This is a genomic window from Burkholderia contaminans (genome assembly GCF_029633825.1).
Lineage (GTDB): Bacteria > Pseudomonadota > Gammaproteobacteria > Burkholderiales > Burkholderiaceae > Burkholderia > Burkholderia contaminans.
Genome location: NZ_CP090640.1, coordinates 2177859 through 2232626, shown reverse-complemented (window position 1 = coordinate 2232626; position 54768 = coordinate 2177859). Strand labels below are relative to the sequence as shown.

The following is a 54768-nucleotide window of genomic DNA, read 5'->3' as shown; positions in this document are numbered from 1 at the left end:
CGCGCCGTCGACGCAGATCTGCGTCGCAGCCGACCTGACCCTCGCGACGGAGACGATCGCGAGCCGGACCGTCACGGACTGGAAAAAGGCGCCTGCGCCGAATCTGCACAAGCGCCCTGCCATCTTCCTGCTGCTGGCGAACTGAACGCGGCAGGCGATCCGCCAGGCGAACGGCGGGCCATTCCGGCCCGCCCGCCTCCGGTCAGCGCAGGCTGACCGACGCGCCGCCGGTCGTCAGCGCCTTCATCGCGGCGCCGCCGACGGCCGCGCCGAACTTGCGCGCAACGCGGTTCGTCAGGCTTTCCTTCACCGTGTAGTCGACGAGATCCGGCGCCTTCAGCACGTCGCGCGCGACCGTGTCGGTCGTACCGTAACCGTCCGCAAGCCCGAGCTCGACGCTCTTCTCGCCGGTCCAGAACAGGCCCGAGAACATGTCGGGCGTCTCGTGCAGCCGCTTGCCGCGGCCATCCTTCACAGCCTTGATGAACTGCGCGTGCACCTGGTCGAGCAATGCCTGCGCGTGCGCGTCCATCTTCGGCGTTTCCGGCGAGAACGGGTCGTAGAAGCCCTTGTTTTCGCCCGACGTATGCAGGCGCCGATCGACACCGAGCTTGCCCATCAGCCCGGTAAAGCCGAACCCGTCCATCAGCACGCCGATCGAGCCGACGATGCTCGCCTTGTCGACGAAGATCTTGTCGGCCGCAGACGCGATGTAATAGCCGCCCGATGCGCACATGTCGGTCACGACGACATACAGCGGCTTGTCCGGATGCTTCGCGCGCAGCCGGCGGATCTCGTCGTAGACCATCCCGGCCTGCACCGGGCTGCCGCCCGGACTGTTGATCCGCAGCACGACACCGGCCGTGCCGTCGTCTTCGAACGCGGCGTCGAGCGCGGTGTTGATGTCGTCGGCATTTGCGTTCACGCCGGCCGCGATCTCGCCGTCGATCGTCACGAGCGCCGTATGCCGCCCGCTCGACGAAAACTTCGAATCGCTCGAAAAATCGATCAGCGCGAACGCGAACAGCACGAACACGGCGAGGAACGCGAAGCGGAAGAAGATCTTCCAGCGTCGCGCCGCGCGCTGCTCCTTGACGGCCGCGAGCGCGATCCGCTCGAGCGCCGCACGCTCCCAGTTCGGTTCACGGCTGTCGGGACGGGAGGAGGAATCCGGGGAATTCGGTTGGTCGGCCATGCAGGGTTGTCGTCAGTCGGTCGTGGCGGAAACAGCGGGACGCAGGTCGGCGTCGGGCACCCAGAATACCGCACGCCCGTCGGAGGTGTCGCGCTCGTCGACCTCGACCGGCCGCAGGCGGCCACCGCGGCACGGGCCGCCGACGCACTTGCCGGTGTTCGGCTCGTAGATCGCGCCATGTGTCGCGCACATCAGATAGAGGCCCGAGGATTCGAAGAACTGCCCTTCGGCCCAGTCGAGCTCCATCGGCACATGCGCGCAGCGATTCAGGTAACCGTATGCCTGGCCCTCGTAGCGCACGAAGAACACGACGGCCTGCTCGCCGCGCAGCGTCGCGTCGACGCGCACGCCGGCGCCGCCGTCGGCCAGTGCATCCGATGCGCACACGCGCACGGCGTCCGGCACCGCGCTCATGCGTGCTCCCGCAGCCACGCGGCCAGCGCCGCCGACGTCCGGCGCGACGAAGCGCGGCGCGAGCGCAGCCAGTGCGTCGGCCGTGTGCGCGCCGTACGCGACGCCGACGCCAGCGGCCCCGGCACTCGCGGCCATCTGCAGGTCGTGCGTCGTGTCGCCGATCATCACGGTGCGCGACAGATCCTGCCCCAATTCGCGGGACAGTTCGTGCAGCATCGCCGGATGCGGTTTCGAGAAGGTTTCGTCGGCGCAGCGCGTCGCATCGAACAGGCTCGTCAGCTTCGACTGGTCGAGCACGCGGTTCAACCCGACCCGGCCCTTGCCGGTAGCAACGGCGAGCAGATAGCCCGTGTCGCGCAGCTCGGCGAGCAGTTCGCGCACACCGGCGAACAACTCGATGCGCTGGTCGTCGAGCAGATAGTGATGGCGGTAGCGCTCGGCGAGCCGAGAATAGTCGGACGGATCGAGGGTCGGAGCCGTAATCTGCAGCGCATCGCGCAGGCCGAGGCCGATCACGTAGCGTGACGCCTCGTCGGACGGCGTGGGCAAGCCGAGATCGCGGCATGCGGCCTGGATGCTGTGCGCGATGTGCGCAGTCGAATCCATCAGCGTGCCGTCCCAGTCGAAGACGATCAGGTCAAATTGCTGTCGAGCCATGCGGTTCAGGCGGTATCGCGCAGTGCGCTGAGTTGATCGAGGAAGCGCCGGCATTCGTCCGGCAGCGGCGCATCGAACTGCAGCGCCTCGCCGGTCAGCGGATGGGCGAGCCGCAGCCGGTACGCATGCAGGAACATCCGTTTCAGCGACGGCTGCGCATTCGCGCGTGCCAGCGCCTTGTTCAGTGCGAAATCGCCATACTTGGCGTCACCGGCAATCGGCAGGCCCAGATGCGCGAGGTGCACACGGATCTGATGGGTCCGACCCGTTTTGAGTTCCGCCTCGAGAAGCGCGTACTCGGGCCAAAGGTCGACGAGGTTGAACACCGTATGCGACGGCAGTCCGTCGTCCTGCACGCGCACGCGGCGCTCCCCTTCCGGGGTCGAATACTTGAACAGCGGCGCCTTCACCGCGCGGCGACGCCCCCAGTCGGACTGCCATTCACCGTGGACGCACGCGAAGTAGCGCTTGTCCATCTTGTTCTCGCGAATCTGTTCGTGCAGGCCCACGAGCGCCGTGCGCTTCTTCGCGAGCATCAGGATCCCGGACGTCTCGCGGTCGAGCCGGTGCACGAGTTCGAGGAATTTCGCGCGCGGGCGCGCCTGGCGCATCTGCTCGATCACGCCGAACGCGACGCCGCTGCCGCCGTGGACCGCCACCCCGGCCGGCTTGTTGATGACGAGCATCGCGTCGTCCTCGAACAGCACGTCGAAGTGCGCGGGCGGCACGATGGTCGCTTCGGCCCGCGCGAGGTCGGCGGCGGCCACGCGCACGGGCGGCACGCGGACGATGTCGCCGAACGCGAGCCGGTACTGCGCATCGACCCGGCCCTTATTCACACGCACTTCGCCGCTGCGCAGGATCCGGTAAATATGGCTTTTCGGCACGCCTTTACAGACGCGCAACAGGAAGTTGTCGATACGCTGACCGGCCGAGTTTTCGTCGATCTCGATCATCGATACCTGGCCGCTTGCGACCGAATTCTGGGATATTTTGCCTAACTCGTTCATACTGAATATAATTTTGCCCAGCCTGACGTTGCGGGCGGCCTCACCGGCCGACCCGGATCAACCGGGCAAGGCGCAAGCGCAAACCGTTATTTTACTTGCGCCGGGGGTCTGCTGCTCGCCCCTAATCAAAGAGAAGCAGCAAGTTGCACGCACGGCGCCGCCCGTCGGCAAGGATCGCGCCCACAGGCGGATTCGGTCGGCAAGGCGCCGCGGTAACGGAAAGTTGGTTGAAAAGAATTTGATCGGCAGCCTGACGGCGCGAAGTGCGTCCGCGCAGGCTGCCGGTTGCGAAAATTACGGCGTTGCGCCCGATTTGGCTCCGCGAAGCGTGCGGGGCCTGGCGACGTCAAACCAGGGAAGTACACCCCAGGCGGGAAAGTCGGGCTGGATTCGATACTCCCCGCTGCGGCCCGAGCCGCAGCATCTGCCGCCCGTTGGCACGCGCGTCGCATGACGACGCGCCCCGCGGCAGTGCCCGGCCTCAGGCTTAGCGCGCTTTGACAGCGTGCGGTGTGTGGACGCCGTGCTTTGAAGCCGTGTTCGCAGGTGCCCTATGGCCGCCGGCCCCGTGTTTCGGGCCCAAGCGCCTCTTCAGGCAATTCTCCCCGCCATCGTTCCCGCTCCAGCGTGCTCGTGACAACACAACAAGGCGCGGCCTGCCGTCGTTCCCGCCCTCGCGACTGACAACCGCGAGGCGCCGCCAGCAGAGCCGCCTGGAGTCGTTCATGAAACGCATGCTGTTCAATGCGACGCAGCAGGAGGAGCTGCGCGTCGCCATCGTTGATGGGCAAAAGCTCATCGACATCGACATCGAGACAGCCGGGCGCGAACAGCGCAAAGGCAATATCTACAAAGGTGTCATCACCCGTATCGAGCCGTCGCTCGAAGCGTGCTTCGTCAACTACGGCGAAGACCGCCACGGCTTCCTGCCGTTCAAGGAAGTCGCCCGCCAGTACTTCAAGGAAGGCATCGACATGCGCTCCGCGCGCATCCAGGATGCCCTGCGCGAAGGCCAGGAACTGATCGTCCAGGTCGAGAAGGAAGAGCGCGGCAACAAGGGCGCCGCCCTCACCACGTTCATCTCGCTCGCCGGCCGCTATCTGGTTCTGATGCCGAACAATCCGCGCGGCGGCGGCGTGTCGCGCCGGATCGAAGGCGACGAGCGTCAGGAACTGCGCGAAACGATGGCGCAACTGCAGATCCCGGACGGCATGAGCATGATCGCCCGTACCGCGGGCATCGGCCGCAGCGCCGAGGAACTGCAGTGGGACCTGAACTACCTGCTGCAACTGTGGCGCGCGATCGAAGCGGCGTCGCAAAGCGGCAACGCCGGCCAGCCGATGCTGATCTACCTGGAATCGAGCCTCGTGATCCGCGCGATCCGGGACTATTTCCAGCCCGACATCGGCGAAATCCTGATCGATACGAACGAAATCCACGATCAGGCCCGCGCATTCATGGACATCGTGATGCCGGACAACGTCGCGAAGGTGAAGCGCTACCACGACGACGTGCCGCTGTTCTCCCGCTTCCAGATCGAGCACCAGATCGAGACCGCGTACTCGCGCACGGTGCCGCTGCCGTCGGGCGGCGCGATCGTGATCGACCACACCGAAGCGCTCGTCGCGATCGACGTGAACTCGGCGCGCGCGACCAAGGGCGCGGACATCGAGGAAACCGCCACCCGCACGAACCTCGAAGCAGCCGACGAAGTCGCCCGCCAGCTCCGCCTGCGCGACCTCGGCGGCCTGATCGTGATCGATTTCATCGACATGGAATCGGCGAAGAGCCAGCGCGAAGTCGAGCAGCGCCTGAAAGACGCGCTCAAGCATGACCGCGCGCGCGTCCAGATGGGCAAGATCTCCCGTTTCGGCCTGATGGAACTGTCGCGCCAGCGCCTGCGTCCGGCCCTGTCGGAAGGCAGCCATGTGACCTGCCCGCGCTGTAACGGCACCGGTCACATCCGCGATACCGAATCGTCCGCGCTGCAGGTCCTGCGGATCATTCAGGAAGAAGCGATGAAGGAAAACACCGCGGCGATCCACTGCCAGGTGCCGGTCGAGGTGACCGCCTTCCTGCTCAACGAAAAGCGTCAGGAAATCAACAAGATCGAGTCGCGCTTCAAGGTCGGCATCGTGCTGATCCCGAACAAGCACCTCGATACGCCGCACTACAAGCTCGAGCGCCTGCGCCACGACGACGCACGTCTCGACGACCCGCGCGCGTCCTGGAAGATGGCCGAGGAAGCAGCCCGCGAACTCGAGTCGGAAACCGGCTACAGCAAGCGCGCGGCGGAAGTGAAGCCGAAGCAGGAAGCCGCGGTCAAGGGCATCACGCCCGAGCGTCCGGCCCCGAGCCCGGCACCGCAGCGCCCGGTCGAACCCGTTGCAGCGCCCGCGCCTGTCGCGCCGGCAACCGGCGGCTTCATCGGCTGGCTGAAGGGTCTGTTCGGCGTATCGCCGGCGCCCGCACCCGCACCGGTTGCTCCGGCCCCGGCGAAGGAGCAGGCAGCCCGTCCGGCTCGCGGCGAACGCGCCGAGAAGTCCGAGCAACGCGGCGAACGCGGCGGCGATCGCAACCGCAACCGTCGCGGCGGCGCCCAGCAGGCGCAAGGCGGCCGCGACCAGGTCGCGGCAGGCCGTGGCCAGTCGCAACGCCAGGAGCGTGAAGGCAAGGAAGTGCGCGAACCGCGTGAGGCTCGTGAGCCGCGTGAAGGCCGCGAACCGCGCGAGGGTCGTGAACCCCGTGAAGGCCGCGAGAACCGCGAAGGTCGCGAGGGCCGTAGCCCGCGCGAAGGCCGCGAGCCGCGTGAAAGCCGTGAGCCGCGCGAACCGCGTGAGAATCGCGAACCGCGTGAACCGCGCGAGCGTGTCGAGCAGCCGGAAGGCGTCGAAGCAGCCGGTCGTGGCGAGCGCCAGGAACGTCGCGAGCGCCGCAAGCCGACTCAGCATGCGGCAACGCTGGAAACCGTCACCCGTGGCGAAACCCATCCGGAACCGGAAGCCGACAAGGCCGTCGCAGAAGCCCTGCCCGGCGCCGAACTGGCAGCCGACGCGGAAGCCGGCGCGCGTGATGGCGAGGAACGTCGCCGTCGCCGTCGCGGCCGCCGCGGCGGTCGTCGCGAGCGCGAGGAAGACGGCGCAGCCGTCGACCACGCCGAGCAAGGCGCAGAGGGCGAAGTGACGGTGCAAGCCGTGACGCCGGAAGCACCGGCTGCTGCCGAACCGGCCCACACGGCCGCACCGGCAGTCGTCGTGGCAGCCGCCGCGGCAAGCGCCGTCGTCGCCGAAGCCGTGGTCGAGCACCATGCCGAACCGGCAGCACCGGCCGCTGTCGAGCCGCAGCCGGCACCGGTACACGTCGAAGCAGCGCCGGTCGAAGCAGCAGTGGTCGCCCAGGCAGCAGAACCGGCACCGGTCGCACCGGCCGTCGATACGGAAGCCGGTCCGGCTCCGGTCGCGGTTTCGCCGACCGACGCGTTCGAAGTGCCGGCCGCGCCTGTCGCCGTCGAGGCGCCTCAGCCGGCCCCCGTCGAGCAAGCTGCACCGGCCGTGACGACCGAAGCCGCTCCGGTGGTTGCGGAGCCGGCCCACGTCGAAGCGGCGCCGGTCGAGGCCGTTGCCGCACCGGCACCCGCACCGGCTCCGGCCCCCGCCCAACCGGCAGCCGCGCCCGCTTCGGCGAGCCTGGATACCGTGCTGGAGCAGGCCGGTCTCGTCTGGGTGAACACGGACGCCGACAAGTTTGCCGCTGCGCAGGAAGCCGCGTCGCGCCTCCCGCGTCCGGCTCGCGTGCCGCGCGAACGCAAGGCACTGCCGCCGGTCGATACGGCACCGATGCAGCAGGTCGAAACGACGCATCACTGATCGACGCATCGTCCAACCAGGAAAAGCCCGCCTCCGGCGGGCTTTTTCATGTCCGCGCTGCGGGTTTCCGCCCACCGGACCGACCTGCCGCTTGCGGCTAAAATAGAGGTCTGGTCCGCACTTCTTTCAACATGTCCCGACGCATCATTCCTCTCGCCGACGTCAGCGGGATGCCGGACGTCTCCGGCGTCGCGCACGCCCCGGACGGCACGCTGGCCGACACGTTCGCCAGGCCGCTGCGCGACCTGCGCATTTCGGTGACGGATCGCTGCAACTTCCGCTGCGTGTACTGCATGCCGCGCGCCGTCTTCGACAAGGACTACCCGTTCCTGCCGCACAGCGCGCTGCTCACGCACGAGGAAATCGAACGCGTGGCGCGACTCTTTGTCGCACACGGCGTCGAGAAGATCCGTATCACCGGTGGCGAGCCGCTGCTGCGCAAGAATCTCGAATTCCTGATCGAGCGCCTTGCCCGCCTGACCACGCATGACGGCCGCCCGCTGGACCTGACACTCACGACCAACGGTTCGCTGCTCGCACGCAAGGCGCGCGCGCTGAAGGACGCCGGGCTCACGCGCGTGACGGTCAGCCTCGACGCGCTCGACGATACGTTGTTCAAGCGGATGAACGATGCCGAGTTCGCGAGCGCCGACGTGCTCGACGGCATCTTCGCGGCCCAGGCCGCGTGCCTCGCGCCGGTCAAGGTCAACATGGTCGTGAAGCGCGGCACCAACGACAGCGAGATCCTGCCGATGGCCGAGCGTTTCCGCGGTACCGGCGTGATCCTGCGTTTCATCGAATACATGGACGTCGGCACGTCGAACGGCTGGAACATGACCGAGGTGCTGCCATCGGCCGACGTCATCGCACGGATCGCCGAACACTTCCCGCTCGTGCCGCTCGATCCGCATACGGCGGCCGAAACCGCGCAGCGCTGGGGCTATGCGGACGGCGGCGGCGAGATCGGCGTGATTTCGAGCGTCACACAGGCCTTCTGCGGCGACTGCACGCGCGCAAGGCTGTCGACCGAAGGCAAGCTGTACCTGTGCCTGTTCGCGTCGGCGGGCCACGACCTGCGCGCGCTCGTGCGCGGCGGCGCGAGCGACGCCGAGATCGCGACCGCGATCGCCCGCATCTGGCAGGCCCGCACCGACCGTTATTCGCAGCTGCGCGGCAGCGCGTCGGCCGACGCCGTGCCCGACGGCGCCGGCAAGCGGGTCGAGATGTCGTATATCGGCGGCTGACGCACGCCGCCCTTCCCGCCCTCTTGCCATGCCCGCTTCCGCCTATCCCTCGATCGCCGGCCTGCTGCTCGCAGGCGGGCGCGCCACACGCATGGACGGCGTCGACAAGGGCCTGCAGTTGCTCGACGGCACGCCGCTCGCGCTGCACGCGCTGCGCCGGCTCTCGCCGCAGGTCGACGAGACGCTGATCAGTGCGAATCGCCATGCCGATCGCTATGCCGAACTCGGTGCGCCATTCGATGCGCGCATCGTCGCGGACGAAACACCCGACTTCCCCGGCCCGCTCGCGGGACTGCTCGCCGGCATGCGGGCGGCACGCGCGCCGCTCGTAGCGTGCTCGCCATGCGATACCCCCTATCTGCCGGCCGACCTCGTCGCACGGTTGCAGGCGGCGTTGGACGCGCAGCAGGCCGACATCGCCATGGCGGTGACCGTCGACGAACAACTAGTGCGCTCGCCGCAGCCGACGTTCGCGCTGCTGCGCACGTCGCTGGCCGACGATCTCGCCGCCCGGCTCGCCGCCGGCGACCGCAAGGTGCGTGCGTGGTACGCACGCCACAAGACGGTCGAAGTCGAGTTTCACGACGAGCGTGCGTTTTACAATGCCAACTCCTGGCAGGAACTCGCCGCGCTGGCCCGCCGCTGACGGCACCCGTGCGGTTCCCCGCCCGCCGCACGCGAAACCCGCGCCCAGGCACCCTCCTCGCGCCACCGGCCACGAACCCGATACGCCTTGCGGCGCAGTCCGACTGATGATCACGCAATCCTCGCCCGCCCCCCGAACCGCACCCGATTCCGATGCCCCGCTGTCGCTCGCCGACGCGCAGGCGCTCGCGTGCCGCTTCGCGGTGCCGGTCGACGCGTGTGATACGGTGACGCTGCGCGATGCGCTCGACCGCGTGCTCGCGGCCGACGTGAACGCGCCGTTCGACATTCCCGCGTACGACAACTCGGCGATGGATGGCTATGCGTTCGACGGCAGCACAGGCTCGCACGCATCGCCGCAAGCCGACGTCACACTGACGGTCGTCGGCACTGCGCTCGCCGGCCATCCGTTCGACGGCGCCGTGGCGGCCGGATCATGCGTGCGCATCATGACGGGCGCGCCGATGCCGGCCGGCTGCGACACGGTGATTCCGCAGGAACGCGTGCGCATCGACGGCGACACGGTCCACTTCGCCGCACACGACATCGCACGCGGCGCGAACTGCCGCAAGGCCGGTGAGGATCTTGCGCGCGGCGCCTGCGCGCTTGCCGCCGGCCGCACCCTGCGGCCGTCCGATCTCGGCCTGCTGGCGTCGTTCGGTGTCACCGAGGTTTCGGTGCGCCGGCGCGTGCGCGTCGCTGTGTTCTCCACCGGCGACGAACTGCGCGAGCCCGGCGAGACGCTCGGCCCCGGCACCCTGTACGACAGCAATCGCGGGATGCTGATCGCGATGCTCGAAAGGCTGCATGTCGACGCGGTCGATCTCGGGATCGTCCGCGACGACCCGGCCGCCCTCGAAGCCGCGTTGCGCGGCGCGGTCGCCGCGCAGGCCGACGCGGTGATCACGTCGGGCGGCGTATCGGTCGGCGAAGCCGACTTCACGCGCGACGTCATGGCACGGCTCGGCGACGTGACGTTCGCGAGCCTCGCGCTGCGCCCCGGCCGGCCGCTCGCGTGCGGCACGCTCTCGCATGCGGCCGGCGGCACCGGTCAGACGCTGTTCTTCGGGCTGCCCGGCAACCCGGTCGCATCTGCCGTGACGTTCCATGCGATCGTGCGCCCCGCGCTGATGACGCTGGCCGGCGCGCAGGCCCAGCCGCCGGCGATGTATACGGCACTCAGCACGCAACCGCTGAAGACGCGCCCGGGCCGTACCGACTACCTGCGCGGCATCGCGACGCGCGCCGCCGACGGCCGCTGGCACGTCGCACCGGCCGGCTCGCAGAGTTCCGCATCGCTGAGCGGCCTCTCGGCCGCCAACTGTTTCATCGTCCTGGGCCACGATACCGCGGCAGTCGACGCGGGCACCCCGGTCGACATCCTGCCGCTCGACGGCCTGATCTGAATTCCACTATCGGTATATCTCTACGGGGGCAATCCGCACATGAAGAAACAAATTTCGTCGATCGCCGCGGGGCAGACCGCAAAGGCGCTGATCCTCGTCTACCTGACGTTCAGCGTGCCGATCGTGCTGCTCGGCATTCTCGTCGCGTACGTCCGCTACGGGATGGTCGAACTGAGCACGATCCTGAGCGCGCTGCTGCTGAACGCCATCCTCGGCTTCGTGCTGCTGTGGATCGCGTGCCACGCGTACAACTGGGTCGCATCGCGCTTCGGCGGCATCGAGATCGTGCTGTCCGACCCGCCGGAAGAAGCGTGAACGGCACGCCGCTGATCCGCGCGGCCCAGGCACGCGACGTCGGCGCGATCCTCGCGCTGATGCGCGAGCTGGCCGAGTTCGAGAAACTTGCGCACCTGTTCGTCGCGACCGAGGCCGATCTCGCCGACGCGCTGTTCGGCGAGCAGCCTGCCGCCGAGGCACGGGTGGCCGAGCACGACGGCGCGATCGTCGCGTATGCGCTGTTCTTCCACAATTATTCGACGTTCCTCGGCCGTCGCGGCCTCTATCTCGAGGACCTGTACGTGCAGCCGTCGCAGCGCGGCACGGGACTCGGCACCGCGATGCTGCGTCACCTCGCGGCCTTGGCCGTCGAGCGCCGTTGCGGACGCTTCGAATGGTCGGTCCTCGACTGGAACCAGCCGGCGATCGATTTCTACGAAAAGATGGGCGCAACCGTGCTGCCCGACTGGCGCATCGTTCGCGTCACGGACGACGCACTGGATACGCTCGCCGGGCATTGACCACGAGCTGGCTACGCCGGCAATCGCTTCAAAGGAAAACGGGCGCCGCGGCGCCCGTTTTTGCTTTCCGGCCGATGTCGGCCATGTGCGTCATGCGTCACGCGTCGTCCGCATCGGCACCGTCGCCCCCTTCCGCACCAAGCAGCCCTGCCGCCGTATCGCCCGGCAGCGCCTCGACCTGCTTCAGCTTGCGGCCCATCACGCGCGTGCGCTGCTCGGCGGCCTCGATCGAGCGCGTGACCGTTTCGAGCTGCGACTTCGTGCGCGCGAGCACATCGCCGAACTTGCCGAACTCCGTCTTCACCGCCCCGAGCACCTGCCACACCTCGCTCGAGCGTTGCTCGATCGCGAGCGTTCGGAAACCCATCTGCAGGCTGTTCAACAGTGCGGTGAGCGTCGTCGGGCCGGCGACCGTCACGCGATAGTCGCGCTGCAGCAGGTCGGTCAGCCCCGGGCGACGCAGGATCTCCGCATAGAGCCCTTCGGTCGGCAGGAACAGCAGCGCGAAATCGGTCGTGTGCGGCGGGGCGACGTACTTCTCGGCGATCGTGCGCGCCTCCAGCCGCACGCGCGCTTCGAGCGCGCGGGCCGCTTCCTCGACCGCCACCGCATCGGCACGCTCCTGCGCGTCGATCAGCCGCTCGTAGTCTTCGCGCGGGAATTTCGCGTCGATCGGCAGCCACACGGGCGGCGCGTCACGCGTGCCGGCCTCGCGCCCCGGCAGCCGGATCGCGAACTCGACGCGCTCGCTGCTCTTCGGCACCGTCGCGACGTTCTTCGCGTACTGCTCGGGCGTCAGCATCTGTTCGAGCAGCGCCTCGAGCTGCACTTCGCCCCAGGTGCCGCGCGTCTTCACGTTGGTCAGCACCTTCTTCAGGTCGCCAACGCCCGCCGCGAGCGTCTGCATCTCGCCGAGCCCGCGATGCACCTGCTCGAGCCGGTCCGACACGAGCTTGAACGATTCGCCGAGCCGCTGCTCGAGCGTTGCGTGCAGTTTCTCGTCGACGGTGCGGCGCATCTCCTCGAGCTTCGCCGCGTTGTTCGTCTCGATTTCCTTCAGCCGCTGTTCGAGCGTCGCGCGCACCTCGCCGATCCGGCGGTCGTTCGCTTCGGTCAGTTGCGTGAGCTGCCGGTTCAACGTGTCGCCGAACAGCCTGAGCGCGCCCGTCTGCTCCTCGCGCGCCTGCTGCGCCTGGCGCTGCACGCTTTCGCGCATCGCGTCGAACTGCTGCGCATTGCCGGCGACGAGCTTGCCGAGCTGCTGTGCAAAACCCTCGATCTGGTTGTTCTGTACCGTCGCGACGCTCGTCAGTTGTGCGGCGAGCGTCTGCTGAAGCTGCGCGAAGCTGCCGGCCAGCTCGGTGCGCGAACCGCGCGCGTTCTCGACGATCTCGCCGCGCAATTCTCGTTCGAGCCGCTCGACCGCGCGCGCCTGAGCATGCGCGGCGTCCTCGATCTGGTCGCCGAGTATCGTCGCATCGTCGTGGCGGCCACCGCCGCGCACGAGCGCGACGATCGCCACCGCAAGCGCGACGGCCAGCACGACGACCGCCCCAAGCAACAACGTCATCGTCATGCGCGCGACTTCCCGATCACGTCAGGGTTGATCGGATTCGGCGGCTGCCCTGCGCGCGGCCCTTCGCCCAGCGCGGCGATCAGGTTGTCGGCGGCAAGGTTCGCCATCGCTCGGCGCGTTTTTTCGGTCGCGCTCGCGATATGCGGCGTCAGCACGACGTTCGGCACCTCGAGCAGCGCCGGATGGACCGTCGGCTCGCCTTCGTACACATCGAGGCCGGCCGCGGCGATCGTCCCGTCGCGCAGCGCGACGGCCAGCGCCGCGTCGTCGACGATCCCGCCGCGCGCGATATTGGTCAGCGTCGCGGTGCGCTTCATCTTCGCGAGCTCGGCCGCGCCGATCGTGTGATGGTTTTCCTTCGTGTACGGCAGCACGAGCACGACGTGATCGGCGCGGGCGAGCAGCGCGTCCTTCGACACGTATTCGGCATTCAGCTCGGCCTCGATCTCGGGCGCGACCCGCGACCGGTTGTGATAGATCACCTGCATCCCGAAGCCGCGCGCGCGGCGCGCGAGTGCCTGGCCGATGCGCCCCATGCCGATGACGCCGAGCGTCGAGCCGTAGATGTCGCTGCCGAGGAAACCGTCGTACACCCACTTCTGCCAGTGGCCGGCGCGCAGCCAGTGCTCGGATTCGGCGATCCGGCGGGCCGCGGCCATCATCAGCGCCCAGCCGAAATCGGCGGTCGACTCGTTCAGCACGTCGGGCGTGTTGGTGCCGAGCACGTTCGCCGCGTTGAACGCGGCCATGTCGAAATTGTTGTAGCCGACCGCCATGTTCGCCACGACGCGCAGGCGCGGCGCCGCCGCGAGCTCGGCCGCGCCGACCGGATCGCCGGCCGTCAGCGCGCCATCCTTGTCGGCCAGACGCGCGGCGAGCGCGTCGGGCGCGAGTGCGTCGCCGTTGTTCCAGTCGACGTCGAAATACTGCTTGAGCCGCTCGATCACGTCCGGAAAGATCGGACGCGCGACCAGGATCTTCTGCATCGCCATCTCCACATGCCGCGAGCGGATCGCTGCGCGCCGTGCGCCGCAGGGACCACCGCTCCAGGGTTGAAAATCGTCAGCTTACGCCGTGAAGAAGATCCACGACGTGAGCAGGAATACCGGTATCAGCACGACCAGCGCCCAGCCGAGATACGCGAAGAAGCTCGGCATCTTCACGCCGCGCGATTCGGCGATCGCCTTCACCATGAAATTCGGCGCGTTGCCGATATAGCTGTTCGCGCCCATGAACACCGCGCCCGCGGAAATCGCGGCGAGCGTCGAAGCGCCGGCCGTCATCAGCGACTGCGCATCGCCGCCCGCGAGGTTGAAGAACACGAGATAGGTCGGTGCGTTGTCGAGGAACGACGACAGGATGCCCGTCGCCCAGAAGTACATCGCGTCGATCGGCTTGCCGTCCGGCCCCGTGACGAGATGGACGATCTGCGCGAATGCGCCGTCGGCACCGGCGCGCAGGATCACGATCACCGGCGCGATCGTCACGAAGATCCCCGCGAACAGCTTCGCGACTTCCTCGATCGGCGCCCAGTTGAACGCGTTGCCCTCGCGCGCAGAGCGTGGCGTCAGCGCGAGCGACGCGAGCGTCACGCCCACGAGCGCGACGTCGCGCACGAGATTCTGCAATGCGACGTGCGTACCCCACACATCGAACGTGATGCCCGGCTTCCACACGCCGCTCATCAGTACCAGGCCGATCACGGCCGCGAGCAGCACGAAATTGATCTTGCCGTCGATCGACAGCCGGTCGCTGTCGGGCGTCGGGTCGAGCACGGCCGGCCGCTCCTCTCCACCCTTCCGGTAGAAGTACGTATCGAGCGCGAAGAACAGCGTCAGCAGCACCACGCAGATGAACAGCATCGGCAATGCGAGGTGCGTGGTCGTCCAGAAGAAGCTCACGCCATTCAGGAAACCGAGAAACAGCGGCGGATCGCCGAGCGGCGACAGCGAACCGCCCGCGTTCGCGACGAGGAAGATGAAGAAGATCACGACGTGCACGACATGCTTGCGGTTGTCGTTGGCGCGCAGCAGCGGCCGGATCAGCAGCATCGCGGCACCGGTCGTGCCCATCACGCTCGCGAGCAGCGTGCCGAGCGCGAGGATCGCGGTGTTCAGCTTCGGCGTGCCGTGCAGGTTGCCGTTCACGCAGATGCCGCCCGCGACCGTATAGAGCGCGGTGAGCAGCACGATGAAGGGGATATATTCCTCGAGCAGCGCATGCACGAGCGTGCCGAACGCGGTGCCCGCGCCGAATGCGAACGCGAACGGGACCAGGAACACGACCGCCCACCCGGCCGCAATCTTGCCGAAGTGGTGATGCCAGAACACGGGGGCGACGAGCGGGAACAGTGCGATGGACAGCAGGATCCCGGCAAACGGGATGCCCCAGAGAGCGGACAGCGTGGCACCGTCGAGCGTTGCGGCCGAGGCAAGCGCGGGGGCGGCGCCAAGCGCGATCCCCGACGCCATGCCCGCCCAGGCGGCATGTCGTTTCATGCAGAACTTCCTTGTTCGAGTGGTAGTGGATGCAGCGGGCGCGTCATGCGCCCCGTACGACGATCACGTGAACGCGGTACGGGCCGTGCGCGCCCAGCACGATGGTCTGCTCGATATCGCCCGTGCGCGACGGGCCCGATACGAAGTTGACCGCGCGCGGCAATTCGCCACGCTCCGAGCGGATCAGCGCAAAGGCGTCTTCATGACCGGCGACGATCCGCGACGCGGGAACGATTGCGATATGTGTTTCCGGCAGCAGGCCGGCCGACGCATAGGTGTCGGGGCCGGACAGCAGCACCAGCGAGCCCGTTTCGGCGGTCGCGCAAAAGCAGCCGGTGAGGCCGACCAGATCGCCATCGCGCGGCTTGCGGCATTCGACCGACAGGCCTGCGCCCGCCCAGTCGAAATCGGCCAGCGTGCGCCACGCGACGGCCTGCGTCGGCAGGCCATGAGCGCAAAGGTAGCGGGCCGCGGCGGCCGGTACGTCGGCAAGCGTCGCGACTTCGTCGACCGAGGTCGACAGGCGTGCCGCTTCGTCGACGAATGCAGCGACGAGATCGGCCGGCACCGGCGGGCGCGGGCCTTCCGGATGACGGGCGAGATAGTCGGCAACGCCGTCGCGCTCGGCCGCATCGGGTTCGGCCGCGCGCCCCTGCGCCGCGCGAATGCGCGCGAGGATCTGGCGACGGGCAGCGGAAGTGTCCATGAACGGTCCTCGTGACGTTGGCGGGCGATACCGTCGGATTATACCGACCGCCCCCGCCGCCACGCAGTTTTGGCCGTTCGGCCGACGCTTACTTCGACGCGTCTTCCTCGACCGGCTGCGCGATGCCGAACACCTGGCGCAGGTAGGCGAGATACGCCTTGTCGTCGCACATGCTCTTGCCCGGCGAATCCGACAGCTTCGCGACCGGCTGGCCGTTGCAGCGGACCATCTTGATCACGATCTGCAGCGGCACGTAGCCGAGATCGTTGGTGAGGTTCGTGCCGACGCCGAACGCGAGCTTGCAGCGGCCACGGAAACGTTCGTACAACTGCATGACCTTCGGGATATCGAGCGCGTCCGAGAACACGAGCACCTTGGTACGCGGGTCGCAACGGTTCGTCTCGTAATGGCGCAGCATCCGCTCGCCCCATTCGAACGGATCGCCCGAATCGTGGCGTGCGCCGTCGAACAGCTTGCAGAAGTACATGTCGAAGTCGTTCAGGAATGCATCCATCCCGTAGACGTCCGACAGCGCGATCCCGAGGTCGCCGCGGTATTCCTTCGCCCACATCTCGAAGCCGTAGATCTGCGAATCGCGCAACCGCGGGCCGAGCGCCTGGCAGGCCTGCAAGTACTCGTGCGCCATCGTGCCGAGCGGCGTGATGCCGTGCTTCATCGCATACAGCACGTTGCTCGTGCCCGCGAACTGCGGGCCGAGGCCGTCGCGCAGCGTGAGCGCGACCTCCTCGTGCCAGACCTTCGAGAAGCGCCGGCGCGTGCCGTAGTCGGCGATCTTGCAATCGGCGAATTCGGGCTTCGCACCGAGCAGCTTGATCTTCTCGCGCAGCCGCTCGCGGCCTTCGCGATAGTCGGGCTCGCGCTGGGTATTGCGGAAATACACTTCGTTGACGATCGCGAGCACCGGGATCTCGAACAGGATCGTGTGCAGCCACGGCCCCGTGATCTCGATGTCGATTTCACCATTGCCCTTCGGCGACGGCGTGATCGAGATGTACTTCTCGTTCAGGTGGAACAGCGCGAGGAAGTCGACGAAATCGCTCTTGATGAAACGCATCCGCCGCAGGTAGTCGAGTTCGACGTCGGAAAAACGCAGCGCGCACAGGCCGCGCACCTCGTCGCGGATCTCGTCGATGTACGGCACGAGATCGACGCCGGGCGTGCGGCACCGGAAACGGTATTCGACGCTTGCAGCGGGGAAGTGATGCAGGACGACCTGCATCATCGTGAACTTGTAGAGATCCGTGTCGAGCAGCGAAGTGATGATCATGATTGCGGCACCGCCAATATCGTGACAGGGCCTCGGCGCACCGCGCGCCGCCCGGTCTGCCGGCCATGTTACCCGAATGCGGGCCCGACCATCGTGAAACCGCCTGCCGCCCTGCTGCGGTCGCGTGCCCGTTCCTGCGTACGGAACACGCACTGCCGCTGGTGCGCCCCTTCGGCGCGCGCCGGAGGCGCCCCATAAACTAATCACGAAACGATATAAGCCGGATAGCCGACCACGCCATGCGGGTTTTGCGCTTCAGTTACAATGCCGGTTTTGGCGCAAACGCCACCCCATATATACCGCCAAGCAGGAGCGTTTTAATGACTCACGTTGTGACCGAAGGCTGCATCAAGTGCAAATACACGGATTGCGTGGATGTGTGCCCGGTGGATTGCTTCCGTGAAGGTCCCAACTTTCTCGCCATCGATCCGGACGAGTGCATCGACTGCGCCGTGTGCGTCGCCGAGTGCCCGACCAATGCGATCTATGCCGAAGAAGACGTTCCGGGCGACCAGCAGCAGTTCACCGCGCTGAACGCCGAGCTGGCGAAGGACTGGCCGTCGATCACGAAGACCAAGCCGGCACCCGCCGACGCGGACGAGTGGAAGGACGTGCAGGACAAGCTGCACCTGCTCGAGCGCTGATCGCGCAGCGGCCGCAAAAAATTTTGTGCGCCGCGGCTCAAAAGTATTGACGACCTGATCAACGCTCCATATAATCTCGTTTCTCTGCTGTTGTTGTTTGTTCCCCGATAGCTCAGTCGGTAGAGCGCCGGACTGTTAATCCGTAGGTCCCTGGTTCGAGCCCAGGTCGGGGAGCCAAAAACGCAAAGGCCCGTTGAAAGTGGACGGGCTTTTTGCTGGTAGACAAACAAGCATGCAGATGTACCGATTTATTCCCCGATAGCTCAGTCGGTAGAGCGCCGGACTGTTAATCCGTAGGTCCCTGGTTCGAGCCCAGGTCGGGGAGCCAAATAGCGAAAGGCCCGTCATTCGACGGGCCTTTTGTTTTTCCGGACCGCCATTCGGCTTTCATCGCCAGGCCCGTGCACATGCTAGAGTCTCTGTCCCGCATTCGCATCCGGTTCCATCGATGAAGCACCGCCTCCTGAGCTCAGCCCCCTTCGCCCTCCTGCTTTCCGCGTTCGCCGCGGCACCGCTCGCGCACGCGGAGGAAGTCGGCAGCGTCAACACCCACTTCCGCGTCACGGGCTCCGATCGCGTGGTCGTCGAGGCGTACGACGATCCGGTCGTGAACGGCGTGACCTGCTACGTGTCGCGCGCCCGCACCGGCGGGATCAAGGGCACGCTCGGCGTCGCCGAGGATCCGAGCGAAGCGTCGATCGCATGCCGGCAAGTCGGCCCGATCAGCTTCAAGGAGCCGCTCAAGCAGCAGACCGACGTGTTCAGCGAGCGCATGTCGTTCATCTTCAAGACCCTGCACGTCGTGCGCGTGGTCGACACCAAGCGCAACACGATCGTCTACCTGACCTACAGCGACCGCATCGTCAGCGGCAGCCCGAAGAACGCCGTCACCGCGGTACCGATGCCGGCCGGCACGACGATTCCGGTCAAGTAAAGCCCGCGCCTGCCGGGCGCGCGAGCGATACACTGCCAATTCGACCGCTTCCGCGCCCGATCATGTCCGCCACCCGCCTTCCCGACTCCGCACGCTACTGGCGCACGCCGCTGCTGCCGGACGCGGACCTCCTCACGGCCACCTATCGCGATCACGCTTTCGCCCCCCACTGGCACGACGCGTACACGATCCCCGTGATTCTCGAAGGTGCGGAGCGCTTCACCTATCGCGGCAGCGGCTATGTCGCCGAAACCGGCTCCGTGCCCGTCATCAATCCCGGCGAGGTGCATACGGGGTCGCGCGCGGCCGATGAAGGCTGGTGCTATCGCGTCAGCTACATACCGGTCGAATTCATTCACGAACTCACCCGTGCGATCGCCGGCCGCCCACAGGATGCACCGTGGTTTGCACCCGGCGTGATTCGCGACGCCGATCTTGCGGCCCGGCTCACGCTGGCGCACCGGATGATGGAGGCCGGCAGCGCGCGCGCACTGCCCCTGCAGACGCACGGGCAGCCGGCTCATGATCCGGCGAGCGGCGAGCGCATCTACGATCCGCTCGCCGCCGAAACGGCGACGCTCGACGCGTTGTCGACGCTGATCGTGCGCCATGCCGACGCACTGCCGCGACCGGCTCCGCTCGCAGCGGACGAACCGCGCGTCGACGTGATGCGCGAGCGTCTCGCCGCCGATCTCGTGTGCCCGGTGACGCTCGACGAGGTCGCGCGGGCAGCCGGCCTGTCGCCGTTCCACGCGGCGCGCCTGTTCACCCGCACGACCGGCATGCCGCCGCATGCGTGGCGCAACCAGTTGCGCTTGCAGCGCGCGCTGGCGCCGCTGCGCGCGGGCGTGCCCGTCGCCGACGTCGCGGCGGCCAGCGGCTTCGTCGACCAAAGCCACTTCACACGACATTTCAAACGCATGTTCGGCGTGCCGCCCGGGCACTGGCAGGCGAGCTGACGCACAGCGTCCGGCCCGCCACCGCGATACCGCTCCATCCCGGAAGCGCAAGAACATACAAGCGGGCACATCCCGTGCTCGCTATCCTCCAGTTCATGGAGGAGCCCCTTTTGAAACCGATACCCGCAGCGCCTGCCCGCCGCGCATTGAACGAATGGCTCGACGGTGCACGCGACACGATCCCGATGATGATCGGCGCCGCCCCGTTCGGCGTGATTTTCGGCACGCTCGTTGGCGGCGGCCCGCTGGCCGCATGGCATGGCGCGCTGATGTCGCTCGCCGTGTTCGCGGGCTCCGCGCAGTTCATCGCGCTCGGCCTGATCGCGGGCAGCGCGAGCTTCGTCGTCGTGCTCGCGACCACGCTGATCGTGAACCTGCGCCACCTGCTGTACAGCGCAACGCTCGCGCCCTATGTCGCACACCTGCCGCTGCGCTGGCGTGCGACGCTCGGCGCGCTGATGACCGACGAGGTGTTCGCGGTCGCCTATGCGCACTACCGGCATTTCCCGCCGGGCACGATCGGCCCCCACTACTTCTTCGGCTCGGGGCTCGCGATGTACCTGAACTGGCAGGTCTGGACACTCGCCGGCATCGGCTTCGGCGCGGCATTTCCCGGTCTGCAGTCGCTCGGTCTCGATTTCGCGATGGCGGCGACCTTCATCGCGATCGTCGTCCCGCAACTCGGCACGCTGCGCTATTTCGCGGCAGCCGTGACAGCCGGCACGCTCGCGTACTTCTGGCAGGGCTGGCCGTACAAGCTCGGGCTGCTTGGCGCGGTCGCCGCCGGCGTCGCGGTCGGCGTCGCGCTCACGCTGCGGCACGAACGCACGCGCACCGGCTCGCGCACGGAGGCTGCATCGTGAGCTACGCGCTGCTGATTCTCGGGATGGCCGTCATCACCTACGCGATCCGCTCGACGCTGTTCCTTTTCGGCGAACGGCTGGCCTTCCCGCCGCTCGTGCGAACCGCACTCGGCTTCGTGCCCGTCACCGTGCTGACCGCGATCATCGTGCCGATGGTCGTTTCGCCGCACGGCGGCACGGCCGAGCTGACCTGGCGCAATCCACAGCTCGTCGGCGCGCTCGCTGCCGTGCTCGTGTCGGCCGCCACCCGCCGCCCGCTCGTGACGATCGCAGTTGGGCTTGCGGTGTTCTTTTTCTGGCAAGGGATCGTGCTGCCCCACTGGCTGCCGGCCTGAGCACACGCTCGGTCGCGTGCGCTCAAGTTTCCGCCCGGCGCGCCGATATAGGGAATGAAGACCCGCCACCGGCCTCGGCGCGCACCGGTCAGTCGACGCTGCGCCCGTCCCGGTGCGCCGTGCCGGCCGCCGGCTTGCACGGGCCGCCATCGAGACGATTCATGGGCCAGATCACCCTTTCCCTCAAGGACGACACGCTCGAGTCCCTACGCAAGGACTACGACGCTTTCGTCCGCGTGTCGCTGAAACTCGACCCGCAGTTCGCGACGCCGTCGTTCGAGGATTTCCTGCGCGCCAAGCTGCTCGACAACATGGTGCCGCTGACCGAGCACGCGGTGCAGCGAATGCTGCAGGGCGGCCAGTACGCGTGGGCGAAACGCACGCTCGACAAGGAATTTCCGGACGTCGTCGCGATCCTGATGCGACAGGCCGGCGAATTCGGCTTCGGCTTCGCATCGCGCTCCGAATGGACCCCCGACGAACTCGCGAAGGCATGCCGCGACTGGGCGAAAGCGATCGTCGCCGAAGCGCAGGCCGAGCCGTCACTGATCGATCCGCTCGCCTCGCAGATCAAGGGGGCGGCGCAAGACATCCAGACGCTCGAGGAATTGATGCAGACGCCTGCGTGGCGGCTCGCGGAATCGCTGCGACAACGGGTCTACGAGGCCAAGCTCGCATGCGAGATGAGCGTCGGCAGCACCGCGCGCGACAAGCTCGGCGAACTGCGCGGGCTGCTGCGGCTCGGGCTCGCGCACGGCTCGTTCCAGAAGCAGGAAGCGCAGCAGATCATGGAGTACCTGCGGCTGCTGAAGCCGGAAATCTTCGTCGAGGAGCCGTACGACGTCTTCGCCCGCCTCGCCGCGTGGCTGCGCAGCGTATTCACCCCGGCTGCCGCGCGGCCGGCGCAGGGTCAGGGACAAGGGCAAAGCCAACGGCGGCCGTAACGGCGCGCCTGTTCGCATCGCTGGATGAAAGCGGCCCGGTTCGCGCAACGCGAACCGGGCCGTCGGATGGCCGCCGTCGCGACGCCCCGTCGACGACGAGCGTCGCGCGGCGCCGGCCATCGCTTACTGCGTGGCGCCCTGGGCAGATGCACCACCCTCCGCGCCGACCGACGCGCCGCCTTCGGTTGCTTCGCCGGCCTTCTCCTTGGCCGAGCCGACATGGCTCTTGGCCGACTTCGCGGCATGCTTCGTGTGCTTCTTGGCCGAGTGGACGGCCGACGACGTCGACTCCTTCGCACCATCGGCCGCCGCGCCGACCGCATCGGTTGCGCCGCCGACCGCATTGCCCGACGCGTTCGCGCCCGCACCGCCCTGCACGCCGGCACCGGCACCGGCACCCGCCGCCGGCGTCTGCGCCTGTACGCCGGCACCGGCGGCGCCCTGCACCGCCGTACCCGTCTGGGCAAATGCGGCCGAAGTGGCGAACGCCGTCAACGCGGCACCGATCAGCATCGTACGAATCTTGGACATGGCAATTCTCCTCAGGAAGTTGTGAGCCCGAACCGCAGCGATGCGGTCCGTCGCGTCCCCGCCGCAACACGCAGCAGGTACGACAGAAGACCCGCGGCCCGCGCGGCCGGTTCTCCAATCTCTCAGACTGTTACCCACCGTTTCATTTGCTGACGAATGGCTCACACTCCCTCACAACTGCAGGCGGCGGCCGGCCGCGCTCGCGCGCCGGCCCGCGGTGCCGTATGATGCGAGGCGATTCCTCCCGCGCTTTGCGCACCTTCTTCGTCATGCCCAATCTGGATTTCACGCTGACCGGCGAATACGTCGAGCTGCACAACCTTCTCAAGATCACCGGCCTCGCGGACAGCGGCGGCACCGCGAAGCTGATCGTCGCGTCCGGCGCGGTGAAAGTCGACGGCGCGGTCGAGCTGCGCAAGACCTGCAAGATCCGTGCGGGCCAGGTCGTCCTGCTCGGCGACACGCGCATTGCCGTGCGCGAAGCCTAGGCCCGACGGTTCCCCCTGCCTGCGACATGGCCATCGGCGCGCGCGTTCGACACCGTTCGAATAAAGCCGTAAGCTAACCGTCTCTCAAAATAAATACATATAGCGCGGGCCCGCACCCGCGCGAGCGCCCAATCCATGTCGCATTCCGGTCTTACGCGGACGGCCGCCGCGCCGCCGTCCCTGTCCAGTCATGCCGCCGATACCGCGCGCCTTGCCGCGCCGCTCGCGATCGCGCAGCTCTCGCAGATGGCGATGAGCGTCACCGACACAGTGCTGCTCGGCTCGCTCGGCCCCGATTCGCTCGCGGCGGGCGGCCTCGGCGCGAACTTCTTCTTCGTCATCGTGACTGTGCTGCAAGGCGTGCTGTCGTCGGTCAGCGTCAGCGTCGCGCACGCGCGCGGCGCCAAGGCCGACGAGCGCGTCCCGCACATCTACTGGACCGGCTTCGCGCTGTCCGTGCTGCTCGCGATTCCGGCCATCGTCGCGCTGTCGCTGTCCGAACCGATCCTGCTGATGTTCCACGAGCCGCCGCTGCTCGCCCATCACGTCGGCGAATACACCGGCATCCTGCGCTTCGCCGCGCTCGGCAGCCTGATCGGCGTCGGGCTGATGCGCGCGTTCCTGCCGGCAATCGGTGCGGCGCGCCGGCTGCTGTGGGTGTCGATCGGCGGCGTCGGCGTGAACGGCGTGCTGAACTACGGGCTGATCCACGGCGCGTTCGGGCTGCCGCGCCTCGGCTTTCTCGGTTCGGCCGTCGCGACGACGATCACGATCTGGCTGACCGCATTCGCCCTGATCTGGCTGCTGCACGGCCGCCAGCGCTTCCGCCATTTCGTCACGGCCGCACGCCCGAAGCTGCCGATGATGGGCGAACTGATCGGCATCGGCTGGCCCGTGGCGATCACGTACGGGGTCGAGTCGACGCTGTTCCTCGCCACCGGCCTGACGATCGGCGTGCTCGGCGCGACGTCGCTGGCCGCACACCAGATCGCGCTGAACGTCGCGTCGGTGGCATTCATGGTGCCGCTCGCGATCGGCCAGGCCGCCAACGTGCGGGTCGGTTACTGGGTCGGCGCGGGGGCGCCCGTCGCCGCGCGGCATGCCGGCTTCGTCGCGCTCGGCCTCGGTGTCGCGTTCATGACGCTGTCGGGCATCGTGCTGATCGTCGCGCCGCATGCGATCGTCGGCCTGTACCTGAACCTCGACGATCCGGCCAACGCGGCCACCGTGTCGCTCGCCGCGTCGCTGCTCGGCATCGCCGCAGTGTTCCAGATCGTCGACGGCGCGCAGACCGTCGGATCCGGCGCGCTGCGCGGCCTGAAGGACACGCGCATCCCGATGCTCGCGGCGACCCTCGGCTACTGGGGTATCGGCTTTCCGACCGGCTACTGGTTCGCATTCCACGTGGGCCTCGGTGCCCGCGGCCTCTGGTGGGGCCTCGCGGCCGGCCTCGCGAGCGTGGCCGTGCTGATGGCGTGGCGCTTCCATCTGAAGAGCGCGTCGCTCGTGACGTCGCCGCACTGAACGCGACAAGACGCAAAATCCGGGCCGGCGCTATGCTAGTCGGCTGAAGATCTCAAGACGCCGCGCAAGCGGCGCGACTGCCTCACGATACGTCTGATTACGTCTGATGCCGCGCGGCCGCGCGCGGCCTTTCCCCTTTCCTGGAGGAGTGGATCATGAACGAAGCAGTTCGGATGGAACGCGATACGTTCGGCGAAATCGCCGTGCCGGCCGACCGGCTCTGGGGCGCGCAGACCGAGCGCTCGCTGCAGAATTTCCGGATCTCGACCGAGAAGCAGTCGCCCGAGCTGATCCACGCGCTCGCGATCGTCAAGCGCGCCGCGGCGGCCGTGAACCAGTCGCTCGGCGTGCTGGCCGACGACAAGGCGCGCGCGATCATCGACGCGGCCGACGAGATCATCGCCGGCAAGCATCCGCGCGAATTCCCGCTCGCCGTGTGGCAGACGGGTTCCGGCACGCAGACCAACATGAACCTCAACGAGGTGATCGCGAATCGCGCGAGCGAACTGATGGGCGGCGAGCGCGGCGAAGCGCGCAAGGTTCATCCGAACGACGACGTGAACCGCGGCCAGTCGTCGAACGACGTCTTCCCGACTGCCATGCACGTCGCGGCCGCTTACGCGATCGTCAACCACCTGCTGCCGGCGCTGCGCACGCTGCGCACGACGCTCGATGCGAAGTCGAAGGCGTTCGCCGACATCGTGAAGATCGGCCGCACGCACCTGCAGGACGCGACGCCGCTCACGCTCGGCCAGGAGTTTTCCGGTTACGTCGCGCAACTCGACCAGGGCATCCGTCACGTCGAATCGGCGCTGCCGCACCTGTATGAACTCGCGCTCGGCGGCACGGCGGTCGGCACCGGGCTGAACGCGCATCCGGAGTTCGCGGTGCGCGTCGCCGATGAAATCGGCCGGCTCGCGAAGCTGCCGTTCGTGACGGCGCCGAGCAAGTTCGAGGTAATGGCCGCGGCCGACGCGCTGGTATTCGCGCACGGCGCACTGAAGACGGTTGCAGCCGGCCTGATGAAGATCGCGAACGACGTCCGCTGGCTCGCAAGCGGGCCGCGCTGCGGGCTCGGCGAACTGTCGATTCCGGAGAACGAGCCGGGCAGCTCGATCATGCCGGGCAAGGTGAACCCGACGCAGTCCGAAGCCGTGACGATGCTGTGCTGCCAGGTGTTCGGCAACGACGTCGCGGTCAACGTCGGCGGCGCGAGCGGCAATTTCGAGCTGAACGTGTTCCGGCCGATGATCGCGCACAACGTGCTGCAGTCGGTACGGCTGCTCGCTGACGGCGCGCAGAGCTTCAACGACCACTGCGCGGTGGGCATCGAGCCGAACCGCTCGCGGATCGACCTGCTGCTGAACGAATCGCTGATGCTGGTGACGGCGCTCAATCCGCACATCGGCTACGACAAGTCGGCGCAAATCGCGAAGAAGGCGCACAAGGATGGCACGACGCTGAAGGCGGCCGCGCTCGCGCTCGGCTACCTGACCGAGGCGGAATTCGATGCGTGGGTACGTCCCGAGCAGATGATCGGATCGCAGTAACGGCAGAAACGGCAGGAAGAGGCAGGATGACGGGCGCGGCGCGATGCGCGGCGCCCGCAGCGGTCAGACCGCGCCCTTCGCGACCTCTTCCGGTTTCATCTCGACGATCTTGTCGAGCGCGGCCCGCACGTCGGCCGCATATTTCGCGAGCACCTTCTGCTCGTCGGTCTCGGGCACGAACGGCGGCACCGGCACCGGGTTCCCGTTCTCGTCGACTGCGACGAACACGACGAGGCAATCGGTCGTCTGGCGCAGCATGCCGCCCTTCGGATCGCCGGCATGCACGGACACGTGGATGTGCATGCTGGTGCGGCCCGTCGCGACGACGCGCGCCTTCAGCTCGACCAGATTGCCGACCATGATCGGACGCTGGAAACGGATGTTGCCGACGCTGACCGTCACGCAATAGCGGCTCGACCAGACGGCCGCGCACGCATAGGCCACCTCGTCGATCCACTTCATCAGCGCGCCGCCATGCACCTTGCCGCCGAAGTTCACGGACGACGGCTCGGCGAGGAAGCGGAATACGGTTTCGGTGCGGTCGAGCGCGGCCGGTACGGGGGACGGTTGGGACATCTTGTTGGCTCCAGGCGGCAGGGGCGCTGTAATCGGGCCATTATACGTTGCACTGCGGCAACGCGTCGCGGAGCGCCCCGTGTGGCGCGGCTGGCGGGGATTGGCCCGGCGCGCGCACGGCCGCACCGGTCAGCGGCGCACCGTAATGCCCTGGTCGATCGTTCCGTACATCTCGATGCTGCCGCCGCGCTCGCCGGCCGCGCCCGCACCGCCCTGCGCACAGGCCGCGCAGACGAGCGCGGCCGCCAGCAAACAGAAAATCTTCTTCATCGTTGCGTCGTATCACGTGCGGCCGCCCGCTGCGGCCGCTTTCGGCCATTCTACGCGCGCGCCGCAAGCGGCCGCGGCCCGGTTCCGCCGCCTCGACGATGCCCGCGCCACTGCATCCGACATTTCAATCACAAGCGAAACATCGAATGCGCGCGCCCACTACACTGAAGATCATCCCGCCTGACGAGACACGACGATGACCGACCAAGACGACCACCACTTTCCGGGCCTGAGCCGCATCGGCTCGCTGATCGCCGACCCCGGGCGCGCCGCGATGCTGTGGGTGCTGATGGACGGCAGCGCGCGACCGGCGGGCGAGCTGACGATGATCGCGGGGCTGTCGCCGTCCGCCGCAAGCGCCCATCTCGCGCGCTTGACCGAGGGTGGCCTGCTCGCGCTCGACGTGCGCGGCCGGCACCGCTACTACCGGATCGCATCGGCCGACATCGCGGCATCGCTCGAGGCGCTCGCGAACGTCGCCCGCGCAGCCGCGCCGCATCGCCCGGTTCCGGCGCCGTCCCGCACGGTCCCGGCCGAATTGCGCTATGCGCGCACCTGCTACGACCACATGGCCGGCGAACTTGCGGTGCGCATCTTCGACGGGCTCACCGCGCGCGGCTGGCTGCTTGCCGACGGCAATGCGATCGAGACCACCGAGCTCGGCACCCAGGCGCTCGCGCAATGGGGCATCGACGTCGCGCAGCAGCGCACGCGCCGGCGCCGCTTCGCATGCGGCTGCCTCGACTGGAGCGAACGGCGCTCGCATCTCGGCGGCGCGCTCGGAGCGGCGCTGCTCGAGAGCTTCTGCGCGCACGGCTGGATCGAGCGCGCCGCGCGGCCGCGCGTGCTGCGCGTCACCGTGCCCGGACAGCAGGTTTTCGACGGGTGGCTTACGTCCGCTTGACGCCTGGATTGCGTCTGCACGACAACGGCGCGCGATCGACAGGTTTTGTTACATCGCGTGCCATTCGACTTACAAAACACCGAGCATTGAAACAGGCCGAACGGATATTGTGAACTCAGCGGCACGAATCGACGCGCCGCGATAATGACGAAGACGCTCACCATGGCCACCCTGTTCACGCTCAAGCGAACCGCCCGCTGCACGCTGGTCGCGTTCGTCGCGCTTGCGGCACTGCCCCCCGCATTCGCACAATCGGCCGGCGCGCCGCCCTATGCGGCCCCGGCACGGCAACCGGGCGGCGATCCACCCAGCCGTGTCGCGCGGCTCAATTACCTGTCGGGTGCCGTGACGACCGAACCGGCCGGCACCGATACGTGGTCGTATGCCGCCGTGAACCGGCCGCTGACGACCGGCGACCAGCTCTGGAACGATGCCGGTGCACGCTCGGAACTGCACATCGGCTCGACCGCGGTGCGGCTCGGTGAATCGACGAGCCTGTCGGTGCTGAACCTCGACGACACGACGACCCAGCTGAAAGTGGGGCTCGGCACCGTATCGACGCACGTGCGCGATCTGCCGGCCGGCGGATCGTACGAAATCGACACGCCTAATCTCGCGCTCGGCATCACGGGCCCCGGCGACTATCGCGTCGACGTCGCGCCGAACGGTACGAGCACGACGGTCACGGTGCGCAGCGGCAGTGCGACCGTCTACGGCAGCAACGGCCAGTACCCGCTGTCGCCCGGGCAGCAGGTCGTGTTCACCGGCACCGACCTGCAGGTCGCGCAGCAATCCGCCGCCCCGGGCCCCGATCCGCTCGACCAGTGGGCCGCCAGCCGCGACGCGGCCGAGGAGCGCTCGGTATCGGCCCGCTATGTGTCCCGCGACATCCCCGGCTACCAGGATCTCGACGCGAACGGCACATGGCGCGAAACCCCGAACTACGGTCAGGTATGGGTGCCGAACGACACGCCGGCCGACTGGGCGCCGTATCACGACGGCCACTGGATCTGGCAGGCACCGTGGGGCTGGACGTGGGTCGACGATGCACCATGGGGTTTCGCGCCGTATCACTATGGCCGCTGGGCGTACGTGGACGATAGCTGGGCCTGGGTACCGGGCCCGCTGGTCGTCAGCCAGCCGCCGGTCTATGCGCCGGCACTGGTCGCGTTCGTGGGCGGTGGCGGCGGCCCCGACTGGAGCATCGCGCTCACGGTGGGCGGTGTCGCCGCGGCCGGCTGCGCGTGGTTCGCGCTCGGCCCGGGCGAACCGTGGCATCCGGGCTGGGGCGGCTGGAGCCCGCACTACTACGACCGTGTGAACCGCAACATCGTGGTGAACAACGTCAACGTGAACAAGACCGTGAACGTGACGAACATCACCAATATCACCAACATCAACAAGACGTACGTGAACTTCCGCGCGCCGCACGCGATCACGGCCGTGCCTGCCTCCGCGTTCGTGCACGGCCAGCCGGTCGCGCACTTCTCGCAGCACGTCGATCCGCAACAATGGCGCAACGCGCACGTCACGCCGGGGACCCCGGGCATTGCACCGGTGCGCCAAAGCTTCACGGGCGGGCTGCGCAATGCGAGCTACCGTCCGCCTGCAGCGATCGCCCAGCACCCGTTCGTCGCGACACGCAATCCCGCCGTGCCGGCCGCATATCGCGACCACGCGGCGGCCCACCTCGCGCAGCAGGGCGGGCGCGTACCGGGTGCCGGCGCACCTGTCGTGAAGACGAACGTGCCTGCCGACTATACGGCTCGCCCGGTCCGCGTTGCGGGCAAGCCGGACGGCGGCGCATGGGCGATGCGCAACGTGCAGCTCGTGAATCCGCACGGCCCCGTCGTGCAACCGGCTCGCGCGCCTCGCGAAGGCCAGCCGGCCGCCGTACAGGCCGGGCAGCCGGGCACACCGATGCCGGGCATGCCGAATGTCGCGCGACCGGCGAACGGCGAAAACCCCAACGCACCGCGTTTCGCCAACGGTGCCGTGCCGCAGGCACCCGGCAACCCGGTGCCGCATCAGGCATTCGGGCCCGGCAACGGCGTCCCGCATCCGCCGGTAGCGAACAACAGTCAGGCCGGGATCGGCAATGCGCGCGCAGCCGAAGCGCCGTCGCCCGCGTGGATGCAGCCGCACACGCCGATGGAACGTCAGCGCCCTGCTCCTCCGACCGCGCTGCATGCCGCAGGACAGAATGCGCTGCCGCCGGTGCGCAGCGCAGCGGTCCCGCATCCGGACGGCATGCCGACTCCACAGAGCGCGCAGCCCGGCAGCCGTAACGAAGCGCCGCGTGCACTGCCGCAACCGCGGCTCGACAACACGGCGCAGGTTCCGCAGCCGCGTCCGCGCCCCGATTTCCAGTCGCCGGCCCAGCATGGGCAATCCCAACCGGAACGGGCGGCCCCTGCGCCGCAACCGCGCCCCGAATTCGCGCAACCGGCGCCGCATCGCGAAGTCGCGCCGCCCCGTGTGAACGAGTACCGTCCGCCGGCCCCCGCCGTGCACGACATGCCGCGTCCGCAACCGCAGGCGCCGCGCATGGAGCCGCGGCCGCAGCCCGCACCACGTGTGGAACCGCGGCCGCAGCCGGCGCCTCGCATGGAACCGCGCCCGTCGATGCCCGCACCGCACGTGGAGCCGCGGCCGCAACCGGCGCCGCACGTCGAGGCGCCCCACCCGAGCAACCCGCCGCAAGGCGGTCACGAAGAGCGGCATCGTCAGTAAGCGCCGCAAACGTGAAACAAAAAGGCCCGACCGGGATCAGCCGGTCGGGCCTTTTTCCTACCGGGTGCGGATTGATGCTCCCGCGCGGCCCGGGTTGCTCGATCAGACCGCCATCGGCGCGGTCAGCGGCTCATGGTGGCGGTAGCCGACGAGCGAGAAATCGGACGGTTCGATCTGCTCCAGCCACTCGGGCGCATAGACGCCCGTCTTCGCGTATTCCGGCACGCGCTCGGCAATCTCGAGCCGCGGGCTGTCATACGGCTCTCGCGTGAGCTGGCGCTGCAGCATGTCGAGCTGGTTCTCGTAGATGTGCGCGTCACCGATGAAGTACGTGAACCAGCGCGGCGTGTAGCCCGTCAGCCGGCCGACGAGTTCCAGCAGTGCGGCCCCTTCCGTCAGGTTGAACGGCGTACCCAGGCCGACGTCGTTGCTGCGGATGTACAGGCACAGCGAGATTTCGCGCTTCGTCGCATTCGGCAGGAACTGGTACAGCAAGTGGCACGCGGGCAGCGCGATCTGGTCGAGCACGGCCGGATTCCACGCGTGAAACAGGATGCGGCGGTCGGACGGATTCTCCATGATCGTGTCCAGGCATTGGCGCAACTGGTCGATTGCCTTGTACAGCAGCACCTTCGGCGCGCCGTCTTCGTCGAAACGCGTAACGATCCGGAAGCCGCGGCGCGTCGCATCGGCGATCTGCGCGTCGGCGCCCGCGTCGAGCACCTTGTAGCCCGGCCACTGGCGCCATTGCACGCCGTACACGTCACCGAGATCGTCGACGCCCTGGCGATACGGGTTCGCGAGCCATTGCGCGTTCTCGTTCGCGTTCGCGTCCCACACCTTGCAGCCGAGCGCGCGGAAATCGGCCGCGCTGCGCGTCGCGCGCAGGAAGCCGACCAGTTCGCCGATCGCGGACTTGAATGCTAGCTTCTTGGTCGTCACGGCCGGGAAGCCTTGCTGCAGGTCGAAGCGCAGCATCGCGCCCGGCATGCTGATGGTGCGGATCCCCGTGCGGTTCTCCTGCCAGGTGCCGGTATCGAGAATGGTACGGACGAGATCGAGATACTGTTTCATGCGGGTTCCTTCGGCCGCGAGGGCGGCCGTACCCGCTAATTTTAGCAAGCGTGGTGAGGAAGCTCCGGCAACGGCGCCGAAAACCCTGCCAGCGTGTCGCCGCGATCACGCATGCCGTGTGCGCACATCAGCCGGTAGAGCGTGACGCGCGACACGCCGAGCTCGCGCGCGGCATCCGCGAAACGGCCGCGATGACGCAACAGCGCCTGCTCGATCGCCTGCCGTTCGGCCGCCTCGCGTGCCTCCAGCAGCGACACGGGCGCGAGCGTCGCGAAGTCGTTCAGCTCGAGATCGGCCGCGGTGATCAGCCGGCCCTCCGACATGACGATCGCCCGGCGCACGCGATTGATCAGCTCGCGCACGTTGCCCGGCCACGAATAGCCGTACAGCGACGCGACCGCGTCAGGGGAGAAGCCGCGCAGCCGACGATGCGCGTCGCCCTTGAAACGTTCGAGCATGTGGCGCGCGAGCACCTCGATGTCCTTGCCGCGCGCGCGCAGCGGCGGCTCCTCGATCTTCAACACGCACAGGCGATGGAACAGGTCCTCGCGGAACCGCCCCTCGCGCAGCGCCGCTTCCATGTCCACGTGCGTCGCGCAGATCACGCGCACGTCGACGGGCACCGACACATGAGCACCCAACCGCTCGATCTTGCCTTCCTGCAGGAAGCGCAGCAGGCTCGCCTGGCTTTCGAGCGGCAAGTCGCCGATCTCGTCGAGAAACAGCGTGCCGCCGTTGGCCGCCTCGACGCGGCCGATCTTGCGCTGGTTCGCGCCGGTGAACGCGCCGCGCTCATAGCCGAACAGTTCGGCCTGCAGCAGCGTCGACGGAATCGCACCGCAATTGATCGCGATGAAAGGCGCCTGTGCGCGCGATGACCGTTCGTGAATTGCGACCGCCGTCAGCTCCTTGCCCGTACCCGATTCGCCGGAGATGAACACCGGCGCGTCGGTCGCCGCGACGCGGCGTATCGTCCTGAAGAGCCCGAGCATCGCATCGCAGGTCCCGACCATTTCGCCTTCGCTGCGTCCGGCGCCGACGGGCGGCGCAACGGTTTCGGTCAGCGCGATCATCCCGTGCGCATGGCCGACTGTCTCGACGATCCGCGCCGTTTCGTACGGCATCGTCACGTAGTCGAAGCAGTAGTCGCGAATGAGATGGCGCAGCGTAACGTCCTGCAACTGGCCGCGGCGCGTCGCCGCGATCCAGCCGATGTGCTGAATGCTCAGACAGGATTCGAGTTCGCGCAGGTCGGAAGGCTTGAAACCCGGCGAAAAATCGAGCAGCCCTGCCGTTGCGACACCATGCTGCACGACGCGCCGTACGTCTCGCACGGTCTCCGCGAGATCGACACGCCAACCGCATTCGTCGAAATGGCCGCGCAACGCGTCGTTCGGTTCGCGCGAATAGTAGATCACGTGCCGCTGATCGGCGCCCATATGCTCACCCCGTTCATCAACCGTCTAACGATTGCCGTGCACGTCAGGTCACGTGCGAAAAGGATCGAATCGGGTCAGCCGAAGGCGGCTCGATTCGCCATGCCGATGCGCGGCGACAACAAAGCCTCGCATGATGGCGCTTATCTCGCGTCCAGTTATTTTGATCAAGACAGCTTAGTTATAGGCACTGAATACGACAATCCGATTTCAGCGCGGTGGGCGATGCGGCCTTATCGCTCAGGAGGTCGACGCATGTCAATCGTCTGCACATAGCCCCGGCGCGGCGATACGCTCTGTCATTGGCACTTGCAACGATTTTCATCCTTGAAGCGTACCGATTGAATCCGCAGTATTCCCGAGCCCCCTCGTTTCAGGCCTGAAACATTTTCAGCCGTTTTCCGACGCAATTCGCAACGCCTGAGCACGAATCGCAGTCTCGACAACGGTCCCGGCGCGATGGCATGCATTTCGCTGAACAGGGAACCCGTCGGAGACAGTGACCATGCGAAAACATCTTTTGCTTTCTTTCGTGCCGATGACCATTGCGGTCGCGGCCGCCGGCCCCCCCGTACGCGCAGACGAAAGCATGAATCCGGATCGCGCCATGCTGCTTGCGGCAAACGCGCCGAGCATGCAGCACGGCAACGGGTTCGGCATCGTGACCGTGTCGTCACCGCAACCGCTGCCGGCCGGCAAGACGTCCGTGACGCTGTGGGACGAGATCCCGCCACCGCCTCAATTGCCTAAGCCACTTCCGGCGCAGCAGCCGGGCGACGTGCAGCACGCGATGGAAGGCACCACGCACGGCAGTACCCGTCAGTGACGCACGATTCCATCCATTTAATCAGGATGACATATTGATTTGAACGAGCCCGACAGCATCGGCCAGAAGCCGGCATCGTTGCGTTCGCAACACGAAACGGTTTTTGTGCTCCGTCCCCCGGCGGGCACTCTTTTTATTCATTCCGTCGCCGCGACGCATTGCCTCGAGCGTCGCGGCGCGCAGTTCAGCAAGGCGGATGCGCGCGGAACCGGCGCGTGCCGCCGTTCCGGTAAAATCGACGCCATTCCGGTTCTTCTTTCCCCCGACCTTCATGACGACGTTGACCCTGATCGTCGCGCGTGCCCGCAACGGCATCATCGGCCGCGACAACCAGTTGCCCTGGAAACTTCCCGAGGATCTGGCCTTCTTCAAGCGCACGACGATGGGCGCACCGATCGTGATGGGCCGCAAGACCCACGAGTCGATCGGCCGGCCGCTGCCGGGCCGCCGCAATATCGTGGTCACGCGTGACGCGACGCGTCGCTTCGACGGCTGCGACACGGTCACGTCGCTCGGCGATGCGCTGACGCTCGCCGCGCGCGACGGCGTGCCCGAGGCGTTCCTGATCGGTGGCGCGCAGCTCTACACGGAAGGTCTCGCACTCGCCGACAAGCTGGTCGTCACCGAGATCGATGCCGACTTCGACGGCGATGCGTCGTTCCCGGCACCCGACGCCGCGCAGTGGCAGGAAGTGTCGCGCGATGCGCATCAGGCGGCCGCGCCGAATACGTTCGGCTATGCATTCGTCGTGTACGAGCGCAAGCGCGGCTGACGCGTCGCGCACCACGAAAAAGCCCGACCGGCTCGCGCCGGTCGGGCTTTTTCGTTTGATGGCGGTCGATGCCGTGCGCCGCTTACTGCCCGGCGATCGTCATCTGCTCGATCAGCACCGAGCCCGTTTCCTTCGTGCCGCGCACGATCGAATCGGCACCGATCGCGACGATATGCCGGAACATTTCCTGCAGCGTGCTCGCGACGGTGATTTCCTCGACCGGATACTGGATCACGCCGTTCTCGACCCAGAAGCCCGCCGCACCGCGCGAATAGTCGCCCGTCACGTAGTTCACGCCCTGCCCCATCAGCTCGGTCAGCAACAGGCCCGTGCCGAGCTTCTTCAGCATCGCGTCGAAATCGTCGCCCGCCTGCGTGTTCGAGCTGCGCAGCGCGAGGTTGTGCGAGCCGCCCGCGTTGCCGGTGGTCTGCGTGCCGAGCTTGCGCGCCGAATAGGTCGACAGGAAGTAGCCTTCGACGACGCCGTCCTTGACGACGCTGCGCGCACGCGTGCGCACGCCTTCCTCGTCGAACGGCGCGCTGCCCATCGCGCGCGGCACGTGCGGATCCTCGACGACCTGGATGTGCGGCGCGAACACCGGTTTGCCGAGGCTGTCGACGAGAAACGACGTCTTGCGGTACAACGCACCGCCGCTCACCGCCTGCACGAACGCGCCGAGCAGGCCGGCCGCGAGCGGCGCCTCGAACAGCACGGGCACCTTGCGGGTATCGAGGCGGCGTGCGCCCATCCGAGCGAGCGCACGCTCGGCCGCATAGCGGCCCACCGCTTCGGGTGCCGCGAGATCGATCGCGCTGCGTTTCGACGAATACCAGTCGTCGCGCTGCATGTGACGGCCGCTGCCCGCGATCGGTGCGCATGCGATGTAATGACGCGAGTACGGGTAGCCGGACAGGAAGCCGCGCGACGTGGCCAGCACGAACTGCGAATGCTGGGCCGACACGCTCGCGCCTTCCGAGTTGCGGATCTGCGGGCTGACCGCGAATGCGGCGTCTTCCGCGCGGCGGGCAAGCTCGACGGCCTCGTCGGCCGACAGCGCCCACGGATGGTAGAGGTCGAGGTCACGCGGGTCGGTCTCGAGCAGCTCGGCTTCGGCCAGGCCGGCCGCCTCGTCCTCGGCCGTGAAGCGCGCGATGTTGTACGCGGCGGCGACGGTATCCTTGATCGCGCCCGGCGAGAAATCCGACGTGCTCGCGTTGCCGCGCTTCTTGCCGATGAACACGGTCACGCCGACCATCTTGTCGCGGTTGTGCTCGATCGTTTCGACTTCGCCGCGGCGCACCGACACCGACAGGCCGTCGCCCTCGGAGATTTCGGTCGCGGCGTCGGTCGCGCCGAGCGCCTTCGCATGGCGAAGGATGTCCGAGGCGATTTCTTTGAGCTGGTCCTGCGTGTGCGGGAAATAGCGCGCTTGTACGTCGAGATTGGCTGCCATCGTCTTGATATCCGGTGGCGGGCGGGCGCCCGCATGTTCAAAATGTTACGTATCCCGCGATCATAGCAAGGTCCGGGGCCGGACACCGACAAGCTTGGGGTGTCCGCGGCGCGATACAATGCCGTCCATGACACGCAAAACCCGAATCCAGCCGATCGAGCATGCCGCCGAAGACGACGACAATGGCTACGATCGCCCCAGCAAATCCCAGTTGAAGCGCGAGATGCACGAGTTGCAGGTGCTCGGCCAGGCACTCGTCGATCTGCCGAAAGACGCGCTGAAACGCATGCCGATGCCCGAAAGCCTCGGCGATGCCGTGCGCGAGGCGCGCCGGATCACCGATCACGAAGGCAAGCGCCGCCAGCTCCAGTACGTCGGCCGCGTGATGCGCTCGCTGACCGACGACGAGACGGCCGCGCTGCGCACCGCGCTCGACGCGCAGCGCGGCGTGAACAAGGCCGCGACGGCCCGCCTGCACTGGATCGAACGCACCCGCGAACAGTTGCTCGCGAGCGACGACGCGCTGACCGAATTCCTGCGCCAGCACCCGGAAGCCGACATCCAGGAAGGGCGCACGCTGATCCGCAACGCACGCAAGGAAGCGCAGCAAGGCAAGCCGCCGCGCTATTTCCGCGAGCTGTTCCAGTGGATCAAGACCGCCGGCGGCACGTCCCATGTGGACGAAGAAGCGGCGGACGACGCCGGAGACGACCATGACGACGACGAAGCGTAACCACCCGGACGAGCTCGTCGTCGGCCTCGTGTCGATCAGCGACCGCGCGAGCACGGGGGTCTACGAAGACAAGGGCATTCCGGCACTGCAGGAGTGGCTCGCCGGCGCGCTGGTGTCGCCGTGGCGCGCCGAAACGCGCCTGATCCAGGACGACGCGCCGACGATCTCCGCCACGCTCGCCGAACTCGTCGACGTCGCGGGGTGCGACCTCGTGCTGACGACCGGCGGTACGGGCCCGGCGCGCCGTGACGTGACGCCCGAGGCCACGCTGGCCGCGGCGACGAAGGAAATGCCGGGATTCGGCGAACAGATGCGGCAGATCAGCCTGAATTTCGTGCCGACCGCGATCCTGTCGCGGCAGGTCGCGGTGATCCGCGAGACAGCCGACCACGCGGCGCTGATTATCAACCTGCCTGGCCAGCCGAAGTCGATCCGGGAAACGCTCGAAGGGCTGCGCGATGCCGACGGCAAGTCGACCGTGCCCGGCATCTTCGCCGCGGTGCCCTACTGCATCGACCTGATCGGCGGCCCGTACATCGAGACCGACGCCGCGGTGGTCACGGCGTTCCGGCCGAAAAGCGCTCAGCGCGCACCGCGCTAAGCGCATGCCGGCCCGCTCAGGCGGCCGGCGCGGACTCGCCCGCCGAAGCCGACGCGGCCGGAATCAGGAAATGCTCGCGGTAGTACTTCAGTTCGTCGATCGACTCGTGGATGTCCGCGAGCGCCGTGTGCATCGCCCGCTTCTGGAAGCCCTTGTAGATCGCGGGCTGCCAGCGTCGGCACAACTCCTTGAGCGTGCTGACGTCGAGGTTGCGGTAGTGGAAGAACCGCTCGAATTTGGGCATCCAGCGCGCCATGAAGCGACGGTCCTGGCAGATCGAGTTGCCGCACATCGGCGACTTGCCGGGCGACACGTACTGCGCGAGAAAGGCCTGCAATTGCTCGGCGGCTTCCGCCTCGGTCACGGTCGACGCACGCACGCGGTCGATCAGGCCCGAGCGGCCGTGCGTCGACTTGTTCCAGTCGTCCATCTTTGCGAGCGTTTCGTCGCTCTGGTGGATCGCGAACACGGGGCCTTCGACGGCGACGTCGAGCGTGGAATTGGTCACGACGACCGCGATCTCGATGATGCGGTCGTTATCCGGGTCGAGGCCCGTCATCTCCATGTCGAGCCAGACGAGGTTCAACTCGTTGCGCACGAGCGCGGGCTGGCTGGCGGAAGCGGCGGTATCGGTCATGAGTCATCCTGGAAAATGGCGGCCGGCGCGCGGCGCCGCCCGGGCGGCCGGCATCGCATCAGCGGGGCCGGTCCGCAAGAACATATAATTCTCGCATAGAACCCTTTGGCGCCTTCGATGTCACCCTTTTCGTTCACCCTGCTGTTCGCGCTCGCCGTGCTCGCGATGGTCGTCACCAAGCTGTGGCTCGCGTCGCGGCAGATCCGCTTCGTTGCGGCGCACCGCAACGGCGTCCCCGCGCAGTTCAGCGCAACCATCCCGCTGACCGCCCACCAGCGCGCGGCCGACTATACGGTCGAGCGCACCCGGCTGACGATGCTCGAGATCGTCGTCAGCGCGGCCGTGCTGGTCGGCCTCACGCTGCTCGGCGGCGTCGGCGCGCTCGACACGCTGCTCACCGGCTGGATCGGCCGCGGCTACGGGCAGCAGGTCGCGCTCGTCGCCGCCGTGCTCGTGATCACGAGCGTCATCGACGTCCCGTTCGAGTATTACCGTCAGTTCGGGATCGAACAGCGGTTCGGGTTCAACCGGATGACGAAGCGGCTGTTCTTCACCGACATGCTGAAAAATTCGCTGCTCGGCGCTGCGCTCGGCCTGCCGCTGCTGTTCGTCGTGCTGTGGCTGATGAACCAGGCCGGCAGCCTGTGGTGGCTGTGGACCTGGATCGTCTGGGTCGCGTTCCAGATGCTCGTCCTGCTGATCTACCCGACCTTCATCGCACCGATCTTCAACAAGTTCGAGCCCTTGAAGGACGACGCGCTGCGCGCGCGCATCGAGGCGCTGATGAAGCGCTGCGGCTTTGCGGCGAAGGGACTCTTCGTGATGGACGGCAGCCGCCGCTCCGCGCACGGCAACGCGTACTTCACGGGCTTCGGCGCGTCGAAGCGGATCGTGTTCTTCGACACGCTGCTCGCGCGCCTGTCCGGCGAGGAAATCGAAGCCGTGCTCGCGCACGAACTCGGCCACTTCAAGCGCCGCCACGTGATGAAGCGGATGCTCGTGTCGTTCGTACTGAGCCTCGTGCTGCTTGCGCTGCTCGGCTGGCTCGCGCAACGCACGTGGTTCTATACGGGGCTCGGCGTCACGCCGTCGCTCGACACGAGCAACGCGGGTGCCGCGCTCGTGCTGTTCTTCCTCGCGATTCCCGTGTTCCTGTTCTTTGCAACGCCGTTCGGCAGCCTCACGTCGCGCAAGCACGAGTTCGAGGCCGACGCATTCGCGGCCAGCCAGACCGACGCGCAGGATCTCGTCAGCGCGCTCGTGAAGCTCTATGAGGACAACGCGTCGACGCTGACGCCCGACCCCGTCTACACGGCCTTCTACTACTCGCATCCGCCTGCGTCGCAGCGGATCGACCGCCTGATGCAGCACGCATGAGCCGGCCGACCTCCCGCAAGCCGGCCCCGCGCGCGTCGGGCGCGCAACGTGCCGAAGGCCGCGTGATCGCGGCGCACGGGCGCCACTACATCGTCGCGCCCGACGACGGCGGCCCGATGCTGCAGTGCTTCCCGCGCGGCAAGAAGAGCGATATCGCGGTCGGCGACCGTGTCGCGTACGAACTCGCGTCGGCCGACCAGGGCGTCATCGTCGAGATCGGCGAACGGCGCAACCTGCTGTACCGCTCCGACCAGTTCAAGTCGAAGCTCTTCGCGGCCAACCTCGATCAATTGCTGATCGTGCTCGCGACCGAGCCCTACTTCAGCGAGGACCTGCTCGGCCGCGCGCTGATCGCCGCCGAGGCGAACGAGCTGAAGCCGCTCGTCGTGCTGAACAAGATCGACGTCGAGGCCGCGCTGCCGGTCGCGCGCGAGCGCCTCGCGCCCTACCGCGCCCTCGGCTACGACGTGCTCGAGCTGTCGGTGAAGGGCTCGCCCGACGACGCACGCGCACAACTGATGCCGCACCTCGCCGGACATTCGACGATCCTGCTCGGCCAGTCCGGGATGGGCAAGTCGACGCTCGTGAACCTGCTCGTTCCCGATGCCGAAGCCGCCACGCGCGAGATTTCGGCCGCGCTCAACAGCGGCCGTCACACGACGACGTTCACGCGCCTCTACCCATTGGCGGGCGGCGGCGCGCTGATCGATTCGCCGGGCTTCCAGGAATTCGGCCTCTACCACCTGACGGAAGGCCGTCTCGAGCGCGCCTTTCCGGAGTTCCGGCCGCTGCTGGCCGACTGCCGTTTCTATAATTGCCATCATCTGCACGAACCCGGCTGCGCGATTCTCGACGCCGTCGCTGACGGCCGCATCGCACCGTCACGGCATGCGCTGTATGCGCAGCTCGTGCATGAGGCGAGCCAGATCGTCCGCTGACCGCGCGGCACGCGCGCGGCGGCCAGCCGGTCCCTTGCGGGCCGGCGTTCACCGACAGGAGCCGTGATGCGTTTCAAGGCACCCGATCTCGCGACGGCGCAGCATTGGGCCAACGTGCTTCAGGTGGCCGGCATCGGTTGCGAGCTGCATAACTGCTACGCGACCGGCGCGCTCGGCGGCCTGCCCGCAGACGCGTGCACGCCCGAACTGTGGCTCGACGATGAACGCGACGACGCGCTCGCGCGCCGGCTCCTCGATGCCGCGTCGCACGGCCCGTCGGCCGGCGCCGCAGCGTGGCGCTGCCGGCAGTGCGGCGAGGCGCTCGAGGCCCAGTTCACCGCGTGCTGGCAATGCGGCGCCGTGCGCGATCCGCTGGACGACTGACCCACAGCAAAAAGGCCGGCTTCGAGCCGGCCTTCTGCCTTTCATCGGGTACCGCACCGCCCCGTCACGACACCCAGACGGCGAGCGTCAGCATCAGCAGCAGAATCATCCACAGGATCACCGCACGCCAGACAAGGCCCACCGCGGATTGCAGCGTACGCGGCGTGCAATCGTCACCGACCGTCAGCGGACCACTGTCGCCGACTGCCAGCGCATCGAGGCTCGACGGTTCCGCAAGCGGCCCCGCGAGGCGTGCGCCAAGCGCGCCGCTGCCGGCGGCCAGCAGGACGCCATCGTTCGGATCGGGCCACTGGCGCGTGTGGTTGCGCCACGCGTAGATCGCGTCCTCGAAATTGCCGACGATCGCGAAGCCGAGCGCGGTCAATCGCGCGGGAATCCAGTCGATCACGAAGAACGCGCGCTGCGCGAACGTCGAGAAGGCCGCCGTGCGGTCGTCGCCGGGCGTCGACCAGCTGCGCGCGAGGTATTCGGAAATCCGGTACAGCACGGCGCCGGCAGGCCCGAGCGGCAACACATACCAGAAGAACACGCCGAACACGTGGCGATGCGATGCGACGACGGCGTGAATCAGCGTATGGCGGACGATTTCGCCGACCGGCATGTCGACCGTGTCGATGCCCGTCCACTCGCGCAGGATTTCGCGTGCACGCGGCACGTCGTCGTTGTTGAGCGCGAGGTGAATGTCGGTGAAGTAGTGGCTGAACTGGCGGAAGCCGAGCGTGAAATACACGACGACGACGTTCCAGATGAAGGCGAGCACGAAGCTCACCTTGTACAGCAGGAAATAGATCAGCGCGACGATCAGCACCCACGGCAGCACGACCGCGAGCCACGCGAGGATGCCGTGCTTCTGCTTGCCCGCGTCGAGACCATGCGCGACGGTTTCCGCATGAAACTGGAACAGTGCGAACACCGGATTGTTCGGCGACAACGCGCGGACCTGTTCGATGATGAGAGCGAGGAGAACCGAGAAGAAAGTCATGCGTGGCGCCGTCTTCGGAGTTATGTCATTTTTTGCATAACGATAGCACAGCGTAAGCACCGGATGGCTGCCGGTGCAGTCGCCCGCCAGCCGGCCCCGCACGCCGACAGCCGTGCACGCCTAGCCGGCGGCCAAGAAGCGGTACAGATTGCGCAACATGCCGGCAGTTGCGCCCCAGATGAAGTAATGCCCGCCTGGTTCGCCATTCGGATAGGGCATCGCAAAAAAACGACGCTCGCCGCCTTCCCAGCGGAACACACGGACCTGATGGTTCGCGGGATCCATCAGGAACGCGAGCGGGACCTCGAAAATCTCGGCCACTTCGAACGTGTCGGCCTGCACGGTGAACGGCGGATGCACGAGGCCGACCACCGGTGTCACGCAAAAGCCCGTACCGGTCAGGTAGTCGGGCAGCGCGCCGAGGATCTCGACACGCTCGTCTGCCAGACCGATCTCTTCCTTCGCCTCGCGCAACGCGGTTGCGGTTGCATCGCGATCGAACGGTTCGCGACGACCGCCGGGAAAGCTGATCTGTCCGGCGTGGTCGTTCAGGTGGTCGGCGCGCTGGGTCAGCAGCATGGTGAGACCGGATTCGCGGACGACGAGCGGCACGAGAACGGCCGCGCTGCGTGGATCGACGCCCTCCTGCAACCTCGCCTCGCCGGGCTCGACGCTCCATTCGAGCGTGCGCGCGAAACGGTCGCGCAGGCCGGACGGCGTCATCAGGCGGGAATCGATGGCCGGCAGGCCGGCGCCGGTGCCTTCGACCGGCAGGACTTCGGGATCGATGATGGGGCGGCGATTCAATGGGGCTCTCGGGTTCGTGTCGTATCGAGCATATTGTCGCGCCAGAATGAAAAAAGCACCCGGTTGGGTGCTTTTTCCTTACAGCTCTTACTCTTGGGAAGCTGCTGCGGCGCGATCCTTCGACACCAGCTTTTCCTTGATACGAGCCGACTTGCCCGAACGCTCGCGCAGGTAGTACAGCTTCGCACGACGCACATCGCCGCGGCGCTTCACGACGATGCTTGCCAGCAGCGGCGAGTACGTCTGGAACGTACGCTCGACGCCTTCGCCCGACGAGATCTTGCGGACGATGAAGTTCGAGTTCAGACCACGGTTGCGAATCGCGATCACGACGCCTTCGTAAGCCTGAACGCGCTTGCGGTTACCTTCAACCACGTTCACGTTCACGATCACCGTGTCGCCCGGGGCGAATTCGGGGATCGTCTTGCCGGCGAGCGCGCGCTCGATTTCTTCCTGCTCAAGTTTTGCGATCAGATTCATTACTGACTCCTTATGCCATCGTGTCGGCGTTGACACCCGCCTGCTTCCAGGCCTGGCCCCGATAGAGGATGGATTCACATCAGGCGCCGCACACGCATGCACGACACCGCCAATTCCCGCTCGCGCAGCCGCCTCAGGAGGCGTCCTTCGCTTCGCGTGCGAGGTTCGCAAGCCACGCCTCGTCGGCGCGGCTCAACAACTTTTCGCGGCGCGCCCGGACGATCAGGTCCGGCCGCTTCCGCAACGTATTCCTCAATGCTTCCTGCCGCCGCCACTTCTCGATCTCGGCATGATGCCCGCCGAGCAGCACGTCCGGCACGCGCACACCGTCGTATTCCTCGGGGCGCGTGTAGTGCGGACAATCGAGCAGGCCGTCAGCGAAACTGTCCTGTACCGCCGACAGCGAATCGTTCAGCACACCGGGCAGCAACCGCACGACGGCATCCATCATCGCCATCGCCGGCAATTCTCCGCCGGACAGGACGAAATCGCCGAGGCTGATTTCCTCGTCGACGCAACGATCGAGCAGGCGCTGGTCGATCGCTTCATAGCGGCCGCACAGCACGACGACACCGGGTTCCTGCGCCATCCGCACCGCACGATCGTGCGTGAGCGGCGCGCCCTGCGGCGACATCATCACGACACGCGTGCTCGCGATGCCCTGCTCCGCCTGCGCCGCTTTCGCGGCATCGATCGCGGCTTCGAGCGGCCTGGCCAGCATCACCATGCCCGGACCGCCGCCGTACGGACGATCGTCGACCGTGCGGTAGTTGTCCGTCGTGAAATCACGCGGGTTCCAGGTGCGCAGCCCGAAGCGCCCTTGCTTGACGGCCCGGCTGGTGATCCCCCAGTCGGTCAGTGCACGGAACATCTCGGGAAAGAGCGTGACGACGTCGAACTGCACCGCGCTCTCGGTAACCTGGTTCATTTCAGTAATCGGCTTCCCAGTCGACGACGATGCGACGCGCCGCCTGATCCACCGTTTTGACGTATACGCCGACGAACGGAATCAACCGCTCGTCGGTGGTCGGCTGACCGTCTTTGCCGGTCGCCGGATACTCGACACGCATGATCGAATGCACGCCATTGTCGATCATCCCGCTCACCTTCCCGAGTGCCACCGATTGCTCGTTGACGACGTCGAGACCGATCAGGTCGACCCAATAGAATTCGTCCGCGGCCAGTGCCGGGAAATCTTCCCGGCGGACGAACACGCGAAAGCCGCGCATAGCGTACGCGGCATCGCGGTCGCTGACGCCCGCGGGTTGCGCAACGACGGTGTCGCTGTGCGCCTTCGACTGCATGATGCGGACGGAAAGCCGCTCCGCACCGCGTTCCAGCCACCAGTGGCGCGCCTTGAGCAGCGCATCGCCGCCGCGGCCGGCGTCGGCATGCGTCGCCACCTTGACCCAACCCTTCAGGCCATAGGCGTCGACCACCGCTCCGACCTCGACGGCATCGTCGGGCCAGGCTTGCGCCACTTCGAGACTGCCCTGCTCGGCAGCCTGACCGGCGTTCGCGACAGCGTCGCGTTCGACCGGCTTGCGGACGAATGCGCCAAACGACGCACGCCCGCGCCTTGCATTACCGGAATCGTGACCCGCCATTAATTCACCTCACAGCCGGCACGACCGGCACACCGTGCCATGTTAGGCAGCCGGTTGCGCCTTTTGCGCTTCCTTCACGAGACGCTGGACGGTCGGCGACAGTTGCGCGCCAACACCTTGCCAGTACGTCAGGCGATCCTGAGCGATACGCAGCGATTCGCCCTTCGTAGCGACCGGGTTGTAGAAGCCGACGCGCTCGATGAAGCGGCCGTCACGACGGTTGCGCGAATCGGTAGCAACGATGTTGTAGAACGGGCGCTTCTTCGAGCCGCCACGAGCCAGACGGATGATAACCATATGATGTCCTTCGGGAAAACCGGGTTCGAAACTACTGAAACACGCGATTATAGCCGGAAACCAGAGGTACAACAAACACTTACGCGTAAAAAATCGGGAGGCGGCCTGTCCGCCGGGCATACAATCGTCGTGTCCGGGACGTTCCACACCGCCATGTCGCCCCTTCGCGCCGCTTCGATGCGCCGCGCGCAGCACCGTTTCGCGGCGCTGCTTGCCGGCCTTGCCTGCCTCGTGTCCGCACCGGCGCTTGCCGCGCCGTTGCCGGTGGGCGAACTGGTCGTGCCGCCCGGCTTCCACGTCGAAGTGCTGGCCGACGCGGTACCGACCGCACGCGAAATGGCGTGGTCGCCGCGCGGCATTCTGTATGTCGGCACCCGGGAAGGCCGCGTGCATGCGCTCGTGATGCATGAGGGCCGGATCAGCGCGCGCCATGTGATCGCTTCCGGGCTCGACATGCCGGTCGGTGTCGCCTACCGTGACGGCGCACTCTATATATCCGCCGTCTCACGCATCCTGCGCCTCGATCACATCGACGATCGGCTTGCCACACCGCCCGCACCCGTCGTCGTCACCGACGCGCTGCCGACCGAACACCATCACGGCTGGAAATTCATCGCGTTCGGCCCCGACGGCAAGCTATATGTGCCGACCGGCGCACCGTGCAACGTCTGTCTCGCCGATCGCAGCCGCTACGCGATCATCGCACGCATGAAGACGGACGGCAGCGGGAGCGAGGTTGTCGCCCGCGGCGTACGCAATACGGTCGGCTTCGCATGGCACCCCGATTCGGGCGAGCTCTGGTTTACCGACAACGGGCGCGACATGATGGGTGACGACGTGCCCGACGACAAGCTGAACCGCGCACCGCGCGCCGGCCTCGACTTCGGCTTCCCGTATTGCCATGGCGGCGACACGCCCGACCCCGAATACGGTGGCGCCGACGTATGCCGCCGCTATGTGCCGCCCGTATTGAAACTCGGCGCACACGTCGCAGCACTCGGCATGCGCTTCTATTCAGGGTCGATGTTTCCGGCGTCATATCGCAATAACGTCTTCATCGCCGAACACGGCTCGTGGAATCGCAGCACGAAGGTCGGCTACCGCGTGATGCGCGTCGTCGTCTCGGCGGACGGCAGCCAGGCACGCCAGACCCCGTTCGTCACGGGCTGGCTGCGCCCCGACGGCACGGTGTGGGGACGCCCCGCCGACGTGCTACCGCTGCCGGACGGCTCGCTGCTCGTCAGCGACGACTACGCGGGTGCGATCTACCGCGTGACCTATGCGGCACCTTGACGCAGGACAGGGGTGACCGGGCCCGACCGGGCATCGTAGAATGCGTGCCGGGCCGCGCGCCCGCGCCGGCCCGCCGGCCGCCCATGCCAACGACAATACGCCGCCATCCATGTCCAGCAGCACCGCACCGTCCCGCCGCTTTCGCTCCAAGACGCTCACCGCCGCCCTCGCGTTCCTGTTCGGATCGCTCGGCGCGCACCGCTTCTACCTGTATGGATTCCGCGACGTGTTCGGCTGGGCTCACCTGCTCGCGACGATCGTCGGCATCCCGGGCTTCCTCCTGCTCGCCGCAACCCAGCGCAGCGCGGGCCTCGGCTGGTGGCTTGCCGTTCCCGGTGCGATCTCGCTGCTGGCAGCGTTTCTCGCCGCGCTCGTCTACGGGCTGCGCCCCGACGAAAAATGGGACGCGCAATTCAACGCGGAAACGGGCAAGCACAGCAAGTCGGGCTGGACCGTAATCTTCGTGGTGATCTTCTCGCTGCTGATCGGCGCATTCCTGCTGATGACCGCACTCGCGCTGTCGTTCCAGACGTACTTCGAGTCGCAGGTCGAAGCAGCCAAGCAGATTTCGCAGTAAGGGCAACGGCCGCTACACACCGGCGCCCTGCGCCGGTTTGGCAAGCCGGTCAGAACAGATTCAATTGCGTGTCGTCACGCGTCTGCGTCGACCGCGCCGCAGCTGAACGAACAGCAACACGCGGCGCCGCGGTGGCCGGCGCGCCGCGAAACTGCGACAGATCGAGAATCCCGTTCGTGCGCTCGTTCAGCCCGAGCCGCCTGACGGCCTGGCGGAAGCGCTGCCGCAGCAAGTCGGCCCAGATCCCCTCGCCCTTCATCCGTTTCGAGAAATCCGAGTCGTAGTCTTTACCGCCGCGCATGTCGCGCACGCGGTTCATCACACGCTCCGCGCGATCGGGAAAATGCGCGGCAAGCCAGTTCTTGAACAGCGGCGCGACTTCCCACGGCAGCCTCAGGATGATGTAGCTCGCATGCGTCGCGCCGGCTTCCGCACACGCCTCGAGCACGCGCTCCATGTCGGGCTCGGTGACGAACGGAATCACCGGTGCGATGCTCACGCCGACCGGCACACCCGCCTCGCTCAGCGCACGAATCGTGCGCAACCGCCGCGCCGGCGTTGCCGCGCGCGGCTCGAGCGTGCGCGCAAGATCGGCATCGAGCGTCGTGATCGTGACCGCCGCCATCACCTGCCCGCGTTCGGCCATTGGCGCGAGCAGGTCGAGATCGCGTTCGATCAGCGACGACTTCGTGATCGCCGCGAACGGCAACCCGCGATCGTGCATCACCTGGATCACGCTGCGCGTGATGCGAAGGTCACGCTCGACCGGCTGGTATGCGTCGGTGTTGACGCCGAGCGCGATCGGCTCCGGAACGTAACGCTTGCGCGAGATCTCGCGCTCGAGCAGTTCGGCTGCATTGACCTTCGCATAGATGCGACTTTCGAAATCGAGCCCCGGCGACAGGCCGAGATAGCTGTGCGTCGGCCGCGCGAAGCAGTAGATGCAGCCGTGCTCGCAGCCGCGATATGGATTGAGCGATACGCTGAATGGAATGTCGGGCGACTGGTTGTGCGTCAGGATGCTCTTCGCGCGCTCCTCGAAGACCTGCGTGCGCAGCGGCGCGGGGAAGTCGGCATTGTCGGACTCGTGTGTCCAGCCGTCGTCGACCGCTTCGCGCTGCGCGATTTCGTATCGCCCCTGCAGGTTGTCGACCGCACCGCGCCCCTTGCGGGGCGCGGGCGGCGCTACCGGAAATTCGTTGTCGGACCGATCGTCCATGTGCCCACCCATTCGCCTGCACCCAATACTGTATATTTATACAGTATTGGGTGCAGCATGCCAAGGGCGGGATAAAGGGCCCGACGGCCCGCCGCAGGCACGTCAGTCGCCCACGGCGATCGTCAGCGTCTCCTTGATTTCCTCCATCACGACATAGCTCTTCGACTGCACGGCGCCGGGCAACTGCAGCAGGATGTCGCCGAGCAGCTTCCGGTAGTCGGCCATCTCACCGATCCGCGCCTTGATCAGGTAGTCGAAATCGCCGGACACGAGATGACACTCGAGCACCTCGTCGATCTTCATCACTTCCCGGCGGAACTGCTCGAACATGTTGCCGCCCTTGTGGCCGAGCGTGATCTCGACGAACACCAGCAGCGCGGCATCCAGCTGGTGCGGGTCGACCCGCGCGTGATAGCCGGTGATCACGCCGTCGCGCTCCATGCGCCGCACACGCTCGATACACGGCGTGACGGTCAGTCCAACCTGTTCCGCAAGGTCTTTCATCGCCATCCGGCCGTCGTCCTGGAGCAGTTTCAGGATGCGTCGGTCGAGCTTGTCGAGCGAGCGTACGGGCTGACGTTGCGTTCTCATTTGTTTATGCTGAAAACCTGAAAAATACGATAACAAAACCTACACATTCGACAATACCATAGCGCAAAAAACTAGATCAGCTAGAGGTTACACGGAGACGCAGGTGCGCCCGGCCTCGATCTGGTCCCTTCCATCTGGAGCAGCTATGCGAGTCGTCATTCTGGGCAGCGGTGTGGTGGGCGTGGCAAGCGCGTATTACCTCGCGCGCGCCGGCCATGAAGTCACGGTGATCGACCGGGAAGCCGGCCCGGCGCTCGAGACGAGCTTCGCGAACGCAGGCCAGATCTCCCCCGGCTATGCCGCGCCGTGGGCTGCACCCGGCGTGCCGCTGAAGGCCGTCAAGTGGATGTTCGAAAAACACGCGCCGCTCGCGATTCGCCTCGACGGCACGCGCTTCCAGCTCCAGTGGATGTATCAGATGCTGCGCAACTGCACGGCCGAGCGCTACGCGGTCAACAAGGGGCGCATGGTTCGCCTCGCCGAATACAGCCGCGACTGCCTGCAGGCATTGCGCGCCGACACCGGCATCCAGTACGAAGGCCGCACGGGCGGCACGCTGCAACTTTTCCGCACGCAGCAGCAACTCGACGGCGCGGCGAAGGACATCGCCGTCCTGCAGGAAGCGAACGTGCCGTTCGAACTGCTTTCCCCGGCCGACCTGAAGAAAGCCGAACCGGCGCTTGCCGCCGTCTCGCACAAGCTGACGGGCGGCCTGCGCCTGCCGGGTGACGAAACGGGCGACTGCCAGCTGTTCACGACGCGCCTTGCAGCGCTCGCCGAATCGCTTGGCGTGAAGTTCCGCTACAACACGCCGATCGACGCGCTCGCGATCGCCGGCGGCAAGATCGCCGGCGTGCAGTGCGGCAGCGAGACGGTGCGCGCGGACGCGTACGTCGTCGCGCTCGGCTCGTACTCGACCAGCCTCATCTCGAACCTGATGAAGATCCCCGTCTATCCGCTGAAGGGGTATTCGATCACCGCGCCGATCGTCAACGAAGCGGCCGCGCCCGTGTCGACCGTGCTCGACGAGACCTACAAGATCGCGATCACGCGTTTCGACCAGCGCATCCGCGTCGGCGGCATGGCGGAAATCGTCGGCTTCGACAAGAAGCTGCGCGCCGCGCGCCGCGAAACGCTCGAAATGTGCGTGAACGACCTGTTCCCGGGGGGCGGCGACACGTCGAAGGCAACGTTCTGGACGGGCCTGCGCCCGATGACGCCGGACGGCACGCCGATCGTCGGCCGCACGCCGGTGTCGAACCTGTTCCTGAACACCGGCCACGGCACGCTCGGCTGGACGATGTCGTGCGGTTCGGGCCAGCTGCTCGCAGACCTGATCTCGGGCAAGATGCCGGCGATCCAGGCCGACGACCTGTCGGTGCATCGCTACCTGAAAGACGTGGCCGGCCAGACGCGCCCGGCATACGCATAAGCCGACGCAGGCCGTAGCCATGCAGGCGGCCGGCATCAAATAGGACGGCGCCCTTCGGGGCGCCTTTTTCATTTCATCGAATCGTCGTCGTGCCGGTCACGGGCGTGATGGTTCATGAGGTGTCACCCTCTTCCCCTTCTGTCGACGGCGAAAAAAAGGGGCGCTCGCCGCGCCCCTCTTCTCGTGTGCTTACCGCTGAAGCATCACACTGCCTCAGCCGAGCTCGGCCACGAGCTCCGGCACGAGTGCGAACAGATCGCCGACGAGGCCGTAGTCGGCCACGCTGAAGATCGGTGCTTCCGGATCCTTGTTGATCGCAACGATCACCTTCGAATCCTTCATGCCGGCCAGGTGCTGGATCGCACCCGAGATGCCGACCGCGATGTACAGCTGCGGTGCGACGATCTTGCCGGTCTGGCCGACCTGATAGTCGTTCGGCACGTAGCCTGCGTCGACTGCGGCACGCGAGGCGCCCAGTGCTGCCGACAGCTTGTCCGCCAACGGCTCCAGCACCTTCGTGTAGTTCTCGCCGCTGCCCAGACCACGGCCGCCCGACACGATGATGCTTGCGCTCGTGAGTTCCGGACGGTCCAGCTTCGTCACTTCACGGCTCACGAACTGCGACTTGCCGGCATCGGCCGCCGCGTCGATCTTCTCGACCGACCCGCTGCCGCCTTCCGATGCCACCGGATCGAAACCCGTCGCACGCACCGTGATGACCTTGATCGGATCGCTCGACTGCACCGTCGCGATCGCGTTGCCCGCGTAGATCGGGCGCTCGAACGTGTCGGCCGAATCGACCGCCGTGATGTCCGAGATCTGCGCGACGTCCAGCTTCGCGGCGATACGCGGGGCGATGTTCTTGCCGTAGGCCGTCGCCGGCGCGAGGATGTGCGAGTAGTCCTTCGCGATGTTCAACGCGGTCGCTTCGACGTTTTCCGCCAGGCCCGCTTCGAGTTGCGGTGCGTCGGCCAGGAGGACCTTCGACACACCTGCGATCTTCGCTGCTGCGTCAGCAGCCGCTTGCGCATTGTGGCCCGCGACCAGCACGTGAATGTCACCGCCAATCTTCGCTGCCGCCGCCACCGTGTTCAGCGTCGCGGCCTTGATCGACGCGTTGTCGTGTTCTGCAATCACCAGAATCGTCATTTCTTTCCGCTCCCTCTTACAGCACCTTGGCTTCGGTCTTCAGCTTCTCGACCAGCGTCTTCACGTCCGGCACCTTCACGCCGGCTGCGCGCTTCGGCGGCTCGACCACCTTCAGCGTCTTCAGACGCGGCGCAACGTCCACGCCCAGGTCTTCCGGCTTCACGGTCTCGAGCGGCTTCTTCTTCGCCTTCATGATGTTCGGCAGCGTCACGTAGCGCGGCTCGTTCAGGCGCAGATCCGTGGTGATGACGGCGGGCAATTGAAGCGACAGCGTTTCCGCGCCGCCGTCGACTTCGCGTGCGACGGTCGCACGGCCGTCGGCGATCGTCACCTTCGATGCGAACGTCGCTTGCGGCAGGCCTGCCAGCGCCGCCAGCATCTGGCCAGTCTGGTTCGAATCGTCGTCGATCGCCTGCTTGCCGAGGATCACCAGTTGCGGCTGTTCCTTGTCGACCAGCGCCTTCAGGATCTTCGCGACGCCCAGCGGCTCGACGCCATCGTTCGACTCGACGAGGATCGCGCGATCCGCACCGATCGCCAGCGCCGTACGCAGCGTTTCCTGCGCTTGCGCGACGCCGACCGACACCGCGATCACTTCGGTCGCGACGCCCGCTTCCTTCAGGCGCACCGCTTCTTCCACCGCGATCTCGTCGAACGGGTTCATCGACATCTTCACGTTCGCGATGTCGACACCCGTGTTGTCCGACTTCACGCGGACCTTCACGTTGTAATCGACCACTCTTTTCACTGGCACCAGGATTTTCATGCACACGCTCCAAAGTTACGAATACGACCAGAGGCCATTTTATAGCGAGGCCTCATGACTGCGCGGCCAAGCGGACCCAACCTTCGTGGTTGTCGAGGATACCGCTTCTTGGCGACGCGCCAATGATAGCGAACGGTCGTTCTATTTTAAAAGAGAAAAAACCCGGACGCAAAGCCCGGGTTTTCGATCATCGACTCTAATCGCGCCGGGCGCCTCGTGCTTCGCCTGTTACCAGGCGGCGATGACCGCGCCGCCGAACTTGCCTTCGATGAATTGCTTCACCTCGGCCGAATGGTAGGCCGCGACCAGTTTCGCGACCCACGGCTTGTTCCGGTCCGCGTCGCGGATCGCGAGGATGTTCGCATACGGGCCGCTCGGGCCCTCGATCGCGATCGCGTCCTGTTTCGGTTTCAACCCCGCTTCCATCGCGTAGTTGGTATTGATCGCGGCCGCGTCGACGTCACCGAGCGAGCGCGGAATCTGCGCCGCATCGAGTTCGACGATCTTCAGCTTGCGCGGATTGTCGACGATATCGAGCGGCGTCGCCTTCAGCCCTGCGTCGGCGCGCAGCTTCAGCAGGCCCTGCTTCTGCAGCAACAGCAGCGCACGGCCGCCGTTGGTCGGATCGTTCGGGACCGCGATGCGCGCGCCCGGCTTCAGTTCGGCCAGCGACTTCACCCGCTTCGAATAGATGCCCATCGGGAACGTGACGGTATCCGCGACCTTGATCAGCTTGTAGCCGCGGTCCTTCACCTGTGCCTGCAGATACGGATCGTGCTGGTAGCTGTTCGCGTCGAGGTCGCCCGACGCGAGCGCGGCGTTCGGCTGCACGTAATCCGAGAATTCGACGATGCGGATGTCGAGGCCGCTCTTCGCCGCGACCTTCTTCACCGCTTCCATGATCTGCGCGTGCGGCCCGCCCGTCACGCCCACCTTGATGGTTTCGGCCTGCGCGTGTGCGCCCGCGAACAGCGCGGCCGCGCCCAGTGCCGCCGCGAATTTCAGCATGAAGCGTCGTTGCATCGAGTGTCCCCTAACGGATCAATCTTGTTTTACTTGTGGCTCAGCCGGCGGACGAGCCAGTCGCCGAACGACTGCACGATCTGCACGAACACGATCAGGATCGCGACCACCGTCCACATCACTTCGGGCAGATAGCGCTGGTAGCCGTAGCGGATCCCGAGATCGCCGAGGCCGCCACCGCCGATCGCGCCCGCCATCGCCGAATAGCCGACCAGCGACACGAACGTGATCGTCAGGCCCGCAACGACGCCCGGGAGCGATTCGGGCAGCAGCACCTTGAAGACGATCTGCGACGTGGTCGCGCCCATCGACTGCGCAGCCTCGATCAGCCCGCGGTCGACTTCACGCAACGCCGTCTCGACGAGACGCGCGATGAACGGCGCGGCCGCGAGCGTCAGCGGCACGACCGCCGCGGCCGTGCCGATCGACGAACCCGTGACGAGCCGCGTAAACGGAATCACCGCGACCAGCAGGATGATGAACGGCGTCGAGCGGACAGCATTCACGATGCCGCCGAGCACGCGGTTCACCGCGAGGTTCTGGAGCACGCCCTGGCGGTCGGTCAGGTAGAGCAGCACGCCGAGCGGAAGGCCGACGAGCGCGCCGACCACTCCGGAGATGCCGACCATGATCAGCGTCTCCCAGAACGACTGCACGAACATATCGAACATCTCACTCAACATACGAAAGCTCCTCCACCACCACACCTTGCTCGCGCAGGAACGCGAGCGCCTGCCCGACCTTGCCCGGTTCGCCGCCCGCGAGCACCGCGAGCGAACCGAACGCCTGCCCCTGGATCTCGTCGATCTGGCCGTGCAGGATGTTGAAATCGAGTTCGTACCGGCGGATCGTCTCCGACAGGATCGGCTGGTCGACACCCGAACCCGTGAACGCGAGCCGCAGCAGATGCCCGCTGCCCGTCTTCAGCCGCTCGGCCACGCGCACCTTCAGCGCGGGCGGCAACTCCTGCGCGATCACGTCGCCGATCAGCGCGCGCGTCACTTCGTGATGCGGCTGCAGGAACACGTCGATCACGCGGCCTTCCTCGACCACGCGCCCCGCATCGAGCACCGCGACGCGATCGCACACCTGCTTGATCACCTCCATCTGGTGCGTGATCAGCACGATCGTCAGCCCGAGTTCGCGGTTGATGCGCTTCAGCAGGTCGAGGATCGAACGCGTGGTCTCGGGATCGAGCGCGGATGTCGCTTCATCCGACAGCAGCACCTTCGGCTGGCTCGCGAGCGCGCGTGCGATGCCGACGCGCTGCTTCTGCCCGCCGCTGATCTGCGACGGATAGCGATCCTTCTGCGCGGACAGCCCGACGAGGTCGAGCAGCGGCAGCACGGCGGCCTCGATCTCGGTACGGCTTGCACCGGCCAGTTCGAGCGGCAGCGCGACGTTGTCGAACACCGTGCGCGACGACAGAAGGTTGAAGTGCTGGAAGATCATGCCGATCTCGCGGCGCGCCTCGCGCAGCGCGCCAGCCGGCAGCAGCGTGAGATCGCGCCCGCCGACGACGACATTGCCTTCGGTCGGCCGCGTGAGCAGGTTGATGGTGCGCACGAGCGTGCTCTTGCCGGCGCCGCTTCGGCCGATGATGCCGAACACCTCACCCTGCGGGATCGTCAGGTTGATGTTGCGCAGCGCCTCGACCCAGCCACCCGGCCCGGGAAATCGCTGCGAAAGATTGCGTAATTCGATCATGTAAACAAAACGGCGGCCCGGCTGGCGAG

Annotated in this window: 57 protein-coding genes, 2 tRNA genes and 1 pseudogene (1 of these 60 cut by a window edge); 30 read left to right on the top strand and 30 right to left on the bottom strand. The window is 66.9% G+C overall.

Features of this window, described 5'->3' with window-relative positions; genetic code table 11:
• Positions 1-145 carry the final stretch of an SAM-dependent methyltransferase gene (locus LXE91_RS10450; protein WP_039348425.1) on the top strand. The gene continues 578 nt to the left of window position 1, outside the view, so 145 of the gene's 723 nt are visible here — the last part of the coding sequence; the start codon falls outside the window, past its left edge; the stop codon is at positions 143-145.
• A gap of 57 nt (positions 146-202) precedes the next feature.
• On the opposite strand, the gene LXE91_RS10445 is transcribed toward LXE91_RS10450, so the two are convergent.
• From LXE91_RS10445 to LXE91_RS10430, 4 genes and pseudogenes are all read right to left on the bottom strand, one after another.
• Complete coding sequence (locus LXE91_RS10445; RefSeq protein ID WP_039348427.1) at positions 203-1195, bottom strand: S49 family peptidase; 993 nt, start codon at positions 1193-1195, stop codon at positions 203-205.
• A 12-nt stretch (positions 1196-1207) separates the two neighbouring features.
• Positions 1208-1609 (bottom strand): Rieske (2Fe-2S) protein, encoded by a 402-nt coding sequence (locus LXE91_RS10440; RefSeq protein ID WP_039348429.1) that lies wholly within the window; start codon positions 1607-1609, stop codon positions 1208-1210.
• A pseudogene (locus tag LXE91_RS10435) lies at positions 1606-2266 on the bottom strand (HAD-IA family hydrolase). Before LXE91_RS10435 ends, LXE91_RS10440 begins: the two are co-directional and overlap by 4 nt.
• Positions 2267-2271: 5 nt before the next feature.
• The gene (locus LXE91_RS10430) at positions 2272-3276 is read right to left on the bottom strand and encodes an RluA family pseudouridine synthase (RefSeq protein ID WP_039348433.1); all 1005 of its coding nucleotides are present in this window, start codon (positions 3274-3276) and stop codon (positions 2272-2274) included.
• 725 nt (positions 3277-4001) lie between these two features.
• Between LXE91_RS10430 and LXE91_RS10425 the strand changes: the two genes are divergently transcribed.
• From LXE91_RS10425 to LXE91_RS10400, 6 genes are all read left to right on the top strand, one after another.
• Positions 4002-7142, top strand: a complete 3141-nt coding sequence (locus LXE91_RS10425; protein WP_039348435.1) for an Rne/Rng family ribonuclease — start codon at positions 4002-4004, stop codon at positions 7140-7142.
• 131 nt (positions 7143-7273) lie between these two features.
• Complete coding sequence (gene moaA / locus LXE91_RS10420; protein ID WP_039348437.1) at positions 7274-8386, top strand: GTP 3',8-cyclase MoaA; 1113 nt, start codon at positions 7274-7276, stop codon at positions 8384-8386.
• Positions 8387-8414: 28 nt separating this feature from the next.
• Complete coding sequence (gene mobA, locus LXE91_RS10415) at positions 8415-9032, top strand: molybdenum cofactor guanylyltransferase MobA (protein WP_039348438.1); 618 nt, start codon at positions 8415-8417, stop codon at positions 9030-9032.
• Positions 9033-9138: 106 nt separating this feature from the next.
• Positions 9139-10437, top strand: a complete 1299-nt coding sequence (gene moeA, locus LXE91_RS10410) for a molybdopterin molybdotransferase MoeA (RefSeq protein WP_039348439.1) — start codon at positions 9139-9141, stop codon at positions 10435-10437.
• A 39-nt stretch (positions 10438-10476) separates the two neighbouring features.
• Positions 10477-10752, top strand: a complete 276-nt coding sequence (locus LXE91_RS10405; RefSeq protein WP_006401288.1) for a hypothetical protein — start codon at positions 10477-10479, stop codon at positions 10750-10752.
• Positions 10749-11234: a GNAT family N-acetyltransferase gene (locus LXE91_RS10400; protein WP_039348442.1), complete on the top strand. Its 486-nt coding sequence runs from the start codon at positions 10749-10751 to the stop codon at positions 11232-11234. The genes LXE91_RS10405 and LXE91_RS10400 overlap by 4 nt, the downstream gene beginning before the upstream one ends.
• A 97-nt stretch (positions 11235-11331) precedes the next feature.
• Here LXE91_RS10400 and LXE91_RS10395 read toward each other — a convergent pair whose 3' ends face one another.
• From LXE91_RS10395 to pncB, 5 genes are all read right to left on the bottom strand, one after another.
• The gene (locus LXE91_RS10395) at positions 11332-12810 is read right to left on the bottom strand and encodes a DNA recombination protein RmuC (RefSeq protein ID WP_039348444.1); all 1479 of its coding nucleotides are present in this window, start codon (positions 12808-12810) and stop codon (positions 11332-11334) included.
• The gene (locus tag LXE91_RS10390) at positions 12807-13796 is read right to left on the bottom strand and encodes a 2-hydroxyacid dehydrogenase (RefSeq protein ID WP_039348470.1); all 990 of its coding nucleotides are present in this window, start codon (positions 13794-13796) and stop codon (positions 12807-12809) included. Before LXE91_RS10390 ends, LXE91_RS10395 begins: the two co-directional genes overlap by 4 nt.
• An 81-nt stretch (positions 13797-13877) precedes the next feature.
• Positions 13878-15308, bottom strand: a complete 1431-nt coding sequence (locus LXE91_RS10385; RefSeq protein WP_039348446.1) for a sodium:proton antiporter — start codon at positions 15306-15308, stop codon at positions 13878-13880.
• Between the two features lie 43 nt (positions 15309-15351).
• Positions 15352-16014 carry a LutC/YkgG family protein gene (locus tag LXE91_RS10380; protein WP_039348448.1) on the bottom strand — a complete coding sequence of 221 codons (663 nt, stop codon included), beginning with the start codon at positions 16012-16014 and terminating at the stop codon, positions 15352-15354.
• A gap of 88 nt (positions 16015-16102) precedes the next feature.
• Positions 16103-17302 (bottom strand): nicotinate phosphoribosyltransferase, encoded by a 1200-nt coding sequence (gene pncB / locus LXE91_RS10375; RefSeq protein ID WP_039348450.1) that lies wholly within the window; start codon positions 17300-17302, stop codon positions 16103-16105.
• A gap of 320 nt (positions 17303-17622) precedes the next feature.
• Here pncB and fdxA point away from each other — a divergent pair, with 320 nt between their 5' ends.
• The 8 genes from fdxA to LXE91_RS10335 all read left to right on the top strand — a co-directional run bounded on the left by fdxA (position 17623) and on the right by LXE91_RS10335 (position 21981).
• The gene (fdxA, locus tag LXE91_RS10370; protein ID WP_011351384.1) at positions 17623-17946 is read left to right on the top strand and encodes a ferredoxin FdxA; all 324 of its coding nucleotides are present in this window, start codon (positions 17623-17625) and stop codon (positions 17944-17946) included.
• Between the two features lie 101 nt (positions 17947-18047).
• A tRNA-Asn gene (locus tag LXE91_RS10365) sits at positions 18048-18123 on the top strand.
• A gap of 75 nt (positions 18124-18198) precedes the next feature.
• A tRNA-Asn gene (locus LXE91_RS10360) sits at positions 18199-18274 on the top strand.
• 120 nt (positions 18275-18394) lie between these two features.
• Positions 18395-18880, top strand: a complete 486-nt coding sequence (locus LXE91_RS10355) for a CreA family protein (RefSeq protein WP_039348453.1) — start codon at positions 18395-18397, stop codon at positions 18878-18880.
• A gap of 62 nt (positions 18881-18942) precedes the next feature.
• Complete coding sequence (locus LXE91_RS10350; protein WP_046196594.1) at positions 18943-19839, top strand: AraC family transcriptional regulator; 897 nt, start codon at positions 18943-18945, stop codon at positions 19837-19839.
• Between the two features lie 185 nt (positions 19840-20024).
• Positions 20025-20702, top strand: a complete 678-nt coding sequence (locus tag LXE91_RS10345) for an AzlC family ABC transporter permease (protein WP_371295851.1) — start codon at positions 20025-20027, stop codon at positions 20700-20702.
• Positions 20699-21037 carry an AzlD domain-containing protein gene (locus LXE91_RS10340; protein ID WP_039370901.1) on the top strand — a complete coding sequence of 113 codons (339 nt, stop codon included), beginning with the start codon at positions 20699-20701 and terminating at the stop codon, positions 21035-21037. The genes LXE91_RS10345 and LXE91_RS10340 overlap by 4 nt, the downstream gene beginning before the upstream one ends.
• Positions 21038-21198: 161 nt before the next feature.
• Positions 21199-21981, top strand: coding sequence for a DUF4088 family protein (locus tag LXE91_RS10335; protein WP_039370904.1), 783 nt, complete (start codon positions 21199-21201; stop codon positions 21979-21981).
• 123 nt (positions 21982-22104) lie between these two features.
• On the opposite strand, the gene LXE91_RS10330 is transcribed toward LXE91_RS10335, so the two are convergent.
• Positions 22105-22512 (bottom strand): hypothetical protein, encoded by a 408-nt coding sequence (locus LXE91_RS10330; RefSeq protein ID WP_039370908.1) that lies wholly within the window; start codon positions 22510-22512, stop codon positions 22105-22107.
• A 269-nt stretch (positions 22513-22781) separates the two neighbouring features.
• On the opposite strand from LXE91_RS10330, the gene LXE91_RS10325 reads away from it, so the two are divergent.
• From LXE91_RS10325 to fumC, 3 genes are all read left to right on the top strand, one after another.
• Positions 22782-23000: an RNA-binding S4 domain-containing protein gene (locus tag LXE91_RS10325; RefSeq protein ID WP_006486208.1), complete on the top strand. Its 219-nt coding sequence runs from the start codon at positions 22782-22784 to the stop codon at positions 22998-23000.
• 135 nt (positions 23001-23135) lie between these two features.
• Positions 23136-24524 carry a multidrug efflux MATE transporter NorM gene (gene norM / locus LXE91_RS10320; RefSeq protein ID WP_039370911.1) on the top strand — a complete coding sequence of 463 codons (1389 nt, stop codon included), beginning with the start codon at positions 23136-23138 and terminating at the stop codon, positions 24522-24524.
• 155 nt (positions 24525-24679) lie between these two features.
• A complete protein-coding gene (fumC, locus tag LXE91_RS10315; RefSeq protein ID WP_039370917.1) occupies positions 24680-26074 on the top strand; it encodes a class II fumarate hydratase in 1395 nt (464 codons plus the stop codon).
• 63 nt (positions 26075-26137) lie between these two features.
• Here the strand turns inward: fumC and LXE91_RS10310 are convergent, their stop codons facing one another.
• Positions 26138-26650 (bottom strand): acyl-CoA thioesterase, encoded by a 513-nt coding sequence (locus LXE91_RS10310; protein ID WP_039370920.1) that lies wholly within the window; start codon positions 26648-26650, stop codon positions 26138-26140.
• A 129-nt stretch (positions 26651-26779) separates the two neighbouring features.
• Positions 26780-26920, bottom strand: a complete 141-nt coding sequence (locus tag LXE91_RS10305) for a hypothetical protein (RefSeq protein ID WP_172625588.1) — start codon at positions 26918-26920, stop codon at positions 26780-26782.
• A gap of 196 nt (positions 26921-27116) precedes the next feature.
• Between LXE91_RS10305 and LXE91_RS10300 the strand changes: the two genes are divergently transcribed.
• Entirely contained in the window at positions 27117-27824 is a 708-nt protein-coding gene (locus LXE91_RS10300; protein WP_039370923.1) for an ArsR/SmtB family transcription factor, read from the top strand.
• Between the two features lie 162 nt (positions 27825-27986).
• Entirely contained in the window at positions 27987-30557 is a 2571-nt protein-coding gene (locus LXE91_RS10295) for a DUF6600 domain-containing protein (RefSeq protein WP_039370974.1), read from the top strand.
• A gap of 102 nt (positions 30558-30659) precedes the next feature.
• On the opposite strand, the gene LXE91_RS10290 is transcribed toward LXE91_RS10295, so the two are convergent.
• Together LXE91_RS10290 and LXE91_RS10285 are read right to left on the bottom strand one after the other, a co-directional pair.
• Positions 30660-31631 carry a thymidylate synthase gene (locus LXE91_RS10290; protein ID WP_039370925.1) on the bottom strand — a complete coding sequence of 324 codons (972 nt, stop codon included), beginning with the start codon at positions 31629-31631 and terminating at the stop codon, positions 30660-30662.
• A 41-nt stretch (positions 31632-31672) separates the two neighbouring features.
• Positions 31673-33070, bottom strand: coding sequence for a sigma-54 dependent transcriptional regulator (locus LXE91_RS10285; protein ID WP_039370928.1), 1398 nt, complete (start codon positions 33068-33070; stop codon positions 31673-31675).
• 586 nt (positions 33071-33656) lie between these two features.
• Between LXE91_RS10285 and LXE91_RS10280 the strand changes: the two genes are divergently transcribed.
• Positions 33657-33893, top strand: coding sequence for a hypothetical protein (locus LXE91_RS10280; RefSeq protein ID WP_321199880.1), 237 nt, complete (start codon positions 33657-33659; stop codon positions 33891-33893).
• A 21-nt stretch (positions 33894-33914) separates the two neighbouring features.
• Here LXE91_RS10280 and LXE91_RS10275 read toward each other — a convergent pair whose 3' ends face one another.
• Entirely contained in the window at positions 33915-34166 is a 252-nt protein-coding gene (locus tag LXE91_RS10275; protein WP_135370765.1) for a hypothetical protein, read from the bottom strand.
• Here LXE91_RS10275 and LXE91_RS10270 point away from each other — a divergent pair.
• Positions 34165-34665: a dihydrofolate reductase gene (locus tag LXE91_RS10270; protein ID WP_039370977.1), complete on the top strand. Its 501-nt coding sequence runs from the start codon at positions 34165-34167 to the stop codon at positions 34663-34665. The two genes, LXE91_RS10275 and LXE91_RS10270, sit on opposite strands and share 2 nt — an antisense overlap.
• 82 nt (positions 34666-34747) lie before the next feature.
• Here LXE91_RS10270 and pmbA read toward each other — a convergent pair whose 3' ends face one another.
• Positions 34748-36118, bottom strand: coding sequence for a metalloprotease PmbA (gene pmbA, locus LXE91_RS10265; RefSeq protein WP_039370934.1), 1371 nt, complete (start codon positions 36116-36118; stop codon positions 34748-34750).
• A gap of 127 nt (positions 36119-36245) precedes the next feature.
• Here pmbA and yjgA point away from each other — a divergent pair, with 127 nt between their 5' ends.
• Entirely contained in the window at positions 36246-36851 is a 606-nt protein-coding gene (yjgA, locus tag LXE91_RS10260) for a ribosome biogenesis factor YjgA (protein WP_272493310.1), read from the top strand.
• A complete protein-coding gene (gene mog / locus LXE91_RS10255; protein WP_046196595.1) occupies positions 36832-37452 on the top strand; it encodes a molybdopterin adenylyltransferase in 621 nt (206 codons plus the stop codon). Before yjgA ends, mog begins: the two co-directional genes overlap by 20 nt.
• A gap of 16 nt (positions 37453-37468) precedes the next feature.
• On the opposite strand, the gene orn is transcribed toward mog, so the two are convergent.
• Positions 37469-38089: an oligoribonuclease gene (gene orn, locus LXE91_RS10250; protein ID WP_039370941.1), complete on the bottom strand. Its 621-nt coding sequence runs from the start codon at positions 38087-38089 to the stop codon at positions 37469-37471.
• A 117-nt stretch (positions 38090-38206) separates the two neighbouring features.
• On the opposite strand from orn, the gene LXE91_RS10245 reads away from it, so the two are divergent.
• The 3 genes from LXE91_RS10245 to LXE91_RS10235 all read left to right on the top strand — a co-directional run bounded on the left by LXE91_RS10245 (position 38207) and on the right by LXE91_RS10235 (position 40788).
• Positions 38207-39466, top strand: coding sequence for a M48 family metallopeptidase (locus tag LXE91_RS10245; protein WP_039370945.1), 1260 nt, complete (start codon positions 38207-38209; stop codon positions 39464-39466).
• The gene (gene rsgA, locus LXE91_RS10240; RefSeq protein ID WP_039370947.1) at positions 39463-40404 is read left to right on the top strand and encodes a ribosome small subunit-dependent GTPase A; all 942 of its coding nucleotides are present in this window, start codon (positions 39463-39465) and stop codon (positions 40402-40404) included. Before LXE91_RS10245 ends, rsgA begins: the two co-directional genes overlap by 4 nt.
• 66 nt (positions 40405-40470) lie before the next feature.
• Entirely contained in the window at positions 40471-40788 is a 318-nt protein-coding gene (locus tag LXE91_RS10235) for a putative signal transducing protein (RefSeq protein ID WP_039370951.1), read from the top strand.
• Between the two features lie 64 nt (positions 40789-40852).
• On the opposite strand, the gene LXE91_RS10230 is transcribed toward LXE91_RS10235, so the two are convergent.
• The 6 genes from LXE91_RS10230 to rpsP form a co-directional block, all read right to left on the bottom strand.
• Positions 40853-41791 carry a CobD/CbiB family protein gene (locus LXE91_RS10230; protein WP_039370953.1) on the bottom strand — a complete coding sequence of 313 codons (939 nt, stop codon included), beginning with the start codon at positions 41789-41791 and terminating at the stop codon, positions 40853-40855.
• Between the two features lie 120 nt (positions 41792-41911).
• Entirely contained in the window at positions 41912-42598 is a 687-nt protein-coding gene (locus tag LXE91_RS10225; protein ID WP_039370957.1) for a CoA pyrophosphatase, read from the bottom strand.
• Between the two features lie 87 nt (positions 42599-42685).
• On the bottom strand, positions 42686-43078 hold the full coding sequence (gene rplS / locus LXE91_RS10220; protein ID WP_006753174.1) for a 50S ribosomal protein L19: 393 nt from the start codon (positions 43076-43078) through the stop codon (positions 42686-42688).
• Positions 43079-43211: 133 nt separating this feature from the next.
• Positions 43212-44006 carry a tRNA (guanosine(37)-N1)-methyltransferase TrmD gene (gene trmD / locus LXE91_RS10215; protein ID WP_006476548.1) on the bottom strand — a complete coding sequence of 265 codons (795 nt, stop codon included), beginning with the start codon at positions 44004-44006 and terminating at the stop codon, positions 43212-43214.
• Position 44007: 1 nt separating this feature from the next.
• On the bottom strand, positions 44008-44685 hold the full coding sequence (gene rimM, locus LXE91_RS10210; RefSeq protein ID WP_039370961.1) for a ribosome maturation factor RimM: 678 nt from the start codon (positions 44683-44685) through the stop codon (positions 44008-44010).
• A gap of 42 nt (positions 44686-44727) precedes the next feature.
• Complete coding sequence (gene rpsP, locus LXE91_RS10205; protein WP_006476550.1) at positions 44728-44982, bottom strand: 30S ribosomal protein S16; 255 nt, start codon at positions 44980-44982, stop codon at positions 44728-44730.
• A 153-nt stretch (positions 44983-45135) separates the two neighbouring features.
• Here rpsP and LXE91_RS10200 point away from each other — a divergent pair, with 153 nt between their 5' ends.
• Positions 45136-46275 (top strand): PQQ-dependent sugar dehydrogenase, encoded by a 1140-nt coding sequence (locus LXE91_RS10200; RefSeq protein WP_039370983.1) that lies wholly within the window; start codon positions 45136-45138, stop codon positions 46273-46275.
• A gap of 109 nt (positions 46276-46384) precedes the next feature.
• Positions 46385-46852, top strand: coding sequence for an NINE protein (locus LXE91_RS10195; RefSeq protein ID WP_039370986.1), 468 nt, complete (start codon positions 46385-46387; stop codon positions 46850-46852).
• Between the two features lie 49 nt (positions 46853-46901).
• Here LXE91_RS10195 and LXE91_RS10190 read toward each other — a convergent pair whose 3' ends face one another.
• The gene (locus tag LXE91_RS10190) at positions 46902-48083 is read right to left on the bottom strand and encodes a PA0069 family radical SAM protein (RefSeq protein WP_039370966.1); all 1182 of its coding nucleotides are present in this window, start codon (positions 48081-48083) and stop codon (positions 46902-46904) included.
• A 90-nt stretch (positions 48084-48173) separates the two neighbouring features.
• Complete coding sequence (locus tag LXE91_RS10185; protein ID WP_011351353.1) at positions 48174-48662, bottom strand: Lrp/AsnC ligand binding domain-containing protein; 489 nt, start codon at positions 48660-48662, stop codon at positions 48174-48176.
• A gap of 145 nt (positions 48663-48807) precedes the next feature.
• On the opposite strand from LXE91_RS10185, the gene LXE91_RS10180 reads away from it, so the two are divergent.
• Positions 48808-50094 (top strand): D-amino acid dehydrogenase, encoded by a 1287-nt coding sequence (locus LXE91_RS10180; protein WP_039370968.1) that lies wholly within the window; start codon positions 48808-48810, stop codon positions 50092-50094.
• A 213-nt stretch (positions 50095-50307) separates the two neighbouring features.
• On the opposite strand, the gene LXE91_RS10175 is transcribed toward LXE91_RS10180, so the two are convergent.
• From LXE91_RS10175 to LXE91_RS10155, 5 genes are all read right to left on the bottom strand, one after another.
• Positions 50308-51243 carry an electron transfer flavoprotein subunit alpha/FixB family protein gene (locus LXE91_RS10175; RefSeq protein ID WP_046543652.1) on the bottom strand — a complete coding sequence of 312 codons (936 nt, stop codon included), beginning with the start codon at positions 51241-51243 and terminating at the stop codon, positions 50308-50310.
• 16 nt (positions 51244-51259) lie between these two features.
• Positions 51260-52009: an electron transfer flavoprotein subunit beta/FixA family protein gene (locus tag LXE91_RS10170; RefSeq protein WP_039343249.1), complete on the bottom strand. Its 750-nt coding sequence runs from the start codon at positions 52007-52009 to the stop codon at positions 51260-51262.
• Positions 52010-52237: 228 nt separating this feature from the next.
• Positions 52238-53032: a MetQ/NlpA family ABC transporter substrate-binding protein gene (locus tag LXE91_RS10165; protein ID WP_039343250.1), complete on the bottom strand. Its 795-nt coding sequence runs from the start codon at positions 53030-53032 to the stop codon at positions 52238-52240.
• A gap of 29 nt (positions 53033-53061) precedes the next feature.
• Positions 53062-53715 carry a methionine ABC transporter permease gene (locus tag LXE91_RS10160; protein WP_011351347.1) on the bottom strand — a complete coding sequence of 218 codons (654 nt, stop codon included), beginning with the start codon at positions 53713-53715 and terminating at the stop codon, positions 53062-53064.
• The gene (locus tag LXE91_RS10155) at positions 53705-54739 is read right to left on the bottom strand and encodes a methionine ABC transporter ATP-binding protein (RefSeq protein ID WP_039343251.1); all 1035 of its coding nucleotides are present in this window, start codon (positions 54737-54739) and stop codon (positions 53705-53707) included. The genes LXE91_RS10160 and LXE91_RS10155 overlap by 11 nt, the downstream gene beginning before the upstream one ends.
• Positions 54740-54768 lie beyond the last annotated feature (29 nt).

Bases quoted from the DNA above. Each gene is read 5' to 3' on its own strand.
- pncB (WP_039348450.1), bottom strand. From the start codon at position 17,302: ATGATCATCACTTCGCTGCTCGACACGGATCTCTACAAGTTCACGATG.
- moeA (WP_039348439.1), top strand. From the start codon at position 9,139: ATGATCACGCAATCCTCGCCCGCCCCCCGAACCGCACCCGATTCCGAT.
- LXE91_RS10170 (WP_039343249.1), bottom strand. From the start codon at position 52,009: ATGAAAATCCTGGTGCCAGTGAAAAGAGTGGTCGATTACAACGTGAAG.
- moaA (WP_039348437.1), top strand. From the start codon at position 7,274: ATGTCCCGACGCATCATTCCTCTCGCCGACGTCAGCGGGATGCCGGAC.
- yjgA (WP_272493310.1), top strand. From the start codon at position 36,246: ATGACACGCAAAACCCGAATCCAGCCGATCGAGCATGCCGCCGAAGAC.
- LXE91_RS10190 (WP_039370966.1), bottom strand. From the start codon at position 48,083: ATGGGTGGGCACATGGACGATCGGTCCGACAACGAATTTCCGGTAGCG.
- LXE91_RS10425 (WP_039348435.1), top strand. From the start codon at position 4,002: ATGAAACGCATGCTGTTCAATGCGACGCAGCAGGAGGAGCTGCGCGTC.
- LXE91_RS10440 (WP_039348429.1), bottom strand. From the start codon at position 1,609: ATGAGCGCGGTGCCGGACGCCGTGCGCGTGTGCGCATCGGATGCACTG.
- LXE91_RS10310 (WP_039370920.1), bottom strand. From the start codon at position 26,650: ATGTCCCAACCGTCCCCCGTACCGGCCGCGCTCGACCGCACCGAAACC.
- LXE91_RS10200 (WP_039370983.1), top strand. From the start codon at position 45,136: ATGTCGCCCCTTCGCGCCGCTTCGATGCGCCGCGCGCAGCACCGTTTC.
- LXE91_RS10430 (WP_039348433.1), bottom strand. From the start codon at position 3,276: ATGAACGAGTTAGGCAAAATATCCCAGAATTCGGTCGCAAGCGGCCAG.
- LXE91_RS10355 (WP_039348453.1), top strand. From the start codon at position 18,395: ATGAAGCACCGCCTCCTGAGCTCAGCCCCCTTCGCCCTCCTGCTTTCC.
- rimM (WP_039370961.1), bottom strand. From the start codon at position 44,685: ATGGCGGGTCACGATTCCGGTAATGCAAGGCGCGGGCGTGCGTCGTTT.
- LXE91_RS10395 (WP_039348444.1), bottom strand. From the start codon at position 12,810: ATGACGATGACGTTGTTGCTTGGGGCGGTCGTCGTGCTGGCCGTCGCG.
- rsgA (WP_039370947.1), top strand. From the start codon at position 39,463: ATGAGCCGGCCGACCTCCCGCAAGCCGGCCCCGCGCGCGTCGGGCGCG.
- fdxA (WP_011351384.1), top strand. From the start codon at position 17,623: ATGACTCACGTTGTGACCGAAGGCTGCATCAAGTGCAAATACACGGAT.
- LXE91_RS10175 (WP_046543652.1), bottom strand. From the start codon at position 51,243: ATGACGATTCTGGTGATTGCAGAACACGACAACGCGTCGATCAAGGCC.
- LXE91_RS10155 (WP_039343251.1), bottom strand. From the start codon at position 54,739: ATGATCGAATTACGCAATCTTTCGCAGCGATTTCCCGGGCCGGGTGGC.
- LXE91_RS10245 (WP_039370945.1), top strand. From the start codon at position 38,207: ATGTCACCCTTTTCGTTCACCCTGCTGTTCGCGCTCGCCGTGCTCGCG.
- LXE91_RS10385 (WP_039348446.1), bottom strand. From the start codon at position 15,308: ATGAAACGACATGCCGCCTGGGCGGGCATGGCGTCGGGGATCGCGCTT.
- LXE91_RS10325 (WP_006486208.1), top strand. From the start codon at position 22,782: ATGCCCAATCTGGATTTCACGCTGACCGGCGAATACGTCGAGCTGCAC.
- norM (WP_039370911.1), top strand. From the start codon at position 23,136: ATGTCGCATTCCGGTCTTACGCGGACGGCCGCCGCGCCGCCGTCCCTG.
- LXE91_RS10330 (WP_039370908.1), bottom strand. From the start codon at position 22,512: ATGTCCAAGATTCGTACGATGCTGATCGGTGCCGCGTTGACGGCGTTC.
- LXE91_RS10445 (WP_039348427.1), bottom strand. From the start codon at position 1,195: ATGGCCGACCAACCGAATTCCCCGGATTCCTCCTCCCGTCCCGACAGC.
- LXE91_RS10305 (WP_172625588.1), bottom strand. From the start codon at position 26,920: ATGAAGAAGATTTTCTGTTTGCTGGCGGCCGCGCTCGTCTGCGCGGCC.
- LXE91_RS10285 (WP_039370928.1), bottom strand. From the start codon at position 33,070: ATGGGCGCCGATCAGCGGCACGTGATCTACTATTCGCGCGAACCGAAC.
- LXE91_RS10230 (WP_039370953.1), bottom strand. From the start codon at position 41,791: ATGACTTTCTTCTCGGTTCTCCTCGCTCTCATCATCGAACAGGTCCGC.
- LXE91_RS10350 (WP_046196594.1), top strand. From the start codon at position 18,943: ATGTCCGCCACCCGCCTTCCCGACTCCGCACGCTACTGGCGCACGCCG.
- LXE91_RS10335 (WP_039370904.1), top strand. From the start codon at position 21,199: ATGGGCCAGATCACCCTTTCCCTCAAGGACGACACGCTCGAGTCCCTA.
- LXE91_RS10290 (WP_039370925.1), bottom strand. From the start codon at position 31,631: ATGAAACAGTATCTCGATCTCGTCCGTACCATTCTCGATACCGGCACC.
- pmbA (WP_039370934.1), bottom strand. From the start codon at position 36,118: ATGGCAGCCAATCTCGACGTACAAGCGCGCTATTTCCCGCACACGCAG.
- trmD (WP_006476548.1), bottom strand. From the start codon at position 44,006: ATGAACCAGGTTACCGAGAGCGCGGTGCAGTTCGACGTCGTCACGCTC.
- rplS (WP_006753174.1), bottom strand. From the start codon at position 43,078: ATGAATCTGATCGCAAAACTTGAGCAGGAAGAAATCGAGCGCGCGCTC.
- LXE91_RS10275 (WP_135370765.1), bottom strand. From the start codon at position 34,166: ATGAAGGTCGGGGGAAAGAAGAACCGGAATGGCGTCGATTTTACCGGA.
- LXE91_RS10180 (WP_039370968.1), top strand. From the start codon at position 48,808: ATGCGAGTCGTCATTCTGGGCAGCGGTGTGGTGGGCGTGGCAAGCGCG.
- LXE91_RS10405 (WP_006401288.1), top strand. From the start codon at position 10,477: ATGAAGAAACAAATTTCGTCGATCGCCGCGGGGCAGACCGCAAAGGCG.
- mog (WP_046196595.1), top strand. From the start codon at position 36,832: ATGACGACGACGAAGCGTAACCACCCGGACGAGCTCGTCGTCGGCCTC.
- orn (WP_039370941.1), bottom strand. From the start codon at position 38,089: ATGACCGATACCGCCGCTTCCGCCAGCCAGCCCGCGCTCGTGCGCAAC.
- LXE91_RS10160 (WP_011351347.1), bottom strand. From the start codon at position 53,715: ATGTTGAGTGAGATGTTCGATATGTTCGTGCAGTCGTTCTGGGAGACG.
- LXE91_RS10165 (WP_039343250.1), bottom strand. From the start codon at position 53,032: ATGCAACGACGCTTCATGCTGAAATTCGCGGCGGCACTGGGCGCGGCC.
- LXE91_RS10345 (WP_371295851.1), top strand. From the start codon at position 20,025: ATGATGATCGGCGCCGCCCCGTTCGGCGTGATTTTCGGCACGCTCGTT.
- mobA (WP_039348438.1), top strand. From the start codon at position 8,415: ATGCCCGCTTCCGCCTATCCCTCGATCGCCGGCCTGCTGCTCGCAGGC.
- LXE91_RS10280 (WP_321199880.1), top strand. From the start codon at position 33,657: ATGAATCCGGATCGCGCCATGCTGCTTGCGGCAAACGCGCCGAGCATG.
- LXE91_RS10390 (WP_039348470.1), bottom strand. From the start codon at position 13,796: ATGCAGAAGATCCTGGTCGCGCGTCCGATCTTTCCGGACGTGATCGAG.
- LXE91_RS10380 (WP_039348448.1), bottom strand. From the start codon at position 16,014: ATGGACACTTCCGCTGCCCGTCGCCAGATCCTCGCGCGCATTCGCGCG.
- LXE91_RS10270 (WP_039370977.1), top strand. From the start codon at position 34,165: ATGACGACGTTGACCCTGATCGTCGCGCGTGCCCGCAACGGCATCATC.
- LXE91_RS10235 (WP_039370951.1), top strand. From the start codon at position 40,471: ATGCGTTTCAAGGCACCCGATCTCGCGACGGCGCAGCATTGGGCCAAC.
- LXE91_RS10300 (WP_039370923.1), top strand. From the start codon at position 27,117: ATGACCGACCAAGACGACCACCACTTTCCGGGCCTGAGCCGCATCGGC.
- LXE91_RS10195 (WP_039370986.1), top strand. From the start codon at position 46,385: ATGTCCAGCAGCACCGCACCGTCCCGCCGCTTTCGCTCCAAGACGCTC.
- LXE91_RS10295 (WP_039370974.1), top strand. From the start codon at position 27,987: ATGGCCACCCTGTTCACGCTCAAGCGAACCGCCCGCTGCACGCTGGTC.
- LXE91_RS10185 (WP_011351353.1), bottom strand. From the start codon at position 48,662: ATGAGAACGCAACGTCAGCCCGTACGCTCGCTCGACAAGCTCGACCGA.
- fumC (WP_039370917.1), top strand. From the start codon at position 24,680: ATGAACGAAGCAGTTCGGATGGAACGCGATACGTTCGGCGAAATCGCC.
- rpsP (WP_006476550.1), bottom strand. From the start codon at position 44,982: ATGGTTATCATCCGTCTGGCTCGTGGCGGCTCGAAGAAGCGCCCGTTC.